The sequence below is a fragment of the Micromonospora sp. NPDC003241 genome, from assembly GCF_053589795.1.
The window spans coordinates 1-57,671 of record NZ_JBSFSO010000014.1 but is presented as its reverse complement, the minus strand read 5'-3'; the positions used below and the strand labels follow the sequence as shown (position 1 = coordinate 57,671).

Annotated in this window: 45 protein-coding genes, 2 pseudogenes and 1 CRISPR repeat array (1 of these 48 running past the window's edge); of the genes and pseudogenes, 22 read left to right on the top strand and 25 right to left on the bottom strand. The window is 68.2% G+C overall.

Going from position 1 to position 57,671, the window contains the following annotated elements; genetic code table 11:
- The 15 genes from ACWDVW_RS14200 to ACWDVW_RS14130 form a co-directional block, all read right to left on the bottom strand.
- Positions 1 to 689, bottom strand: partial view of an endonuclease/exonuclease/phosphatase family protein gene (locus ACWDVW_RS14200; protein ID WP_449948208.1) — the 5' portion only. 259 nt of this gene lie to the left of the window's left edge; 689 of the gene's 948 nt are visible here — the first part of the coding sequence; its start codon is at positions 687 to 689; its stop codon lies off the left edge, out of view.
- Positions 690 to 753: 64 nt separating this feature from the next.
- A complete protein-coding gene (locus ACWDVW_RS14195) occupies positions 754 to 3,216 on the bottom strand; it encodes a Helicase associated domain protein (protein WP_449948205.1) in 2,463 nt (820 codons plus the stop codon).
- Positions 3,213 to 3,452: a hypothetical protein gene (locus ACWDVW_RS14190; protein ID WP_449948203.1), complete on the bottom strand. Its 240-nt coding sequence runs from the start codon at positions 3,450 to 3,452 to the stop codon at positions 3,213 to 3,215. The genes ACWDVW_RS14195 and ACWDVW_RS14190 overlap by 4 nt, the downstream gene beginning before the upstream one ends.
- A gap of 74 nt (positions 3,453 to 3,526) precedes the next feature.
- On the bottom strand, positions 3,527 to 4,171 hold the full coding sequence (locus ACWDVW_RS14185) for a GNAT family N-acetyltransferase (RefSeq protein ID WP_449948200.1): 645 nt from the start codon (positions 4,169 to 4,171) through the stop codon (positions 3,527 to 3,529).
- Positions 4,172 to 4,329: 158 nt separating this feature from the next.
- Entirely contained in the window at positions 4,330 to 5,211 is an 882-nt protein-coding gene (locus tag ACWDVW_RS14180; protein WP_449948197.1) for a hypothetical protein, read from the bottom strand.
- Positions 5,212 to 5,223: 12 nt separating this feature from the next.
- The gene (locus tag ACWDVW_RS14175) at positions 5,224 to 5,976 is read right to left on the bottom strand and encodes a class I SAM-dependent methyltransferase (RefSeq protein ID WP_449948195.1); all 753 of its coding nucleotides are present in this window, start codon (positions 5,974 to 5,976) and stop codon (positions 5,224 to 5,226) included.
- Between the two features lie 107 nt (positions 5,977 to 6,083).
- On the bottom strand, positions 6,084 to 6,512 hold the full coding sequence (locus tag ACWDVW_RS14170; RefSeq protein WP_449948193.1) for a hypothetical protein: 429 nt from the start codon (positions 6,510 to 6,512) through the stop codon (positions 6,084 to 6,086).
- A 133-nt stretch (positions 6,513 to 6,645) separates the two neighbouring features.
- Positions 6,646 to 8,148 (bottom strand): ATP-binding cassette domain-containing protein, encoded by a 1,503-nt coding sequence (locus ACWDVW_RS14165; RefSeq protein WP_449948190.1) that lies wholly within the window; start codon positions 8,146 to 8,148, stop codon positions 6,646 to 6,648.
- On the bottom strand, positions 8,145 to 9,137 hold the full coding sequence (locus tag ACWDVW_RS14160; protein ID WP_449948186.1) for an ABC transporter permease subunit: 993 nt from the start codon (positions 9,135 to 9,137) through the stop codon (positions 8,145 to 8,147). The genes ACWDVW_RS14165 and ACWDVW_RS14160 overlap by 4 nt, the downstream gene beginning before the upstream one ends.
- Entirely contained in the window at positions 9,134 to 10,012 is an 879-nt protein-coding gene (locus ACWDVW_RS14155) for a branched-chain amino acid ABC transporter permease (RefSeq protein WP_449948183.1), read from the bottom strand. The genes ACWDVW_RS14160 and ACWDVW_RS14155 overlap by 4 nt, the downstream gene beginning before the upstream one ends.
- Before the next feature lie 31 nt (positions 10,013 to 10,043).
- Positions 10,044 to 10,859 (bottom strand): class I SAM-dependent methyltransferase, encoded by an 816-nt coding sequence (locus ACWDVW_RS14150; protein ID WP_449948180.1) that lies wholly within the window; start codon positions 10,857 to 10,859, stop codon positions 10,044 to 10,046.
- 11 nt (positions 10,860 to 10,870) lie between these two features.
- Positions 10,871 to 12,193 carry an ABC transporter substrate-binding protein gene (locus tag ACWDVW_RS14145; protein WP_449948177.1) on the bottom strand — a complete coding sequence of 441 codons (1,323 nt, stop codon included), beginning with the start codon at positions 12,191 to 12,193 and terminating at the stop codon, positions 10,871 to 10,873.
- Positions 12,190 to 12,756: a GTP-binding protein gene (locus ACWDVW_RS14140; protein WP_449948174.1), complete on the bottom strand. Its 567-nt coding sequence runs from the start codon at positions 12,754 to 12,756 to the stop codon at positions 12,190 to 12,192. The genes ACWDVW_RS14145 and ACWDVW_RS14140 overlap by 4 nt, the downstream gene beginning before the upstream one ends.
- Before the next feature lie 23 nt (positions 12,757 to 12,779).
- Positions 12,780 to 13,196, bottom strand: coding sequence for a roadblock/LC7 domain-containing protein (locus ACWDVW_RS14135; RefSeq protein WP_117231219.1), 417 nt, complete (start codon positions 13,194 to 13,196; stop codon positions 12,780 to 12,782).
- Positions 13,196 to 15,724, bottom strand: coding sequence for a nitrate- and nitrite sensing domain-containing protein (locus ACWDVW_RS14130; RefSeq protein ID WP_449948169.1), 2,529 nt, complete (start codon positions 15,722 to 15,724; stop codon positions 13,196 to 13,198). Before ACWDVW_RS14130 ends, ACWDVW_RS14135 begins: the two co-directional genes overlap by 1 nt.
- Positions 15,725 to 17,411: 1,687 nt before the next feature.
- Between ACWDVW_RS14130 and ACWDVW_RS14125 the strand changes: the two genes are divergently transcribed.
- Positions 17,412 to 18,047, top strand: a complete 636-nt coding sequence (locus tag ACWDVW_RS14125; protein ID WP_449948167.1) for a 2'-5' RNA ligase family protein — start codon at positions 17,412 to 17,414, stop codon at positions 18,045 to 18,047.
- Between the two features lie 226 nt (positions 18,048 to 18,273).
- On the opposite strand, the gene ACWDVW_RS14120 is transcribed toward ACWDVW_RS14125, so the two are convergent.
- The 5 genes from ACWDVW_RS14120 to ACWDVW_RS14100 form a co-directional block, all read right to left on the bottom strand.
- Positions 18,274 to 18,915 carry a hypothetical protein gene (locus ACWDVW_RS14120; protein WP_449948164.1) on the bottom strand — a complete coding sequence of 214 codons (642 nt, stop codon included), beginning with the start codon at positions 18,913 to 18,915 and terminating at the stop codon, positions 18,274 to 18,276.
- An 86-nt stretch (positions 18,916 to 19,001) separates the two neighbouring features.
- Positions 19,002 to 21,134 (bottom strand): B12-binding domain-containing radical SAM protein, encoded by a 2,133-nt coding sequence (locus ACWDVW_RS14115; protein WP_449948161.1) that lies wholly within the window; start codon positions 21,132 to 21,134, stop codon positions 19,002 to 19,004.
- Between the two features lie 112 nt (positions 21,135 to 21,246).
- Positions 21,247 to 22,065: an endonuclease/exonuclease/phosphatase family protein gene (locus ACWDVW_RS14110; RefSeq protein ID WP_449948158.1), complete on the bottom strand. Its 819-nt coding sequence runs from the start codon at positions 22,063 to 22,065 to the stop codon at positions 21,247 to 21,249.
- A gap of 4 nt (positions 22,066 to 22,069) precedes the next feature.
- Complete coding sequence (locus ACWDVW_RS14105) at positions 22,070 to 23,206, bottom strand: aldo/keto reductase (RefSeq protein WP_449948154.1); 1,137 nt, start codon at positions 23,204 to 23,206, stop codon at positions 22,070 to 22,072.
- Positions 23,207 to 23,973: 767 nt separating this feature from the next.
- Positions 23,974 to 24,903, bottom strand: coding sequence for a cupin domain-containing protein (locus ACWDVW_RS14100; RefSeq protein WP_449948152.1), 930 nt, complete (start codon positions 24,901 to 24,903; stop codon positions 23,974 to 23,976).
- Positions 24,904 to 24,974: 71 nt separating this feature from the next.
- Here ACWDVW_RS14100 and ACWDVW_RS14095 point away from each other — a divergent pair, with 71 nt between their 5' ends.
- The 6 genes and pseudogenes from ACWDVW_RS14095 (at position 24,975) to ACWDVW_RS14070 (ending at position 31,822) form a co-directional block, all read left to right on the top strand.
- The gene (locus ACWDVW_RS14095) at positions 24,975 to 25,991 is read left to right on the top strand and encodes an NADP-dependent oxidoreductase (RefSeq protein ID WP_449948149.1); all 1,017 of its coding nucleotides are present in this window, start codon (positions 24,975 to 24,977) and stop codon (positions 25,989 to 25,991) included.
- Positions 25,992 to 26,302: 311 nt separating this feature from the next.
- Positions 26,303 to 26,470 (top strand): annotated as a pseudogene (locus ACWDVW_RS14090) (ISAs1 family transposase); the annotation flags it as partial.
- Between the two features lie 364 nt (positions 26,471 to 26,834).
- Positions 26,835 to 27,137 carry a hypothetical protein gene (locus tag ACWDVW_RS14085; protein ID WP_449948374.1) on the top strand — a complete coding sequence of 101 codons (303 nt, stop codon included), beginning with the start codon at positions 26,835 to 26,837 and terminating at the stop codon, positions 27,135 to 27,137.
- Positions 27,100 to 28,341, top strand: coding sequence for a methyltransferase, FxLD system (fxlM, locus tag ACWDVW_RS14080; RefSeq protein ID WP_449948147.1), 1,242 nt, complete (start codon positions 27,100 to 27,102; stop codon positions 28,339 to 28,341). The genes ACWDVW_RS14085 and fxlM overlap by 38 nt, the downstream gene beginning before the upstream one ends.
- Positions 28,338 to 28,907 (top strand): annotated as a pseudogene (locus ACWDVW_RS14075) (AAA family ATPase); the annotation flags it as partial. The gene fxlM and the pseudogene ACWDVW_RS14075, both read left to right, overlap by 4 nt.
- A gap of 467 nt (positions 28,908 to 29,374) precedes the next feature.
- Entirely contained in the window at positions 29,375 to 31,822 is a 2,448-nt protein-coding gene (locus ACWDVW_RS14070) for an EAL domain-containing protein (protein ID WP_449948145.1), read from the top strand.
- Here the strand turns inward: ACWDVW_RS14070 and ACWDVW_RS14065 are convergent.
- The 3 genes from ACWDVW_RS14065 to ACWDVW_RS14055 form a co-directional block, all read right to left on the bottom strand.
- A complete protein-coding gene (locus tag ACWDVW_RS14065; protein WP_449948142.1) occupies positions 31,811 to 32,788 on the bottom strand; it encodes a DUF6545 domain-containing protein in 978 nt (325 codons plus the stop codon). The two genes, ACWDVW_RS14070 and ACWDVW_RS14065, sit on opposite strands and share 12 nt — an antisense overlap.
- A gap of 157 nt (positions 32,789 to 32,945) precedes the next feature.
- Positions 32,946 to 33,614 carry a DUF981 family protein gene (locus ACWDVW_RS14060; RefSeq protein ID WP_449948140.1) on the bottom strand — a complete coding sequence of 223 codons (669 nt, stop codon included), beginning with the start codon at positions 33,612 to 33,614 and terminating at the stop codon, positions 32,946 to 32,948.
- 116 nt (positions 33,615 to 33,730) lie between these two features.
- Entirely contained in the window at positions 33,731 to 34,408 is a 678-nt protein-coding gene (locus ACWDVW_RS14055) for a hypothetical protein (protein ID WP_449948137.1), read from the bottom strand.
- A 298-nt stretch (positions 34,409 to 34,706) separates the two neighbouring features.
- Here ACWDVW_RS14055 and ACWDVW_RS14050 point away from each other — a divergent pair, with 298 nt between their 5' ends.
- The gene (locus ACWDVW_RS14050) at positions 34,707 to 35,534 is read left to right on the top strand and encodes an SAM-dependent methyltransferase (protein WP_449948135.1); all 828 of its coding nucleotides are present in this window, start codon (positions 34,707 to 34,709) and stop codon (positions 35,532 to 35,534) included.
- Between the two features lie 8 nt (positions 35,535 to 35,542).
- On the opposite strand, the gene ACWDVW_RS14045 is transcribed toward ACWDVW_RS14050, so the two are convergent.
- A complete protein-coding gene (locus tag ACWDVW_RS14045) occupies positions 35,543 to 37,015 on the bottom strand; it encodes an NF041680 family putative transposase (RefSeq protein WP_449948132.1) in 1,473 nt (490 codons plus the stop codon).
- An 814-nt stretch (positions 37,016 to 37,829) separates the two neighbouring features.
- Between ACWDVW_RS14045 and ACWDVW_RS14040 the strand changes: the two genes are divergently transcribed.
- From ACWDVW_RS14040 to ACWDVW_RS13985, 12 genes are all read left to right on the top strand, one after another.
- Entirely contained in the window at positions 37,830 to 38,336 is a 507-nt protein-coding gene (locus ACWDVW_RS14040) for a hypothetical protein (RefSeq protein WP_449948130.1), read from the top strand.
- A gap of 591 nt (positions 38,337 to 38,927) precedes the next feature.
- Entirely contained in the window at positions 38,928 to 40,067 is a 1,140-nt protein-coding gene (locus ACWDVW_RS14035) for a DUF932 domain-containing protein (RefSeq protein WP_449948127.1), read from the top strand.
- Positions 40,068 to 40,205: 138 nt separating this feature from the next.
- A complete protein-coding gene (locus tag ACWDVW_RS14030) occupies positions 40,206 to 40,742 on the top strand; it encodes a hypothetical protein (RefSeq protein WP_449948124.1) in 537 nt (178 codons plus the stop codon).
- A 317-nt stretch (positions 40,743 to 41,059) separates the two neighbouring features.
- A complete protein-coding gene (locus ACWDVW_RS14025) occupies positions 41,060 to 42,583 on the top strand; it encodes a ParB/RepB/Spo0J family partition protein (protein WP_449948122.1) in 1,524 nt (507 codons plus the stop codon).
- Positions 42,584 to 43,027: 444 nt separating this feature from the next.
- Complete coding sequence (locus ACWDVW_RS14020; protein ID WP_449948119.1) at positions 43,028 to 43,468, top strand: hypothetical protein; 441 nt, start codon at positions 43,028 to 43,030, stop codon at positions 43,466 to 43,468.
- 272 nt (positions 43,469 to 43,740) lie between these two features.
- Positions 43,741 to 44,418 carry a hypothetical protein gene (locus ACWDVW_RS14015; RefSeq protein WP_449948115.1) on the top strand — a complete coding sequence of 226 codons (678 nt, stop codon included), beginning with the start codon at positions 43,741 to 43,743 and terminating at the stop codon, positions 44,416 to 44,418.
- A 499-nt stretch (positions 44,419 to 44,917) separates the two neighbouring features.
- Positions 44,918 to 46,438, top strand: coding sequence for a hypothetical protein (locus tag ACWDVW_RS14010; RefSeq protein ID WP_449948113.1), 1,521 nt, complete (start codon positions 44,918 to 44,920; stop codon positions 46,436 to 46,438).
- 162 nt (positions 46,439 to 46,600) lie between these two features.
- Entirely contained in the window at positions 46,601 to 47,311 is a 711-nt protein-coding gene (locus ACWDVW_RS14005) for a hypothetical protein (RefSeq protein ID WP_449948111.1), read from the top strand.
- A gap of 83 nt (positions 47,312 to 47,394) precedes the next feature.
- Complete coding sequence (locus ACWDVW_RS14000) at positions 47,395 to 47,910, top strand: hypothetical protein (protein WP_449948108.1); 516 nt, start codon at positions 47,395 to 47,397, stop codon at positions 47,908 to 47,910.
- A gap of 281 nt (positions 47,911 to 48,191) precedes the next feature.
- Positions 48,192 to 48,833, top strand: a complete 642-nt coding sequence (locus ACWDVW_RS13995; protein ID WP_449948105.1) for a GGDEF domain-containing protein — start codon at positions 48,192 to 48,194, stop codon at positions 48,831 to 48,833.
- Between the two features lie 242 nt (positions 48,834 to 49,075).
- Positions 49,076 to 49,519, top strand: coding sequence for a hypothetical protein (locus tag ACWDVW_RS13990; RefSeq protein WP_449948102.1), 444 nt, complete (start codon positions 49,076 to 49,078; stop codon positions 49,517 to 49,519).
- Between the two features lie 139 nt (positions 49,520 to 49,658).
- Positions 49,659 to 50,336, top strand: a complete 678-nt coding sequence (locus ACWDVW_RS13985; protein WP_449948099.1) for a hypothetical protein — start codon at positions 49,659 to 49,661, stop codon at positions 50,334 to 50,336.
- Between the two features lie 61 nt (positions 50,337 to 50,397).
- Here ACWDVW_RS13985 and ACWDVW_RS13980 read toward each other — a convergent pair whose 3' ends face one another.
- The gene (locus ACWDVW_RS13980; RefSeq protein WP_449948097.1) at positions 50,398 to 50,826 is read right to left on the bottom strand and encodes a hypothetical protein; all 429 of its coding nucleotides are present in this window, start codon (positions 50,824 to 50,826) and stop codon (positions 50,398 to 50,400) included.
- A gap of 235 nt (positions 50,827 to 51,061) precedes the next feature.
- On the opposite strand from ACWDVW_RS13980, the gene mobF reads away from it, so the two are divergent.
- Positions 51,062 to 55,315 (top strand): MobF family relaxase, encoded by a 4,254-nt coding sequence (gene mobF / locus ACWDVW_RS13975; protein ID WP_449948094.1) that lies wholly within the window; start codon positions 51,062 to 51,064, stop codon positions 55,313 to 55,315.
- Entirely contained in the window at positions 55,315 to 56,373 is a 1,059-nt protein-coding gene (locus ACWDVW_RS13970; RefSeq protein ID WP_449948091.1) for a hypothetical protein, read from the top strand. The genes mobF and ACWDVW_RS13970 overlap by 1 nt, the downstream gene beginning before the upstream one ends.
- A gap of 334 nt (positions 56,374 to 56,707) precedes the next feature.
- A CRISPR array of direct repeats spans positions 56,708 to 57,650; the repeat unit is 28 nt; unit sequence CTGCTCCCCGCGCACGCGGGGGTGGTCC.
- Positions 57,651 to 57,671 lie beyond the last annotated feature (21 nt).

Below are 57,671 nucleotides of genomic sequence, written 5' to 3'. Positions count from 1 at the left end.
CCGTCGTCGCGTTGTCGGGTGTGGGGGTTCCAGCGGCCGATGAGGTGGTCGACGGCGTCGGTGTCGGCGGTCCAGGTGCCGTCGGGTAGGCGTCGGCCTTTCTGGGCGCGGGTGCGGTGGTCGGCGGCGGTCCAGTCTCGCTGGGGGAGGTGGTCGCCGCTGGCGGTGGAGTTGAGGTCCCCGCCGATGATGACGGGTCGGCGGGCGGTGCCGTAGCGGTCGAGGAGCGCGGCTTGGTGGCGGCGGCGGATGCCGCAGTGGGGTGTCCAGTGGGTGACGGCCGCGGCGAACTCAGCGCGGTCGGTGTCGACGTCGGCGGTGTCGGTGACGGCGAAGACCGCGATGTTGCGCTTGTCGGGGAACAGGTGCGGGTCACCGGCCTCAGGCCAGCTTCGGAGGGTCAGCACGGTGGGGTCGTAGATGATCGCCGACGGCATGGGGCTGTCGGGATCGTGTCCGAGCAGACCGACGTAGCGGGTGTGGAACCGGTCGGCGAGCAGCTCGGCCGCCTGGTGCAAGGGTCGGCTCCCGTCCTCCCGCCAGTACTTCGCCTCATTGAGCAGCAGCAACGCGGGGGCGTGTTCGACGGTATGGAACGCGTCAACGAGCAGTCGCAGATCTCGCCCCTGACCTTGCCGGCGTAGGCCGCCGGCCTCGAAGTTCAACAGAGCGATCTCCACACGGGTCATGGCTACTCCGATGACGGAAGTCGGTGCGGTGAGGTGGTACGTGGCCGGTCGAGAGGAGTCGTCCTCATACGGCGGGCGGCCCTAGTGAGGGGGCCGGCTGTCTCCGTGGGGGCGGTGCGGGGTGAGGTTCGGCGGGGTCGCTCTGGTGGGCCGTGTCGCTGTGGCCGTGGGTTCGACCGTTTCGGCTCGCGGTGACCTGGTGTACGCCGGTCCAGCCGCTGGCGACTTCCCATTGCATGCCGATTGCGTCGAGGGCGGCGATCCTGTCCTGCGAGAGTTTGCCGTCGCGTCGTGCGAGACGCTGATGGGTGATCCATCTCGATAGATCGACGCCGCCTTCACGGTGGCCTCGGCGTGGGTGGAGGTGTCTTTCGCGCTCGTAGAAGGCTTTGGCGGTGGCCAGGGTGCGGTCCCAGGTGGCGTCGAGGATTGACCATTGCATGCCGAGTGCTTCCAGGCTGCGGATGGTGTCGGCGTCGAGGCGCCCGAGTCGGTGGTCGGTGCGGCGACTACCGAGCCAGGCGTAGAGGTTGACGCCGTTGACGATCAAGCCGTACGGCACCTGGATATGGCCATGGGCGGCGTGGAATTGCTGGAGGGCGGCGAAGCACTCTTGAGGGGTTCGGCGGTTGGTGGTCCAGTTGATCCCGAGGTCGGTGAGGGCGGTGACCCGGTCGGGAGCCAGGGTGTTCTTGCGGTGGTAGCCGCGTTGTTGTCGTAGCCATAGGGCGAGGTCGAGTCCGTCGACCACGTATCCGGTGGGAACGTCCAGGTGACCGTGTTCGGCGTGGAACGCGGTCGCGGCGGCGATGCCCCTTTCCCAGGCGCGCCTCGCCGGTGTGAAGTCGAAGCCGATCTCGTTCAGGTACTGGACCCGATCTTGTGGAAGCCGGCTTGCCTGGTACTCGACACGCTGCCACGCGACCCAGCGGTCCAGTCGTATGCCGTGGCGTACGTGTCCGGTGGGAACCCTCATGTGTCCGTGGTCAGCGTGGAACGCCGTCAGCGCGGCATAGCCGACGAGCCACTGCGAGGTGATCTCCTCCAGAACTCGCACGGTGAGTGTCCGCAGCAGGTCGTCGGAGGCATAGCCGTCGGGCAGGCGGACGAGCAGACGCGGCGGTAGCTCCGCGGCGACACCGCTCGACATCTTGGTCCGTTGAGTGTCGAGGTCAGTGGCCAGCCCGTTGTCGTGTGCGCGCAGGGCGCGCAGGATCTGAAGGAGGGTGGTCCATCCGGTCAGGTCTGCGGCGAGATCGCGGGCGGCTTCGTCCGGGTCGTCCGGCAGCAGGACCGGCAGGAGAACGGTGGCGATACCGGATCCGGCCCGGTTACGGCGCAATGCCCGGCCCACGGTTTGGATGACGTCGGGCTCGGACTCCTTCGGGGCGGTGAACACCACGGCGTCCACGGCGGGCACGTCGACGCCCTCCCCAAGGCACCGGGCGTTGGAGATCACCGTCCAGCCGTCGGCGGGCGGGTCCGCGAGGCTAGCCAGATGCAGCTCCCGCTGGGCCAGCGTCTGGGTGCCATCCACATGCCCGACCGTCAGGCGGCCCTTGGGACGATCCTGTTCCGGCAGGGAGGCCACCGCAGCCGGCAGAGTACGAGAGAACTCTTTGGACTGCGCCACCCGTTGGGTGAACACCAACACCCGACGAAGGCCGAACTCGGCGGCGGCGCGGACAAGAGCGGTCTGCACCACCGCGGTGCGCAGCGGCGCCGCGCCGGCACGCACGACCGCCCGGGGATCGAGCCGCCGCAGGGTCGCCAGCGCCTCCGCGGAGGCGATACCCACCACGACGATGCGGTAGTCGTCGAGCCAGCCGTCAGCGATCGCGTTCGCGAACGGGTAACTGTAGTGGACCGGCCCGAACACCTTCGCGTCGTCCATCGACAGGACGTCCTCACCGCCGCCGCCCGCGCGACGACGAGTACCGAGGACCCGGGGCGTCGCGGTCATATACAGCCGCCGCGTAGCCGGCAGGTGCTCGTCCCGGTGCACCAACGCGACATGCTTGCCGGGCCATCCCGCCGTATGGTGCGCCTCATCGATGACCAACAAATCGGCGACGGCGTCGGCCTTGTGCAGTCCTTCGCCCACTACACCGGCAGAGGCATGCGTGACCAGGATCAGCCGCATGCGCGTGCTCGGCGTGCGCCGCACCCAGTCGGCGATCTCCCTCGGCCGGGTGGTGACCGGACACTGAAGGTCCGCCACCCGCACCGCAGCATCCGCGACGGTCTCATCACTACACACCGCGAGGACCTGCGCCCCCATCCCGGCGGCGGCCCACACCGCCAAGGTCTGCGCCAGCAGCGGCAGCGACGGGCACGCCACCACCACCAGCCCGGCCGGGCACAGCCGCGCAGCGGTATGCACCGCGACCAGCGATTTTCCGGTGCCGCAGGCGGCCCGGAACTGGCCGCGACCACCGGCGGACTGCCCCCGCACGATCGCCTCGACAGCCTCCCGCTGATAGTCGCGAAGCACTGGCAGCCGCTCGACCAGCCGCGCGCCCGTCACCTCAGCCCCTTCGTCAGTCGCAGGGCCGCGCTCGCCAGTCGGGCGATGATCACCATGATCTCGTGCAGGTACCAGCCCACCAGACCGCAGACGATCAACACCGCAGCCGTGACGACACCGCCGCGTGCCGGCGCGGGAAGATCCGGTGCCACCACATGCAGGGCGGTGGCAGTCACCACGTAGGTGACACCGCCGATGACCACCGAGATCGGCGTGTGCACGAACACGATGACCACCATCAGATGCGCAACACAGATCACACGGGCAGCCGCTAATTCCGACCTCGCTGGTTCCGGAAGCCTCACGGCCGTCACACGCCGTCGCGGGACGGCGCGGTGGACGACGTCAATGTGGCACCGGCCCGCGTCGTGGTGTCACGAGGCGCGCGGCGGCGCAACGGATGCAGGGGCAGGCCGTCGGCGACCGTCATCGCGTCGCCGGGCTCATAACCGTTGCGAGCGAACAGGCGCTGCCCGGCCGCGAGCGTCACGGTCCAGCAGGGCATGGTGACGTGATCGATACGGTGGTGCATGGCCGCCAGCAGAGCCTGGCCCCGCCCGGTGCCTTGAAACGGTGGACGGACGGCGAGGTAGGCGAGGTGGTGGTGGGCCTCGTCGGGTTGAGCGGCAGCGAGCAGATCATGCACCGCCACGAAGCGGTCGACGGGCGGGCCGGCGGCCTCGGCGAGACGCACGGTGTAGTCGGCCGGAGGCGGCAGCGGACCGTACCGGCGTAAGCAGACGCTCGCGGCGCTGAAGTCGTCGACGAGATGGACCTCGCCGTAGAACATGGCGTGCTCTACCCAAATCGCGGCGACGGCGGCCAGGACACCGGCCCGTTGCGCATCGTCGGGCACCAGCCACACGGCGAGCGGGCTGGGATGCAACGCCTCGGCGATCACCTCGGCGGCTTCAGCCCTTTCGGTCCATCTGGCGGCCCTGATCCGGTACCCCACCTCGTTCTCCTTCGCTGTCGTCGGTCCGCCGGGAGACGGCGTGCTGGTGTGGGTGGCCGGCGGCAGCGCAACGGGGGCGGTCCGCTGCCGCCGGCCGGGAGACCAGCCGTCGCCTGCTGCTCGGGTCCAGGTTCGGCGGCTGGCCACGTCTTCACCTCTCACCTGACGGCGGGTGGTGTGACGGTGTCGGTGCTGTGGCCTCGCATCAGGATGAGCACCTGCGAGAACAGGCCCGGCCGGATGCCGCTGACGCGCTCGTGCGCGGCGAGCAACTCCCCCGTACTCGGGTCGATGACCAGCACCGTGGTAGACCCCTCGGCGGTGACACGGAACGCCAGACCGGCGCGCCCGGCGAGGTCGGTTGTCGGGCCGCCGTAGGTGATGCCGGGAATCCGTGCGAGCACACGCAGTGCCGTGGCCCGCTGGGAGCGGTCGAGGTGTTGGCTGGTGGCCAGGCCGATGACACCGCCAGCGAGCAGTCTCGGATAGGCGGGCTCGCCGACGAGCTCGGCTGGCACCAACAGCCTGGCCAACCGTGCTGAGTCGGCCGGGACCGGCTCAGAGAGGTACGGGTGCAGATCTCCCGCCCGGTGGCGGCGCGTGGTCGGGGCGGCGTGATCGAACAGGGCCCGCTCACCGGGTCGGGGTCGGTGCTCCACACCCGCCAGGGCCGGCGCCCGACGGATGACCTCACGGCCGGATCCGTCCGCGTGCCGCCACCGTCGGACGTCGCTGCGGACGATTCTGTTCGTCGCGCGGGCCCAGGTTTGGAGGTGCAGGTAGGTGTAGGGCAGTCCGGCGGTGGTGTCGTCGGGTGTCGCGCCGATGGTGGTGGCGAGCAGCTCCAGGCGTTGCTGCGCGGTCAGACCGGCGGTGGTGGCGGCCGTGGGTGGGAAGGTGGCCGGCTGCGGTGACGGCGGCGGGGTGGTGTCCGGTCCTACGGGTGCGGTGCCGTTGTTCTGGCATGCGGTGAGCAGGACGAGGCTGCCGCCGAGTAGCGCGGTGAGCAGGCGGCGGGCCGGGAGGATCAGGTGGGTCATGGTGGTCGTGCCTCAGGTGCGCTCGCGGGCGTGGATGACCCGGGATTCGTAGCGGCCCAGTAGTACGCGGGGGTCGGTCATGAGGCGGGCGAATCGGTCCGCGTCCGCGTCCGTGATGTCCAGGTGGGGGCGCAGGTGGGTGACGATGTCGGCGTGCAGTCGGCATCCGGGGCCGGCGCCGGTCCAGGTTTCGGTGCCGATGTGGATGCAGTGCTCCGCCAGGCCGTGGCTCATGAGCAGAGCGCCAGGGTCGGCGGTCCAGGTCGCACCGTGCGGGCCGGTGAGGGCGTGGTGGACCTGCTGCATCACGGTGTGGATCAGGGTGCCGGCCTCGTCGTCGGGGGCCCGGTGGATCCGGGGCGGGGTGGGGGTGATGTCGGCGAGGACGAGCCACCCGCCGGGACATAGGCGGACGATCATCTGCTCGATGACGTCTGCGGGGTCGTGCAGGGTGCCGTGGGGCCAGCGGGCGACGATGTGGTCGTACCTGGCGGCCTGGCCGGGCAGGAGGTCCCGGTTCGGGTCGCGTCGCTGGACGTCGATGACGGGGGTGCCGGTGAGGCGGCTGGTGTCGGCGTCGACGGCGGTGACGGATCCGTAGCGGCCGACGAGTTCGGCGAGGCGGGCGGTGATCTCGCCGGCACCGGCGCCGATCTCCAGCACCCGTTGGTTGGTTTTGATGTCGAGGCGGTCCAGGACCGTGTCGATGCAGGGGTTGAGCAGTTGTTGCGGCGGGCTGGAATGGGTCGGCAGCGTGGTTGTCATGGCGTTCCTCCTGTGATGGGTGATGCCGGCGGCATCAGGTGCGGACATTGGTCGTAGCGGGGCGGCGGTTTGCCGCTGCGGCGTGGCGGTGACGGTGGTTCTCCCGGTCATGGCTGGTAGACCGCAGCGGCGGGTACCGGGGGCCGCCAGCGCAGCTCCACGCGGTGAGGTGTGTGGACGAGGGCGTGGTCGACCATGCGGAGCAGGTGCTGACGCAGGTCCGCCCGAGTCGACTGGTGCCACCGGTGGTAGGTGATGAAGGGCCGTTCGGTGGCGGTGCGACGGTCGTACGCGGCGGCGTGCCCCACGACAAGGGCCTCCAGGTGCTGCGCGTCGTAGAGGGTGAAGCAGAAGCAGACGTAGAAGCGTCGGCGTGCGCAGGTGTGGGGCTGGAGACGCTGCCAGCAGGTGGTGCAGCGGGCCAGGTCGGTGAGTAGCCACAGGCTGGTGTCGTCGTCGGTCACGGCGTCACCGGCCCGAGGTCGGTGGTGGGTGGGGTGGTTGGCGACGGTGTTCGGGTCAGCGTCGCCAACCACCCGCCGCCACCCGCAGCGCGGTGTGCGGTGCGGGCGGTGGTGTCCACCGGGCGCGGCCGGGCCGTCGCGCCGGGCGGACGGTGGCGAGGCACGGGGGTGACCTCGCCGAGCCGGTGATGATCGCGGGTCCCGGTCATGACTGCGTCGGTGTGGTGGTCGGGACGGTGAGCAGGTCGTGTAGGTCGGTGGGGTACTCGCGGATGTCGGCCGTGACGACGTGGCGGACGACGCGAGCACGGTCCAGGACGGCGATGTCATGCGCGACCTGGCAGGCCAGGGCGAGGTTCTGCTCGGCGAGCAGAACGGCGGTGCCCTCGTAGGCGAGGCCGGTGATGATCGCGGCGAGCTGCCCGACCACGGCGGGGGCAAGTCCCTCGGACGGCTCGTCGAGCAGCAGCACGTCGGGGGCCGCGAGTAGCGCGCGGGCCAGGGCGAGCATCTGCTGCTCGCCGCCGGAGAGCTGGTGGGGCCGGTGATGGCGTCGCTCGGCCAGGGCGGGGAACAGGTCGAGTACCTGCCGGGCGTCAACGGCCCTGGTGCGGGTGGGCTGCGGTCGAGGCAGCGCGAGGTGCTCATCGACGGTAAGTCCGGCGAACAGACGGCGGCCTTGAGGGACCATGCCGAGGCCGGCGCGGGCGCGACGGCGGGTGTCGCACCCGGCCAGGTCCTGCCCGTGCAGGACGATGTCGGTGCCCGGCCCGGCGGGGTGCATGCCGGCGATGGTGTTGATCAGGGTGGTTTTGCCGGCGCCGTTGCGGCCGACGACCGCGGTCACCCGCCCGGCCGGCACGTCGAGGGTGATGTCGGTGAGCACCGGCGCGCCGGTGTAGCCGGCGCTCAGGTTGCGTACGCGCAGGACCGGCGTCCCCGTCACGGCGGCATCCATGGCGGAGGTGGGGCTGGTGGGGGCGTCGGTGCCGAGGTAGGCACGGCGTACGTCGGGGTGTTCGCGGATCGCTGCGGGGGTGCCGGTGGTGATGTGCTGGCCGTGGTGCAGGACGGTGATGGTGTCGCAGGTGGCGGCGACGAAGTCGAGGTTGTGGTCGACCAGCAGCACCGTGATGTCAGCCGGCAGGGCACGGATCAGTGCGGTGAGGTCGGTGATCTCGCTCGTGGAGAGGCCGGCGGACGGTTCGTCGAGCAGGAGCAGGCGGGGTCGGGCGGCGAGCGCGACGGCGATCTCCAGGCGGCGTTGGTCGCCGTAGGCGAGCTGGCCGGCGGGCCGGTCGGCGTGCGCGGTGAGGCCGACCTGGGCCAGCGCCTCGTGTGCGGCGGCCATTGCGCGCGAATCGGTGCGTAGGCCGGCCAGGCGCTGGCCGGGAACCGCGAGCAGCACGTTCTGTAGGGCGGTGAGCGGGCGGGCCAGTGCCGGGTGTTGCCAGGTGCGGGCGATCCCGGCCCGGGCCCGGCGGTACGCCGGCCAGCGTCCGATGTCGTGTCCGGCGTAGTGGATGCGGCCGGAGGTGGGGCGCAGGGTGCCGGCGATGAGGTGCAGCAGCGTGGACTTGCCGGCACCGTTGGGGCCGATGACCGCATGCCGGGCCCCGGGCCGCAGGTCGACGCTGACGTCGTCGACGGCCCGTCGGGCGCCGTAGGAGCGGCTGACGGTCTCCAGGCGGAGGAGCGCGCTGGTCATGGCCGCCTCCTCGGGAATCGGATGGTGAGGCCGGTGAGGCGGTGCCGGGGCATGTAGGCCAGCAGGAGGAAAGCCAGGCCGAGCAGGGTGGGTCCGTGGCCGCCGAGCAGGCCGCCGACCCAGTCCCGGGCGGCCACGAGGAGGATCGCTGCGGCACAGGCGCCGGTCATGCTGCCGGATCCGATGAGCGCGGCAGCGAGGGCGAGGGCGGAGACGCCCATTGCCGCGTCGGCGGGCGAGACGTACCGGGTGACCGCGATGGCCAGTGCTCCGGCCGCCCCGGCGATTCCCCCGGCGATCGTGTAGGCGGCGAGCAGCAGCCGACCGGTGTGCTGCCCGGCTGCCTGCACCCGGGGTTCGTGGGCGGCGATGCCGCGCAGCAGCAGGGCGAAGCGGGTCCGGACGACAACGGCGACGGCCGCGCCGATGAGCAGGGTGCAGGCCAACACGTAGAGATACACCCAGCCGGGCCGCACCATCGCCGACAGGCCGGGCAGCGCCACGACGGGCGGGGCGTGGACACCTTCGCTGCCGCCCGGCGCCCACTGGTTCGCAGCAGCATGGATGAGCTCGCCCAGACCGACGGTGACCATGAGGAACGTGGTCCCCCGTGCCCGCACCGCCAAGACGCCGGTCACGGCTGCCGCGACCGCCCCGGCGGCGGCAGCCGCGAGCACCTGGACCGGGCCGAGGCTGGTCAGTGTGGCGACGCTCGCTGCGGTGTAGGCGCCGACGACCAGGTAGGCGGCCTGGCCCAGCGGCGCGAGCCCGGCGAGCCCGGCCAGGAGTTGGGCGCTCATCGCGAGGACGGCCATGACCAGTGCGGTGGCGGCAAGCGAGACGAGGTAGGCGTTGACCAGCCACGGCAACGCCACCGCCGCCGCCAGACCCACCACCCCGGCAGTGGGCAGGCTCCATAACGGCAGGCGACCCGGGCGACGGGTCGGGGTTCCCGTGGGGACGGATGTGGGAGTGAGGGTGCTGGTCATGCGAGCCGTCCCGGGAGTGCGGTGCGCTGCCGGATGGTGAGCGCGGCGAGCATGGCGGCAGCGAGCAGGAACGCCGCAGCGCCAGGAACGAGGGCGACGCCGAGGGTGAGGGCCTGTCCGACGCCGAGTGCGGCGAGCAGCGCGCCGCGGATGCTGCCGAGTCCACCGACGACGCAGACGATCAGCGAGTACACCAGGATCGTGGTGTCCACCCCTGGTGCCGGGCCGATGACCGGGGCCCCGAGCACCCCGGCGGTCACGGCGAGGACTCCCCCACCGACCATCACCCCGGTCCGGACGATGCCGGTGCGTAGGCCGGTGGCGGCGGCCATGCCCGAGTCGGCGACCACCGCACGGACGACCGCTCCGATGCGGGACCGCTCGACGAGCCAGAACAGCCCCACCACCACCGCGAGGCCGACGGCGATGAAGCCCAGCCGGTAGACCGGGTACTGGTAGTCGCCCAGGCTGACCGACCCGGCGACCGCCCGGGGCGGGTCGACCATGCGCGGCTCGGCGCCGAACACGGTGCTGAATTGGTCGGCGGCGATGTAGGCGATACCGAGGGTCGCCAGCACCTGGTCCAGGGGCCGATCGGTCAGCGGGCGCACCGCGGCGGCAAGGCCCGCTCCCCCGAGGACGCCCACCGCCACGGCGACGGCCAGGGCGAGGGCGAGGCCGGTCCAGGCGTCGTCGGCGAGGTGCCAGGCGAGGTAGGCGCCGGCGAGGTAGAGGGTGCCGTGGGCCATGGAGAACACCCCGGCCACGCCGACGATCAACGTCAGCCCGGCGGCGATGACGAACAGCAGCAACCCGTACGCGACGCCATCCAACGCGGTGATCGTGTAGGGATTGACGAGCCTGTCCCAGCCCACGACACCCTCCCTTCTTCGTCTCGGGGATCGGTCAGGCGGTGGTGGGGCGGCGGCCGGTGGTGGTGTGCATCAGGTAGCCCGACAGCATCAGCTCCGGGTCCATCAGCACCTCCCGCAACTCGGCCAGATCCTCGACGGTCATGCCGGCGGCCAGCAGCTCCTGCTCGCGCTGGATGGAGTTGGAACGGTGCAGCAGGCAGATACCGGTGCCGCCGCGCCACAACCGGGACTCGATACGGCTGTCCAGGTCGACCAGACCGGCGCGCCGCATCGCCTCCGGTGCCCGCTTCGCCCAGCCCATGTCCACACCCCGCGACTCACCGAAGGCCAGCAGAGCGTCCTGGAAACGGTCGATCAGGGCGGTGGCGCGGGGGCTGGGGCTGGCGCGGATCATGTCCCGCCAGGTGCAGTCCCAGTCCGCCACCACCAACACCCCACCCGGCGCCAACGCCGCCATCAGCTGGGTGAGGACCTGGTCGCGTTCGGGCAGGTGCATCAACACCAGACGGGCCACGATCGCCTGCTGCGCCCCCTCCAACTTCATCTGCCGGATGTCGCCGGCCCGCACGGTCACGGTCGAGCCGGCGGTGATGTGGCGGGGGTCGAGGTCCACGGCGGTCACGTGCCCACCCGGGGCGACCTGGTCGGCCAGCCAGGCGGTCAGCGTGCCCGCCCCGGCCCCGACGTCGGTGACCTTCCAGCCCGGTCCGATGCCCAGCTCGAACAGGGTCCGGCGGGTGCCCGGGTCGAGGACCTCACCCAGATGACGCAACTGGTGGGCGGCCTCGTCGGTGGCGTTGTCGAACATGTACCCGGCGGTCTGCCCGTCGGCGGTGGTCGTGGTCATGATGGATCTCCTCAGGAGCCGAGGGTGGTCAGGGTCTGCACGGTGCGGTTGACCCACACCTGCCCGTCCTGGGCGACCTCGCGCAGGTAGTACGCCTGCACGGGGGTGTGGTTCGTCGGCCCGAACTGCCAGGCGCCCCGGGGTGAGTCGATCGACCCGACCCGCGGCAGGGCCGCCGTCAACGACTGCGACGTCAGTTCACCCGCGACACCGCTCGGGGCATCTGGTGACGGTGCCGTGCTGTTCACCTGCGGGTTGCCCACGGCAGCCGGCGTCGTGGCCGCGGGTGCGGCGTCGGGTTGGGTGATCGCTTCGGCGATGGCCTTGTCCAGTACGAGCGCGGCGTCCCAGGCGCACACGTGGTAGATGTTCGGTAGCTTCCCGTCGTTGGCCGCCGTGTAGCGGCGTACGAAGTCCCGGTTGGCCGCGTTGTCGAGGGTGGTGGAGTAGTTCAGGGCGGTGTAGATGCCCTTGGCCTGCTCCCCCAAGGCCGCCAGTGGGGCGCCCTCGGTGAGGAACCCGGAGGCGTACAGCGGGATGGTGACGCCGTACTGGCGGTACTGCTTGACGAACTCGACCGCGCTGGCACCGGCGTAGAAGGTGTACACCGCCGCCGCGCTGGAACCCTTGATCTGCGTGAGGTACGGGGAGAACTCGGTGGTCGGGGCCGGTGCCCACGGCGTCCAGGTCGGTTTCCCGCCGGGGTTGGCGAGCTGGCCGCCGGCGGTGCGGAACGCGTCGACGAACCCGTTGATCTGGTCGTGGCCGCCGATGTAGTCCGGGCCGATCACCCACACCCGACCGTCGCGCACCTTCTCGTGCAGGTAGTGGGCGATCGACGCGCCGGTCTCCTGACTCAGCCACGACGTCGACCACAGGTAGGTGGGGTCGTCGACGGTGGAGGGCCGGCCGCCGATACCGATCAGCGGCACCTTGGTCTCGTTGAGCAGTGGGTAGAGGGTCTGGACCGTGTCGGCGGTCGCTCCGCCGACCAGGGCGAGGACCTTGTCCTGCTCGATCAGCTTGCGCGCCGAGGCCAGGGCGGTGGCCTTGCCGTCGCCCTCGTCGGCCTCGATCACCTTCACGGGACGGCCCCCGAGCCGGCCGCCGAGCTTGTCCAGGGCCAGGCGCCAGCCGGCGGCCTGGTCGTCGCCGATGGCCTTGTAGGGGCCGGACTTCGGCACGATCAGACCGATGCGGATCTCGTCGCCGCCGCTGTCCGGGTCGCCGAGGCTGGACCCGGAGCATCCGGAGACGGCGAGCAGCACGACGGCCACAGCAGCGGCGATGGTCAGCCGCCATCGGGGCCGGCGGGCGGGTAGTGGAGGAATCACGGGATGAGGGGTCCTTTCGAACGGTGACCGGGAAGGGAGAGAGGTCGGTGGTGCGGCGGGTGGTCGGTGGGCTCGGGCGTGACGAGGTGACGCAGCACGGCCAGCACGGATTCGGGTTCTGTGGCGTCGCAGGTCAGCACCGGGACCTGCGCGGTGACCCGCAGGGCGTCGCGGATCTCGTGGCGGTTACGGGCACCGCCGAGCGGCCGGTTGATCGCCACCAGGTACGGCAGCCGACACGCGTCGAGGTAGTCCAGGACCGGGTACGACATGGCCAACCGGCTGGTGTCGACCAGCACCACCGCCCCGCGCGCGCCGACGGCGAGGTGGTTCCACATCCACCACCAGCGCCGCTGGTCGGGGGTGGTCCGCAGCGCGACGGTGATACCGCCGGGCAGCGTGGCGAAGCCGATCTCCCATACGCTGCCGGGCCGACCCGCCAGCACCGCCTGGCCGTGGCAGGCGGCCCGTAGGAAGCAGGTCTTGCCCACCCCCGGTCCTCCGGCCACCAGCACCTTGGCCACCGAGGGGCGCTGGCCGAGCATGCGAGGCTCTGATTCCATGGTCGACATCGGTGTGCACGCGGTCAGCCGGTCGTGCGGGGGCCTGGCTTGACCGCCTCACCGATACGCGCCGCCAACGCCGCCAGCTCGTAGGCCACGGCGGCCGGATCGCAGTCGGCACGGGCCAGGGCCGCCAACGATGACCCGTCCGACACCTGCTGCACCACCAAGATGCCGTCGTGCATCATCAGCATCTGGAACTGCACGCCACCGGTCTCCAACAGGTCGGCGGTGCCGCGCGCCAGGCTGACCAGACCAGACACGATCGCCGCGAGCTGATCACCCCGGTCGCCGTCCAACGTGGCGGTGCTGGCCAGCAGCAGACCGTCACCGGACACCGCCACGACGTGCGCCACGTCGGGCATCTGCCGGGCCATGCCATCCAACACGACCGACAGCTGGGGATTGCGGGCATTCGCGGTAGAGGTGATGACGCTCATCAGCGTTCTCCTGTCGAAAGGGGAGGAGTCAACGCGGCTTTCAGGCCGCGCATCGTGCCGGCGACCTGAGCCCGAATCGCCGCCGGATCTATCGGTGGAGCAGCCCCAGCAGACAGACGGGGCGTCGATGACCCGCCCGGCACCACATGCGCCTGCGGACGTCGCCGAGGAAGACCAGACGCGGTCCGCCCATCCGTGGACGGGTCGGCGGCCGACGCCGCCGCCTGCCACCCCGCGTCCGCACCGGTGTGGAACCCGCCGTCACCAGGGCCATCGCCGCGAACCGGCCACAGCCACGGCGACTGAGCCGAGAGATGCCGGAACATCGGCGGCTCACCCGGCTCCACCGCCCCTGGCGGCAGCGGCAGGGGCCCGCGCTGACGAGGCACCGCCGGCAGTTCCATCGTCACGTCGGACGGCACCGGCCGCGCCCGCGGCGGCACCCCCGGCGCCGGTGCGCTCGGGCCCGCCCAACCGGTGCCGGTCCGAGGCATCGACGAGACAGCCGGCGACGCCGATACCGGATCAGGTCCGGCCGGACGGGGAGCCGCCTGGCCCGGCACCACGATCTCCCGCACCCGCACCCGCGTCACATACTCCGCCGGCACCACGACCTCAGCGGTTACACCAGTGGGTCGGGTCGCGTTCAGCCGTGCCCGCACCCCAAACTCGCGCGCCAGGCGGGAGACCACCACCAACCCCATCTGGTCGGTGACCGCGACCTCCACCTCCGGACTCGCCAACAACGTGTTGGCGCGCGCGAACTGCTCCGGCAGCAAACCCAGGCCGGTATCGACGACGAGGATCTGCACATCGTGTCCGGCCCACACCCCGAACACCTGCACGTCACCGGCGGAGAACCGGGTCGCGTTGTCCAACAACTCCGCCAGGATCGACTTGACCGCATCCACCGCACGAGCGTCGATCTCCACCTCGACCAGCCGCCCCACCCTGATCCGGGCGAACCCCTCGGTCTCCGACAACGCCGCGTTGACCAGATCAGCCAGCACCACCGGCTCCCGCTGCGACTGCCCAGGACCCCCACCGGCCACGATCAGCAGGTTCCCCCCATACCTGCGCAACCGGGTCGCCTGCTGATCCGCGGTGAACACCCGCGCCAACCGATCCGGGTCCTCCTCGTCACGCTCCAGCAGATCGATGCTGCCCAACAGTTGATCGGTCAACGTCTGCACCCGCCGCCCCACCGACGTGATCATCGCGCTGACCACGGCACGACTCCGCGCCTGACCTGCCACCGCATCCACCGCGGCCTTCAACACCTGGTTGAACGCCCCCGCGACCTGACCCACCTCGTCACGGCCGACGACCGGCACCGCCACCCCACCAGCGCCCTCAGCCACCTGCCGCGCCACCGCCGGATCCGACGTCGCCCGCAACCGCTGCACCAACGCGGGCAACTCCACCTCCGTCACCCGCCGCGCCCCCTGCTCCAACGACGACAACTGCGCGACCAACGACCGCGCCACCCGCACCGCCGTCACCACGGCAACCAGCACCATCACCACCAACACCACGGCCTGGACCACCGCCGACCGCACCTGCGCCAACCACAGGCCACGAGCAGCAGCCGAGATATCGGCATCAACAGACCTCTGCACCTGCGCCAGCAGATCGGCCCGGCTGGTCATCACCCGAGCCCACTGCTGCGCACCACCCGGCAACCGCACCGGCTCATACACCCCAGTGCCGGACACCACCCCGTCCAGCCGCACCGCCGCCAACACGTCCTCACCGGTCAACGTGCGGCCCAACCGCGCCCGCCACGACGGCCGCGCCAGGCCATCGAACTCGCGTAACGCCTCATCCTGCGCAGACCGCGCAGCCACAATCTCGGCATGCAACGCCGGCGTCAGCCGCCGCGCCGCCACCGCCTGCAACACCGCCACCTGCTGCTGACCCACCGACTCACGAGCCCGCGACAACGCCGCCGACGCCCGCATCTCATCCGCCAACTCCGGCGCAACACCACTCTGCGCCACCGCAAGAAGCAGATCATCCAGATCAGCCACCACACCCCGATAAGCGAACGCCACCGCTGACAAGGACACCGCCCCGTCACCACGAACGCGCTGCCGCTGCGCACTGACGTCCGACAGACCGCTGTCCACCCGCCCCAGCGCCGCCCGCACGCTCGTCGGAAGAGACTCCAGCCCGCCACGCCGCTCACGGAACCGTGACACCGCGTCTCCCGTGTCCTGCACCGCCCGCTCAAAATCTGCGGGGGTCACCTTCGAGCCCGGAAGAAGCAGACCCAGCGCGGCGATTCGCTCAGCTTGCAACCGCTGCGTCACCTCCGCAGCAGCCGCACTAGCACCGAACAACTCCCCCGCGCTCTGTGCCGCACTGGCCTCAGCGGCCGAGGACCAGAGGCCAAAACCAGTCGAGACCACCGCAGCCAACGCAGTCGGCACCACAATCAGCGCCGCCTTCAGCCGCACCGGCATATCCGCCAACCGGCGCAGCCTTGGATGGGCACCCCGCCTCGTTGCGCACTCCGAACCCAACACACTGCCTCTGGCTCTGCTAGTGGTTATCAATCTGACTCGCCGGCAACGATTCGCTGAACTGGTCTAGCGGCTAGGCGCGATGCAGTGGCGATGGTGGCCGCGGCCACCCAGACCATCATCGGGACCCGGATGGGCGACCATCTGGGTCAACCAACCGCTTGCCACCGTTGATCAAAACTGCGGTGGCAGGTCCCAAGCAGGCGTTCCGTCTACTCCGACACGTCCAGCTCAACAACATTTCGGTTGCCTACTTCCAGCTCTCCCTGCCATTCATTAAGATCTTGCCCACCGGACATTCATGGCGGGAACAGGGGGATGCACAGGTCTTGTACCAGTCTTGTACCAGCAACCCTCGCGGCACGTTAAGATCCAGCGACACCTGGCCAACCGACTTTGGGAGGCAGCCTCATGACGATGGTTGTGCGATGGACCGGCCAAGAGGCGCGGGCACTTCGACTAGCTCGCAGGATGAGTATCCGAGCATTTGCCACTCACTTGGGGATCTCTGCCGCCTCAATAGGGAACTGGGAGAAGCGGGGCAGCGATATCCGGTTGCGCCACGAGACGCAAGAAATCCTTGACCGTGATCTCAGCGGCGCCGCAGCGCATACCCGACAAAGATTCTTGGCAACTCTCGCCACGCTGACATCCCGTCGAGGTTCTGACCATCAGGTTCCACGCTCGGCAGAAGAATCTGACGGCCCTTGGCTTGATCGCGAGCACGGGAATGAGCAGCTCGAGGAGCTAGACATCGGTCAGGTCTTTCGTCTCGTGAAATCCGTCTCGCAGGAGTACCTTCATGCCCCACCAAGCACAGTCTTTCGGAAGGCTGTGCACTTGGCCGAGAGTGTAATGCGACGCGCCCAATTCTGTGACGGCGCTAGAAGTAGAGATTTCCACCTCGCCGCTGGATACCTCCACGCCATGGTCGGCTGGATGGCAGGAGATTGTGACCATCTGAACGCTGCTCGACAATACAACTGGACAGCCTGGTTGTGCGCGGACTTAGCCGCCGATCCGACCCTGAAAGCCTGGGTATTATCCAGCATGAGCAAGACTGCGATGTGGGCCGGAGAATTCGCTCAATCCGCCGACCTTGCCGCCCGCGGACGTTTATACCCTGCGATCGGTTCCGTCCACACGATGCTGGCTTGCCAAGAGGCAGATGCTCTCGCGGAGGGCGGTTCTGCGGCACGAGCACGGCAACTCATCACCGCCATCCCCTGCTCCACAGGGGCAGTTTCTGCCGACGAAGTCTCCGGCCTGCTCTCCTGCAACCAGACTCGACGTATCAACTACGTGACCTCGGTGTTAGCGAGGAGCGGCCAGCCAGAGCATGCAGCCCGTACGGCTATGGCTCTACTCGACGGCACCGACGGCGCCCATGCGGCGCAAGGCACTCTCGCCCAGCTACGGATCACCGCGGCCCGTGGCTACGCCACGATGGGTGATGTTGAACTAGCCGCCCACGTACTCGGCCCTGTCCTGGCAGCACCAGCAGAGAGGAGGCTGGCTACTGTCGCCCATCGCCTAGCGCAACTAGACAGGACAATCACTACCCTGCCAAGCCTGCGCGCGCAGCGCTCCACGCCGGCACTATCCTCTGCGATAGAGACCTACTGCGAAGGGCACCCCGCTCCCATCGCACCGAGCACCGAGGTCCCTAGCGCGGCAGGAGGAGTCACACATGAGCAGCGTCCATGCTGATCGAGTCCGCGACCACTGGTACTGGCGCCCGGGATGGTCCGTCGGAAGGCGCTTCTACACCTGGCACATCACTTTCGCTCACCAGCCACAGGTCGCAAAACTGGCCGACACTTACCGTACTGCGCTCGACACGATCCCGTGCCTCGATCCCATCCCCCCACAATGGCTTCACTTGACCATGCAAGGCGTCGGCTTCGTCGATGAGGTCGACGAAGCCGACGTCAAGCGCATCATCGAGGCGACACAGGCACGGTGCAAGGTGCTGGAGCCATTCGATCTCAGCCTCGGTGCACCGAATGTCGATCCGGAGTCAATCCAGATCGCCATCGAGCCCGCCAATCCCGTCCGCCAGCTTCGATCTGCCATTCGACGCGCTATAGCCGATGTATGGGGAAGCGAACGGGTTCCAGAAGCCGAAGGCCCCTTCAATCCCCATATGAGCCTAGCTTACACAAATAGCGAGGCATCCGGGGAACCGCTGGCAGCGGCCATCCAGCAGGTCTCCGCAGATCCGGTTATAGCTCATGTACGCGGGTGTCAGCTGATCGTTCTTCATCGTGATAACCGAATGTACGAGTGGGATGATTATGCTGCCGTTGAGCTCGGATCCGGGTAGCCAACCGGATCAAACGACAACGGGATTTCGTCATAAGCGAAGCATGCACCGCGACATGGCGAAAGCCTCATCACGACGGCGACTAAACCCAGTACCCCTGTATTGAACGACTGAACTGGGACGCCCCACCGACAGCACCCACGGACTTGTCACTTGAGCATGGAACACCACGCCTACACCCCCCGAATCCGACAGTCTACGCCTCACATCCGTCGCGGTTGAGGCATCACGACGACGTCGACTGCGGAATCGGCACCCAGTTGAATTCGGGGCAGTAGCGGGCGTAGGTGACGAGTTTCCACGATGCGTAGTCGTCGAGGCGGCCGGCGCTCCACAGCAGGTGCTTGATCCATGTGTGAGCGATACGTTCTTCACGGCTCATACTGGTGTCGATTTCGTCGAGCATGCGGCAGGCAATCTCGAAATCGTGCTCAGTGAGAGCAGAAAGGTCGATCTCAATCCCGTCAAGAGTGAAACTATAAACCAGACGGGTGGTTTTGAAGCTCGTGTATCGCTCGCCTTTAAAGGCGGCGTGGCCGTTGAGGGCCTCGTGCAACGAGTGTCGTTCTGTCACTGGGTAGCCGATGCCCAGGTCGAGGTCGGAGTTGTCCAGATTGAGCTGATTGCCGAAGCTGCCGACATCGCGCGGGGTGCGGCCGGTCCACGATTGGACCAGGTCGGCGGCCTTGCTGCGGGTTGCCAGCAGCGCCGGGTCGTGAACGCGGCGCTGCTGCCAGAAAGCTTCGGCCCGAGCGAATTCTGCCGGGGGAAAGGTGCTGGGATCGGCCCAGCCTGCGGCGACGACGGCGTCGAGGTCCAGCGCAGCGTCGGATGTGGTTGACCAGAGGGAGTGCGGTGCGTCTGACATTGCCATACGGTATTCCATGTTCTGACGGTTGACGGGCATTTGTGACGTTGTGTCAGTGACCAGGCGCGTGGCGTGGAAGGGCTGGGTCAGGTGCCGCAGGGATCGCTGGCGTTGATCAATTGCCAGTCGCCGTAACGTCGCTGCCAGCGGCCAAACTCGCGGCTCAGGAGGTCAGCGGCGTCGGCAGGCAGGGCCGGCAGCACGCGGGCGACGGTAGCAGCCATGTGGTCGGCAAGGTCAAGGAGTTCTCCATCCATCGCGACGCGCAGGGCAGTGTCGAGATGGGCGGGCTCGGGCGGTGCCGGCGATCGGGTGGCAATGAGGTCGAGGGATCGAGCAAGGACGTTGAAGGCATGGTCTTTGATCGTGGCGCGTGCGGTACGGATGGCCTGCTGCGGGGGGCCGTCGAGGATCTTCTCCAGGGACTTGCAGGTGTAGTCGAGGGCGAAGTTTCGGTCGATCCATAGCTGGGCGTGATAGGCAGCGCGGCCGATGCGCCAGTCGGCGTAGTGGGCTTCGACGCGGCCCATGGTGGGGTCGGGGGCGCCAGTGAGCCCGGCGGCGTGGGCGCGTCTGGTGTAGGCAGCGCCGATGAGGCACTCCATGCCGACGAGCATGTAGGAGATTGCGGTGTAGAAGGGGCGACCTTGGCTGTGTGTGGCGACGAAGTCCTGGTCTCGCACACCATCAACGATCTCTTCGACGGCGAGTTGCGGTAAGGGCTTCAGCAGCAAGTCTGTGCGTGCCTGGAAGTCGTGGGTCGCCTTGAGTTCGTCAAGGCTCATCATCTGGTCGAAGGTGATGTAGGTAAACCGGGTCGGCACGCCCAGTGCGGACAGCGTTCTGACGGCCAGCACGTTCTGCTCGGCGGTGGTCTCCTTGTTGAACCGTTGCAGGATGGAGGTGACGCCCGACTCGACGCCGAACAGCATTCGGCGTAGCCCGAGCGCCAACAGGTGTCGCCACATTGTGGCTCGTTCGATGTGCCAGGCGCGGTCCCGGTCCAGGTCCACGACTTGGTCGATGCGACATGAGGATTCCCACCGGAAGCCGCTCTGGTGCAGGGTGGCGGCCAGGCTGAGTACACGCGGCACCGCGTCCGCATCGCCCCCGATGATTTCCTCGTCGACGAGGTAGAGGGTGCGGGAGATGTCGGGGTGGCGGTCGAACACGGTACGGATCTCACGCAAGATCCAGGGCAGCTTCTGTGGTGGGCCACCAGCCCACCGTCCTTTATGGGAGCGGGGGCAGAAGCTGCATGTGTTGGTGCAGCCACGGGAGGTTTCGAGCTGGGCGACACCTCTATGCTCAAAGGTGGAGCCGAGCAGGTCCAGCTCGGGAAGAAAGTCCTCCTGTGAACGGTTGGCCACCGTAGCGGTGTGCCTGATCGTTCTGCCGATCGTCAGGCGTCCGGGCGTGGCAGCGCCGGCATAGCCCAAACCGCGAACCGCGTGGAGTGGAAGGTCACCGTGGACGTGGCTGATGATGTCGGCGATGGTGGGTTCGCCGGCACCACGGGCGATCAGTAGGTGTGGGTATTGCTGAAGCAGCACGCGCTCGTTGCGGGCGGTGAGACTTCCGCCAGCCAGGACCAGCGGTGGGCGCTGTCGACTGTATAGGTGGTCGAGGAGGCGGATCATCAGGTCGTGCTGGCCGAAGGTGGCGGAGATACCGACGATGTCCGGTTGCCGGGTCTCGATGGCGGCAGTCAGGTCTTCGAGGGTGTTGCCGAGCTGCATGTCCATCAGTCGGACCTGGCCGGACAGGGTCGCGCGGGCGGCCCGGGCAAGGTCGGAGATTGCCAGAGGGAAACGCGGCAGCGGGAAGTGCTCAGCGTGGTAGAGGGCAGTGAGCAGGATTGTCGGATGTAGCAGGCGGTGGGCGCCGTCGTCGGTGAGGGTGCCGGTCGACAGCCACCGGTGTGGGTGCTCGACGTTGATGCGGTGACGGGTCCATGCGGGCCAGTCGCGGGAGGCAAGGGCTTCGCCGTTGAGTTCGGTCACGGTCCAGCCAGGACGGTCGCAGTGTTCGGCGAGCAGGAGTCGTCGATCCAAGGTGCCGGTGAGGGTGAAGCGGCCGGGTAGCCATCTGGCGAGGGCATCGGTCATGGCGGTCGGTTCGGTCAGGGACACGTGCCGTAGACGGGCGTCGGCGCTCGCGTCCTGTCCGGTGGCGTGGGTGATGGTGTCGAGGAGCCTCTGGTGCACGGGATCAGACATCGACTACTCCCAGAGTCCACGTGCTGACGTGGTAACGGTGTGTGATGGCGGATGGGTGTGGAGTGCCTGACCCAGGACGGTGAGTCGTGGGTCTCGGCCGGTGACGAGTCGGTTAGCTGGCCAGAGGTAGACGCAGGGTTGCGGCGAGGGCCGAGTGGTCGGACAGGGCCTGCGTGCGGGGGGCGTGCAGGTAATTGCAGTGGAGCAGGCCCGGTAGGTCGTGGGTGGTGCAGAAGAGGTGGTCGAAGCGGTAGCCGAGACCGGCGCGACCGAACCAGGAGTGCTCGTCGGCGTCAGGGTGTCGGTGACGGAAGCCGTCTGAGAATCCCGCGTCGGTGAACGCTCGGTAGAAGTCGTACTCCCAGACGCCGAACACGCTGTGGTGGGGTTGGTGGCCGGGTTCGAGGACGTTGAGGTCGCCAGCGATGAGGACCGGCAGGCCGGTGAAGGCACTGCGAAGGTGTGGCAGCAGGGTCGCGATCTCGGTTTGGAAGGCGCGCTTGGCGACGTTGCGGTGGGCTTTCGGGCCCCGGGAGGGCACGTACAAACCGGCTATGGCTAAGGCAACACGGCCGGAAAGAGCGATGCTCGCGGTAACGAGTCGACCTGGGTAAGCGCCGGTGTACAGGTGGTCGGCGGCGGTCAGCGTCCCGACTCGGGTGGCGAGCAGGGTGCGATAGTCGCCGGTCGGTGCGGGACAGAGCACGGTGTAGCCGTGGTCGGCCAGCAAGGCAGCGTGCGCGTCGCCACTGGCGGGTACCTCGGTGAGGACCACGATGTCGGCATCGTCCAGCGCGGTGAGCCAATCGATCTGCCGGCGGGCCCGAGCAGCGGAGGCGTGCTGAACGTTCCAGGTGATCAGGCTGACGACGTCGGTGCGCGCCGGCGGGCGGATGCGAGTCTGAGTGAACAGCGAGGGTTGGTAGGTCACCGGCCTACCGCCCTCCGTCGGCGGGTTCGTCGAGGAACACCTGTCCGGTGCTGTCGAGGCGTTGTTGGACCCGCCCCATCACCGTGCGGGCGGCGGTGAGGATGTCCTCGTCGGGTGGTTGGGGGCCGAGACAGGTCAGGTTTCTTAGCACCTGGTCGGGATGGGTGAAACCGACCAGGACCGCCGCCTGCTGTGACCGTGAGAGGCACGACCAGAGCGCGACTCGGATGAAGTCGCGCGGTCCGACCGGGCTGTCGGTCCAGGGGCGAGTCGGGTCGCGGACGAGTAGCGTGCGTAGTTCGTCGAGGCCCTCGTTGATCGCCGCGGTGGCGTTCGGGTCGGTGAACCAGCGTTTGCGGGTGCGATGGTCACCATCGCCGAACGTGCGCTGCCCGCTACGCGGGTGAGTGCCGGTGAGCAGGCCCTGTCCGAGCGGCTTGTTGATCAGTACACCCACCTGATGAGCTTCGGCGAAGGCGAAGAGACCCGCCGAGCGATCAGAGGGGGTCAGCAGGTTGTCGCGTACGGCGAGGATGTCGGGACGTATCACACCGAAGAGGCGGTGAAACCGTGCGATCTTGTCATCGCGCTGGTCGGGTGCAGTGGTGAACCGGTCGAGAGCATAGCGATGAGGACCACGCATCCCCACCGCTCGGATCAGCCCCTCAGCGCGAAGCTCACGCATCATCGCCGCCGCAGCTTCCAAATACTGATCATCCGGCCCGAAGCTGTTGTGGTGCAGGAAGTAGATGTCCAGGTAGTCGGTACCGAGGTTGTCAAGACTCTGCGCCAACTGGCGACGCATATGTCGTGGCTCATAACCGTGCGCTGCGGTGCCCGCAAAGTAGCCGACCTTGGAAACGAGCACCAGGTCATCTCGACCCACCTCTGACACCAGACCACCGAGAAGGCGTTCGGAATGACCATGACCGTAGACATCTGCGGTGTCGAACAGTCGCGCCCCCAGCGCGTATGCCCGCCGAAGCCCCTCTGCGGAGGCGGCGTCGGTGCCAGTGGACCAGCCCATGGGAAGACCAAGGTTATGGTCGGGACCACCGATCGCCCAGCAGCCGAGGCCAAGGGCAGGCACGGCCATACCAGTGTTACCAAGTATCCGCTGCGGCAGTGCCGTGAGGTCCATACAGCCTCCGAAGGAAGCGGGCCGCAGTTCGAGGGCCAGAATCGTAGCAGTGGACGGCATCACCGTTCATTAGCAACGACCTCTGCCGTCGAGCCTGCTGGCAGAGTCCGGCACTTAACACTGCCGCAACCGAGCAGCGTCCCTGCGGTACAGCGGACGACTCTCGTCCGATCCCCAGTGATGTGATTCTGCCTCCGAGGGGTGCGGCGGGGAACGCCAAGACGTACAAGTTCTGTGCTGGTCCTGTACTACTTCCGAGCCAATGGAGCACCGGGAATCGGCCGCATGGCTCTCCTACGGCGTGGGCCTGTCTCGCCAACGGCTCTGTCTCACATTCGTGGTGACTGAGGGTGCTGGTCAGCTAAGCAGGATTCGGTGTCGTAGGAAAGCGGAGCCCGCTCGTCCGCACATCTGTCGTTTGATCAGTTTGGTGTTTGTGTTCTAGCTGTGCGACTGCCGACGGATGACAGGACACCGGACGATTCCGCCAATCAGAGCCCAGCCTGGCCTTGATCTCGGCCGCGTCGGCCTTGTGTCGCGCGGAGCGCGCCGAGCACGCGGATGGCTGCAGAGTTCGGCGCGGTATGCGGCGACATCGCGGTCGGCGCGGGCGGCTGCAGCGCGGGCGGCTGCGGCTTCCTACAACGCCTGCTCGGGCAGTCGGCGTGGAGCCTGTCGGTCAGCAGCGCCGTGGACGCCCTTACGGGTAGCGCTCCTCGGCGCTGACGGAGCCGATGAACCTCGTCAGCTCGGTGGTGAGTCCCTGCTCAGCTCGGGCGGCACATCGTCCGGTAACGCCCGGGCGGGGCACCATGTGACCGGGCAAAGGCACGGCTGAACGCCGGCGCGGAGTTGTAGCCGACGGCTGCCGCGATGGACTCGACGGGCTGGTCGGTGGTCCTCAGGCGGCTGGCGGCGACGTCCAGCCGCCATTGGGTGAGGTAGGCGGCGGGTGCCAGGCCGAGAGCCGCGGAAAAGCGGCGGGTGAGGGTCGACCGTGAGGCGGCGACCGCGGCAGCGAGGCTCTCGGTGGTCCATTGGCGGGCAGGGTCGGCATGGAGGTGCTGCAATGCGCGGTGGACCACCGGGTCGCCCATCATGCCGAGCCAAGTGCCTCGGCGTTCGCCGGCACGAGTGGGCAACCAGGCGCGCAGCACCTGGATCAGGGCGATGTCGATAAGCGAGGCGAGCACCGTCGTGGTGGCAATCTGCGGATGGGCGAGTTCGCGGCCGAGCATCCGGACGGTGTCGTCGAGGTCGCCGGCACCGGTGCTGCCCTGGACGTGCATCAGCTCGGGCAAGGCGCAAAGGAGTTGGGTCTTTAAGGTGCGGTCGCAGTCCGATTCGTAGGTGATGGTGATGATCCTGGTGTCCGGGGCACTGGTGCCGAGCCGGACCGCCTCGCCAGTCCGCCGGACCCGGGCCAGCTCGACCGGATCACAGGCTGTCACCGGCGAACCGGGGGCGTCACCCAGCACATAGGAGACTCCCGCCGCGAGTAAAACGACATCACCGGCGCCCAGCCGCAGCGGCGAACGCCCCGCCCTCGTCAGCCATGCCTCGCCCGCGGTGATGGCGTGCAGACCCGCAGCCGAGCTGTCCTCGCCGGCGACAGCCCACCGCCCGCCGGCCTCGACGCACGCGCCGAGCGTGCCTCGAACCCTGGCCACTCTCAGCACATCACTCACCACATCCATGATGCGCAAGGTTAATCATCTGACGCAGAAGAGCATCGACTGGGTCATTCTGCGTTCCGTACGGTTTCAACATGATCAACAAGGCAGTGCGGGCCCCGGACGCCACCGAGCCCCGGCACGATCGTCGTCACCGGATGCGGGCTCTGCAGTTCGACCGCTTCGGATCCCCCGACGTCCTCGTGCTCCGCGACGTCACCACACCCGCACCGGGCACCGGCCAGATCCGGATCGCGGTGCGGGCGTGCGGTTTGAATCCCGCCGACTGGGCGATCGTCGCCGGCCTCTTCGCCGACCAACTGCCGCCACCGCCGCGCGGCCTCGGACTCGAGGTCTCCGGTGTCGTCGACGCGGTCGGCCAGGGCGTCACCGACATCGAGGTCGGCGACCGGGTGTTCGGACCGGCGCCCTACGACGGCCCGACGGCCGGCGCCGCCGAGTACGCGCTGATGACCACATGGGCACGCCTTCCCGACGGTGTCGCCGACGAGCAGGCCGCCGCGCTGCCGATGGCCGCCGACACGGCGTGGCACGCCCTCGACGACCTCGGCGTCCAGCCGGGTGAGCTGCTGCTGGTGCACGGTGCGGGCTCCACTGTCGGCGAGGCGGCGGTGCGCCTCGCTCTGCACCGCGGCGTCCGGGTGATTGCCACCTCCGGATCGGCCAAGGCCGCCACCTTACGGCAGGCCGGCGCTACCGTGACCGGCTATGGCGAAGGCATGAGCGAGCGGGTCGCCACCCTGGCCGCCGGCCGCATCGACCGGGCTCTGGACACCACCCCGATCGCTGGCCGGGCCGACCGCCCCGGCCAGACCAGCCCGTCCGGTAGTTCGCTGCCGACCCTGATCGACCTGACCGGCAACCCCGACCGGGTCCTGACCATCTCGGACTTCGCCGTTGCGGCTGAACTCGGTACCCGGATCACGTATATCGACATGCGCTTCGACCTACTGAACGAGATCGCCCGGCTGGCCGGCAGCGGTGTCCTGACCGTCACGATCGCCCGCACCTTCCCCCTCGATGCCATCCAGGAGGCCGCCGAACTCAGCTGCTCCGGGCGGCCCGGCGGCAAACTCATCCTGCTCCCGTAATCATCGCCCAGTCTGCTCACGGCGAACGTCGGCGAGATCACGGCGAACGAGATCGGCACCCGACCGCCCTCAACGATCTGCGGTGCCAATGCGGGCCAGGTGCCGTTCCCAAGGCGTCCACAGGGCGCCATCGGGTCCGAGAGCGATGCCGTGCGGCTCGGAGTGCGGGGCAGGGCCCGACAAAGTCGTGACGGTGTCTAACTTGCAGGGCTTGGAGTAGAAGCGCCGTTGTTGCTCGCAGCAAGACGGGCATGACTCGTTCGGAAGATCATCAAGGTTCTCTACGCCATGGTGATCGCCCGAAGTGAGTCATGCCCGCGCTGCCATCATCGCTGATTTCGCCTCTGTCCCACGCACCGGCTCTGACCGTGCCGGAAACCGCTGGTGGGCCGCCGGCGGCGCCCGTCGACCTACCCGAGCCACGAGCCGGGCGAGGTGTCCGGCACCGGTTGACAGTCGTGGTCACCGCAGCGGTGTGTGCCGTGGTCGCTGGCTACCGCTCGTACGCCGCGATCGCCAAGTGGGTCGCCGATGTTCCGGCCGAGACGGCTCTCGCCCCGGGCATGGCTGCGGATCGGCGCCCCACCGGAGGCGATGATCCGCCGACTGTTGCAGGCCATGGACCTGCAATTGCTGACCGCGGCGGTCAGTGTCTGGCTCGCCGGGCCACCGCCACCACGGCAACGGCCGGCCGGGCGATCGCCGTCGACGGGAAGACCCTGCGCGGCTCCCGCACCACCGACACGGCCACCCGGCACGTGATGACCGCCTGCGACCAGGCTACCGGTGTGGTCTTGGCCGGCATCGACGCCGATGGCAAGACCAACGAGATCACCCCGGTTCGTGCCGCTGCTCGACCAGATCAGCGACCTGCGCGACGCCGTGATTACCGTCGACGCCCTGCACTGCCAACGCGAGCACGTCACCTACCTCGCCGAACGCGGGGCGCACTGGATCCTGACCGCCAAAGGCAACCAACCCCACCTACACGCGCAGCTCACCGCGCTGCCCTGGCGGGCAGTCCCGGCTGGGACGTTTTGTCACATGCGCCCGATATTGTCGCCGCGCATCCACGTCCCCACCGACGCCCGCTCACGGAGGTCAACCCATGACTGGTTCCACGCTCGACACCGTCTCTGCCGATGAGGCCCGCGCCCGGCTCGCCGACCGACTCCTCGCTGACCGGTGGATCACCTCGCCGGCGGTGGGGACGGCGTTTCGCCGGGTGCCGCGACATCTGTTCGCGACCGACGGCGTCAGCATCGACGCCGCGTACGCCGACGACGTCGTCATCACCAGACGCGGCCCGGACGGACGCGCGACGAGTTCGATCTCCGCGCCCTGGCTACAGGCGTACATGCTGGAGCAAGCCAGGCTGCGGCCCGACGCCCGGGTCCTTGAAGTCGGCTCCGGCGGCTACAACGCCGCACTGATCGCCGACATCGTCGGCCCCGACGGCACGGTCGTCACCGTCGACATCGACGCCGACGTCACCGACCGTGCCCGTACCGGCTTGGACCGTGCCGGCTACCGGCAGGTGACGGTGGTACACGGCGACGGCGAGTACGGACACCAGCCCCGCGCCCCGTATACCGCCATCATCGTCACCGTGGAGACACCGGACCTGCCACCGGCCTGGATCGACCAGCTCGCCCCCGCCGGTGTTCTCATCGTGCCGCTGCGGATACGCGGCATGACCCGGTGCCTCACTCTGCGGCGCCACGAGGATCACCTTCTCGCCACCGCGGCACTGCAGTGCGGGTTCGTACCGATGCAGGGCGACGGACGCCACCCCACCCGCCGTCTGGTCTTGCGCGGCGACGACATCGTCGTGGCTCTGGACGACACCACCACCGAGGTGAACCCGGCCGCACTCGCCGCAGCCCTGCACTCGCCGCGGCGGGAAGCATGGTCGCCGGTCACCATCACCATGCAGGAAGGCTCTTCTTTCGAGTCGCTGCACCTGTGGCTGGCGAGCCAGCCCCGACCCTTCGGCGCTCTCGCCGTAGACCGCGAGCGCGCCGCCGGCCTGGTCGACCCCCAAGACCGGTTCGTCTGCCCGACACTGCTGACCGCCAACAGCTTCGCCTACCTCGCGATGCGCAAGCGCGACGACACCACCTGGCAGTTCGGCGTCCACGGCTTCGGACCCGATGCCGACACCCTCACCGCCGACATGCTCGACCTCATCACGATCTGGGAAAACAACCACCGGCATAGCCCCGGCCCGACAATCACCGTGCACCCCAACGGCACACACCCGCCCAAACCTGACGGACCTCAGCTACTCGTAACCCGGCGGCACGCCACGATCGCCGTCAACTGGCCCGCCTCGGGGGAGCCGCGATGACCCCCGATCCGTCGCGTATTGAACGGTTCTCCCCACAGTTCCCGACGCTCGTGATCGTGAGCGGCAACTCGGCAAGCGGAAAGACGACGGCAGCCCGGGAAGCGAGACGCCGCTACGGGCGCGGCTGCGCCCTTCTCGAACAGGACTACCTGCGCCGAACCCTGCTCCGGGAACACGACAGCGCCCACATCCAGCCGGTCGCCCCGACCTTCATCACCGCGACCGCCCGCAGCGCCCTCGATCTCGGCTATCACGTCATTCTCGAAGGCATCCTGCACACCGAACGCTACGCCACCGTCCTACACCACCTCATCGACAGTCATCCCGGACCGGTCGCCGTGTTCTACCTGGACGTCTCATTCAACGAAACCCTCCACCGCCACCTCAACCGGGCCGAGCCCATCCCCGTAACCCCCGACGAGATGCGCCGCTGGTACACCCACTGCGACCTGCTCGGCGTCCCCGGCGAAACCGTCATCGGCGAAACCAGCACCTTCGAACAAACAGTCACCACCATCCTGCACGCCAGCGGCCTCACCGCCGTGACACCGCACACGCCGTGCCCACGGCGTTGCCAGCACTGCGCCCGCGAATCCGACCGGACCGCTACCGTCACCGCAGCGGGCTTGGTGAAACATCGTGCGGACGCACGCTGGACCGCAACAACTCGCCTTGACGGCGGACACCTCCAGTCGCCGACCGAAGACCGGGTGCCATAGACACCCGGGCAGAAGAGTCGAGCACTTACGAGAATGCCGATATTGACATAACCACAGGAGGGAATGAACACTTGCTTCCCTGCCGCACTCCCGAGAAATGCAACCATCAGCCGATTAGTCGATGCACACAATTGCTGACTAATCTGACATGCAGCATTGCCAGACTCCACACCCGTCGATACGTTTCACCTCCTGCCAATATCGAGGAGGAGGAGCTATGCGCAGAGGCGTCGAGTGGGACTGACCGCAGCCGAAAGCTGATACTGTGACACTCCTCAAGCGAGAGTGGACCTACAACCACGGGGGTCTAGTCCATGTCGCTGCGGCGTGACAACGTGCCGATGATCCTTTTCACGACGGCAGGCGTCACGGTAGCGGGGGCCTGCCTCGCTTGGGCGATCCCGAATCTTGGATCACCACCACCTGACCAGCAGATATACCTGTGGCTGTGTGCCGCACTCATCGCTGTAGGTACGGCCTTCTCGCTGCGCCTGCCCAGGACGTCCATGCGCGTGACATTCACGGCCATGGCGATCCTTGTCTGCGCCTCGGCCGTGCCCGCGCCGTGGGTGATCGTGTGTACGGCGGTGGGCGTGAGCGTGGCCAGGTTGGTGTCCCGCCGGCCGAGCTCAGCTTGGATGCACAAGCTCGTGCACAACACCGCTATGGACGTCATCGCGGCGGCGCTGGCTGCCGGAGTGATGATCGCCCTCAACGTCCGGCCGATCCTCGGACAGTCTGTGTCGGATTCGCCCATCACGAACGGCTTGGCTGCCTTTGTGATCGCAGCCGTTGCGGTGGTGGGGTTCGGGGACCTGGTGACCGCGGTCGCGGTCACGCTCTCGACCAGGCGGCCCTTCGGTGTCGCGCTGCGAGGGCTGTGGCTGACACGCTTATCCGTCGCTACGGCTGAGGTCGTAATCGCAGGTGTGATCACGATGGCCACAAGTCTGGATGCACGGGTGCTTGTGGGGCTGCCCGTGGTGATGCTCGTGGTGCATCTCTTGTTGGCCTACCGCCTGAGAGTCTCCGAGGAGCGCCAGACGTGGGGCCGGTTGGCTGCGCTCAGCGATGCGATGAGCTCGCGTGATCTCGGTCAGGTACTGCAGACCGGCGCCGGTGGCGCGGTGGGGCTGTTTGGCGTCCAGGCGGTGGACATCGAGGTGTCGCCGCGGGGACGTCTGGTTCGCGCAAGCCAGCGCGGCGGCATTGCCCACCTGGTGTACGACGGACCCGCCGATGACGCGCCCGAGATGCATGGGGCGCGGCACGCCCTGCCGTTCGGCGTCAGCAGCGACTCCGACGGGATCCGGGGAGTCCTGGCGCTCCATCTCGACGGGTCAGGTAGGTCGTTGTCGGCGCGAGAGGAGGTCACCCTGAGGAGCTTCGCTGCAACGTTGTCGTCCAGCCTCGATCTGGCGCACGCCTACACACTGCTCGCTCGGGAGGCACGCCGCCACGAGGTCGACGCCCGCCACGACGTCGAAACAGGACTATTCAACCGTGCCGGGCTACTGGCTCACCTTCGTCAGGAGTTCGACGAGTCCGGCCACTCCGCTCACGCCGTGCTCATCCGGCTGGACAACTACGTGTTCCTGGCCGACTCCGTGGGCAGGGACCGTGCCCTGCGCCTGCTGGAAGTCCTCGTCGAACGCCTGCGGCTGGCGTCACCTGAGGGGACCACGCTCGCTCGTGTCGGCGACGTCACGCTCGCGATGGTGATGCCACACGTGTCCGTCGGTGTCGCCTATCAACGATCATGCTGGGCAGTCGCGGCGTTGCGCCGTGAGATAGGGATCGACGGCCGCCGGCTCATCGTGCGGGTGAGCGCGGGGATGACGTCTGGCCACCCAAGCTCGGATCTCCTCGACGCAGCTGAGCGCGTCCTGTGGCGGGCCAGTCAGCAGGGCGAGGATCGCCTGGTGTCCTATCAGGTGGGCCCGGTGCGGGAATGGTCACTCGCCCGCGAGCTGAACAGCTCTCGGCTCTCGATGGCCTTCGTGCCGATCGTGGAACTGGTCAGCGGCAGGATCGTGATGATGCAGGCCGTACCACGCTGGCTCTACTCACACAACGAGGTGCTCACATCGGACGAGTATGCTTACCAGCTCATCGATGGTACCGACGGTAGCCTCGATACTCTGGCTCGGCGGTTGGTGGCGGAGTCGCTTGCCGCAGCGGCGGTATGGCGTGAGGTCCTGCCGGATGTGGCCCTGGTGGTGCCTATTCCCTCCGCCGCACTCAGTCAGCCTTTCGTAGAGGCCGTTCGCGACCTACTTGGCAGGCACCGTGTTCCAGGGCGATCGTTGGTGCTGGCGCTCGGAGCGCCGCCGGATGCGGCAGCCTGTGAGGCCACGGAGTGGATCAGGCAGTTCGGGGTACGGCTGCTCCTGAACGATTTCGGCAGCGGGCACGTGGGGCTGGAGACGCTGGCAGCAGCTGAGTGGAGCATGCTGCGGGTGGATCCCGCCTACGCACTGGATCCGGGATGGCAGCCAGCGGGGTCGGTGGTGCGCGCGGCGGTGGATCTCGCTACAGATCTGGATCTGACAGTCGTCGCGCCCGGTATTCGCACGGAGAAGGAACGGCGCGAGCTCGCTGGTCTCGGGTGTGCTCTAGGCAGCGGTCCGCTTCTGGGGGGCGAGATGTTCCCCACCCAGGTCCGTGATCACGCTGCCCTCTGGCAGCCCACGGCGTTGAGTGGTGGAGCGAAGGTTGTGCAACTTCACCGGGCCCGCCGAGCAGCATCCTCAGGAAACTGAACCCGGGAGGCCACCTCTCTTCGGCTCGTGTTGGGCGCTGTGCGTACTTACCTCGGCGTCGGCGGCGGCCAGCGTCGGGATCCACCGGGCGATTTCGGCCATGACTAGTGGTGAGTCGTGCAAGGCACAGGCCATGCGAGCGAGGCGTCGGGCTTCAGACGACACGTCGTGCCGTGTGTCCAGCGCAGGCGCGCCGCCAGCCATGGGGGGCTGCGAGGTACGGCGGTGACGCAACGCGACGGCGATGGTGGCGGCATCGGCCACAGCCGTCACTGCCTCCGGGCCGAGTCCGTGGCGGCGAGCACGCTGACTGGCACTGTCATGCACGCGTGGACTACACCACGGCTGGAGGAGCCTCAACACCTCCAGCACCTCGATGACCGTTCGATGGCGTTGCCGTCCAGTGCTGATCTCCGTTGGGGCGGGGACAGCAGTGCTGGTACTGACGATTGCGGCATCGGGAATGCCGTCTCGCAGGGTCGTCCACAGTTGCAACAGGTGCCAGTCGGCGCGACGATCGGCTAGCCAAGCCGGCCCGAGCCACGCCGGCGGCTTTACCGCGGCATCTCGCTGGAGTGCGGCAGGTGCGGCCCTTCCAGCTGACGTCAACCACCGGCTCAGCACGTCGGCTGCCGCCTCAGCCTCAGCCTCAACGGCCGGATCGATGTCGTCATGTAGCACGTCGCCGTCGTGATCCAGAACGAGATGTGCGACTTCGTGAAGAATGGTCTGCGTGCGGGTGAGCTCGGGAAGCGTGTCGTCGACGACGATGATGTCCTCCTGACGTCGCCGGATCAGAAGTCCCGGCGGAAGGTCTACGCCAAGTCGCAGTTCCTGGACTCGCAGGTCGCGTCCTCGCTCGCGCCCGATCGCTTCGCACCAAGCATCCGCGCGGTAAGGCGCCGCTGGGGAGGGGATGTTCGCCCGCCTCAGCCGACGCGACAGACGTGCCCGAGCCAGAAGCATGCACCCTCCCGACGCTGGAGCCGATATCCGGATCGAGCGTCAGAGTGTAACCATGAGGAACCTTTAGCGATACCCTCCGCCACACCCCGTAGGCATCCTAGGAGGATGCAGATAGGCGGTTCCACCGAGGGAAAGCCGCCGCCCTCGCCCCGGCCCGTTAGAACCTGAAATCAGCGGGGCGGTCCAGGTTAACCATCAGCCCGACGTGCGTATAGAAGTTCAACACACTGAACAGGAGGAATCCCAGCCCGGCGATTGACCAACTCCACCGGACGACCTTCCATGCGGCGTCAGCTCTCGCCGAGACAAGCCAAGGAAACGCAAGCGAACCAGCGGCCGATAACGCGTAGAGAGTGACGAAGAACGAGTTCTCGACGAGAGGGTAGTCGTTCAGCAGCCCGGTGATCGGCTCAGCAGCCGGCGCTGCGCCGATCAGCGTGAACCGCAAGATCGCTGCCGCGCATGAGACCAGGATGAGCCCCACCGCAAAGACGATCGGCGAGACGGCCCTGAACGCCCCGGTTGACAGGTGTCGACGCCGATGAACGTGGAGCCCCGCCCCGATGAGCAGTACCCCCAGCCAGAGGCAGGGCTCCCCGAAGACGAGGTTGACTGGCGGGTTGGCCGTCAAAGGGTGGGTGGTGGCCATTGCTCCACCAAGCCCAGTGAGGATGACGCCGAGCACCAGGAAGGTGGGCGCGTAGTCGGCGACTTCTTGAGACCGGTCAGGCGTCTCTGACGCACGAACCTGCGTCCAGAAGCGAACGACGGTGAGCATCGCCAGTCCAGCCGCCACACCCATACTCGTGTTGTACAGGATCATCATCGCCCTCAACTCAGTCAGATGCGTACACATGGCAAGAGATTCCAGACCGCATGGCGCCCAGCCAGGCAGCAGAACGCCCGAACTGCACCGATCAGACGGGTGCCGGGAATGGATCTCTACTCCCGCAGTCGCGACATGATTGACCGGACCACCTCAGTCATGCGGTCGACGAGGTCTGCGGGTAACTCCACATCGTCGAGAGCCGGGATGACGGCGACGGTGAGGTACAGGTTGCCATCGTGGGTCACGACGAACCTGCCGGTCTGGCTGCTCTCGTAGGTGTAGGCATCGCTGCCGAGGCCGACGATCTCATCCAGGACGCCGTCCGTCTGATGCACCAGACGCAGACTGTCGAAAATGTCCTGACCTGAGCCAGGGGCCCCGGTGGTGGCATTCACCTGGACGAAAGCACCCTCCGGCATTTCTCCCAAGGTGGTCGAGCACATTGCCTCGGTAATGCCCGCGACGTCATACGCCTGACCTTGATAGGCACCGGCTGCTCCCAGTGCCGCAATCAGGGGTGCGAGGTCCACGTGGGCGCAGAGGTCGTCCACCGTACGGTAGCGAGCGCCGGCAGAACGATCGTCGCCGGAGGCCTCCGACGACGCCACCGGTGAGGAAGGTTGCGGCTTGTCGGTGGGTGAGCAACCCGTCAACATCGTCGCCCCCGCCACCACTGCGGCTAGTACAAATCCGCTGCGGCGGCGGGCACCCAGGAATAGACCTTGAACGAGCCCGATGGCGGAGATGGTGGACCTCTTCCGGCTACCACTTCGGACGATCAGCACAGTCATGAGAGAAACCAATTCCGGGGGCGCACGGGAGACTACGGAGGATCACCCACAACCCTGCTCCCCCGTAACGGACCGTGGGTGAACCGAGCCCACCCCACCACGGCAGCGTCGATGCGACCTACCGATACGACTAGACCTAGCTCGATCCCACCCACCCTCCTTACCCCAGCAGCAGCTACCGTGAACTGCTGAGACTCTGTGATGCAAGCGCTACGGACACCTGAAGGTCACGAAGCCGCCGCACAATCAGCTAGGCTCGGCTCCACAAAGGAGACCGCACCAGCAAGGGACAGACCATATGAACCAAACAGGTCCACATAGCCTTGACACTGGCCGCGCCACCTACTCACGCATGTACGACTTCCTTCTCGGCGGCACACAGAACTTCGAATCCGATCGCGAGGCCGCCCGACAGCTCCTCCTCGCATTTCCCGAAGCGGCGGAGACAGCACGATCGAACCGCCTCTTTCTAGGCCGCGCGGTAAAAACATTGACTGACGCCGGAATCAAGCAATTCCTAGACCTAGGCTCCGGCATTCCCACGCAGGGAAACGTGCACGAAATCGCTCAGCTCATCGATCCGGCCATCCGCGTACTCTACGTTGACATCGACCCCGTCGCGGTCGTCGCCTCCAACCAACTCCTGGCAGGCAATCCCACCTGCCGCGCGATCGAGGCCGACTTCACCCAGCCCCGATGCATCCTCGACGCTCTCACCGATGGCGATCTCGCCACAGTCATCGACCTCGACCAACCCACCGCGGTGCTGTACTGCTCCGTACTCCAAGTAGTGCCCAACGACCGGATCAACGACGTCGTCGCGCCGATACGGGAGCAACTCGTGTCGGGCAGCGCGATGGTCATCTGTCACCCGAGCACTTCGGTCACTGACCAGCACGATGAATCCACCGTCTCGAAGGTGACAGACGTGTACCGCACCAAGGCAGCCACCGACATCGTGCTGCGCACCGATGCCGAGCTGACCGCCCTCTTCGGCGACTTCAGTCTCATCGAGCCAGGGCTGGTACCGGCTGACACCTGGCGGCCAGAGCTGGGCGAGCCAGACCCCTACGCCACCACGCCCGGCCGCTCACCAATGCGAGGCGCAGTGGGTCTCCGCCCCTAACTTGATCTTTAACCTGTGCGGCGTGGTCTCGGGTTATTCGAGGTCTTCGTTTTCTTGGTGTTGCTGTTCGGCTTATTGCTGGTGGCCGCTGTGACGATGTGGACGTCGTGGCGGGCTGCTCGGTGGCGGTTGGGGTGTCCGGGCGGTCGTCCGGGGCCTGGTCGGCTCGGTTTCGGCGCGGCGGCGGGGCAGCCGGCTTTGGTGCGTAGGTGCCGAAATGCGCGGCGGACGCGGGCGGGTGAGAGCCGTTCGGGGGGCGCTGGGCGTTCCCAGGGCCGGCGGACGTCGCCGACGGCGCCTCGGGCGAGGCGTAGCTGGGTGTAGGCGGTCAACACGAGCCAGGTCCAGCGGTCGGCGGCGTTCGGGTCGCGTAGTTTCGGGCTGGTCCAGCCGAGGGTCTGTTTGAGCATGCGGAAGGTGTGCTCGATGTCGAAGCGGCGCAGGAATGCCTGCCAGAGCAGGTCGACCTCGGCGGTGGTGGCGGCGGGTTGGGACCACCAGAGCCAGACCGGTTTCGCGGTGGCGCCGGAGGGCAGCCGGTCGACGGTCAGCAGGATCACGGTGCCCTCGATGATCGGCAGCGGGCCGTGCTGGGCGGTCCAGGCGGTGCGGTGGGTCAGCCGGGGGTGCAGCCGGCGCCAGGCCCGCGTGGTCGCGGTGCCGTAGAGACGGGTGTCGGTCGTCGTGGCGACGTCCGGGTCGCCCCAACTGGCAGAGTCGCCGAAGATGAACTCGCCGCCATGGCGTCGCGGGCGGCCGGTGGTGCCGGGCAGCCGGGGTGGCGCGGGTCGGCGCAGCACCCGGTCGGAACGCATCCGCACCAACACCTGCACTGGTAGATCAGCGAGGAGGAACGCCAGCCGGGGCCCGTCGTAACCGGCGTCCGCGACGATCCACACGTCCGGATCACCGGGCTGCCACTGCCCGGCAGCGATCAGCCGCTGCACCACGTCGCGCAGCTGGCCGGCGGTGACCGTGGCGGCGTCGTCGCCGGGCGCCAGCCTGCGGGCGTCCAACGGCGCGGTCCACGAGGTGCGCCCGGTCTCCAGGGCGGTGACGAACGAGTACGGCCAGCCCGGAACCCCGACGTGGGTGTCCTTGCCGCGCCCGTAGGTGTGGCACAGCACCCGCTGCGGGCAGGTGTGAGCTTCCGGCCGCAGCCAGCAGGTCACATCCACCGCCAGGACGATCCGCCCGTCCGCGGCCCGTGGCAGCGGCACCGCCGCGACCACGGTCCGCAGCCGCTCGATGTCGATCCGGCCGCGGTTCAACGCCGCATACAGCGAGCCGTGACCGCGGCGGTGCTCACCTACCAGCGACAACTCCACCAGCGACCGCACCGGCGCATCCCCGCACAACAGCGCGTCAGCCAGCTCGAACAACGCGTCCCGTCGAGCGGTCAGACAGGCGTGGAACTCGCGCCGGAACGCGGCCAGCCGCCCGACCTCGCCGGTCGTCCCGGCATCGTGCACACTGATCACCAGACAGCCCTTGGTTTGCGATCTTCTTCCCTAGACAAGAGGAATGATCGATCAAGGGCTGTCCCCACGATCAGCCGGGGTCGATGCCACCGCCCAACAGGTTAAAGATCAAGTTAGCGCGACGTGGGAGTGGGGCGGGGTTTCCACTCGCGGCAGTTCAGGCTGGCCAGGCAGCGGGGCGCCGAACGTAGAACGAACTCGGTGCCGGTGTGCGCTTGCAGCCGTACCTAGCCCTGCACTCGGAGCTGCACCCCGACACCCGGAGCTGCGGCGCATTGCGGTGCGCGAGACGGGCGACGAACTGGAGGCGCTGGCCCTGTTCCTTGGGCACGGCGGGCTGATTGGGGCAGTCGCCGTGGGATCGGATCCGGTTGGTCGCGTGGCGGCGCATGCCTCGGCTGGGTGCTCGGCTCCGACCCGACCGACAAGGGCCGAGACGTGTGGCGGTCGCTGCGCGCGGTCGCAATGGGCTCTCGGACCGAGATGCTGAAGCTGCTCGCCGCTCAGCAGGCCACCCGGAGCGGCACCACCGAGACGGTCGACGACGCACCCCAAGCCCCACGCGAGCGGCCACGCCCCGAGGTAGCCACCCTGCACGGCGCCCCACGATGCCGCCCACGCTACGGAGCCCAGCGGCCCGGCAGCCACGGAGCCGGCTGCTAACATCAGAATCTCTTCGGCCTCATGGCGTTCGCGGTGTGGGGTGAGGATTGTTGGTTGTTTCAGGCGACCGGGGGGTTGCCACTTCGTCCGCGGATGAAGTCCTCCGGTCGCTTCAACCGCCGGTTCGTCTTCGTCGCGGGCAGGGACAGGCATGGAGATCCGGAACATCGGTGGCCAACCGCACACCGACATCGCCGGGGCGGCCGAGTTCACCCGTCGGTCCGAGGCGACAGTTCGACTCAAGACCTCACCCAAGCAACGACAACAGGGCTCGGGCTGGCCCGCGCCGGTCAAGCTAGACAAGAAGTCATGGTTTCCCCTCGATGACTTGAAGCGCGTCCGCGACGTCCTCTTGCCGCAGATCGTCGAGTCCGCCAGAGCACGCGTTCATTACGTAGATCTCGTCGGCGACCCGGATGAACTGATCTCCGCCACCGAGTTTCGAAAGATCCTAGAGGTCAGCCAAGGGACATGGGATAGGTACGCCGACCTTAGCCGAGTGGCGTGGCGTCGCCACGAGGACGGCTACCTCCCGTTTTTCGATCATGAGGAACCGGCACCCGGGCCAGGCATGGTTCGTTACTGGAAGCGCCGTCGCGTGCAGGAGTGGATCAACCAAAGAGGCAGGAGCGATCCGCTGCCCGCGCAATGCGAGTGACAGCCGACAACTCCCCGGGGGCCCGCCCATCGCCGGTCCGCCTCCCCGACTGCTTGACGAGCCAACGGTGATCGCCCCGTCGCAGCTTCGTCCGCCAACGCCGTGCCCCAGCTTCCGCCAGCTGAAATCGGCCTGCGGCCGATGGCCCCCGGCCCGGTCAGCGTTCCGCCGCTGAACCGCAGCGCCTCGCCGGCGAGGCAGGCCCCGGGAAGGGGAAGGACAAAGCAGCGACCGATTCTCCCCAGCAACCTGCCCAAGGGCAACCATTCTTTGTGGTGGGGGGCAAGCCACACACCAGCTTGCCCCCCACCACAAAGAATGGTCGATCGCAGATCAGGCCGCCGGGAAGAATCTCTGAGCCACAGGAATGCGCAGGGCACGCCGCGTTCGACACGCGCAATGACCCGGAAGGCTCCCCGCTGCTCGCGCGCTACCACCTTCCACTAACAGAGATCCAGATCAGGTCACCCATCACCAAAGACCAGGGAATCCGGCTAGACACCCGAAGAGGCGTCATGTATCATTAAATACATGAGGAAGGGGCGGCAACCCCCGACCGAATAGCCAACAACCCAACCGAAGGAAACCGTCGTGAGTGACGCGATCAGCACCATTCCCCTGACCGCTCGACACGCCTCGCTGGCAGACCTGACTGACATCCTCAGTCAGCAGCAGGGATACAAGCTCGACATCGTCGCCGGAACCGGAATGTTGCGAGCCGAAGCCGGCAACCTGCGCATCACCGGCGCGGAGCCGGTCCTCACTGACACCGGCGTCACCGCCTCCGATGGGCTGTACCTGCCCACCGAACTCGGCGACGCTGGACTCGGCGAGAAGCTGGGAATCCCCACTGGCTACCTGCGGAAAACCCGTGCTCAGGCCCTGCACCTCTATGACGCCAACGTCAACGGCTGGCTCGATCTTCAGCACGGCAAGCGATACCTTGCCCGCTGCCTATCTAACGGCTACGGCGGCGGCATACTGCGCGCCTTCCTCAGCGACGGATACAAAATCATCGACCATCTCGATGTTCTGATGTCTGTGCTGTCCGGAATCCGTGAGTCCGGGCTGCGGGTGAACCTTGCGTGCGACCTAAGTGAACGGCGCATGGTCGTGCGAGTCCACTCCGAGGCGATCAAATCCCTCGCTCCGACGCTGCTGCGCAACTACCGCAGCCCATTTACCGGAGCGACCGGCGCGGACAACCCGGTTGTCTTCGCCGGTCTCGTCTTCACCAACAGCGAAACCGGCTCGGGCGCGATGACCATCACTCCGCGCATCGTCGTCCAGGTCTGCGACAACGGCGTCACTATCACCAAGGACGCCCTGCGCGCAGTTCACCTCGGCGCAAAGATGGACGAGGGCACGATCCGGTGGAGCAACGACACCCATGAGGCGAATCTCAGCCTCATCGGTAAGCAGGCCCGCGACGCCGTGCGCCGCTTCCTCGATGTCCGCTACGTCCGCCGCAAGATCGAGGAGATCGAGGAAAAGGCGGGCCGACGCATTCCCGACCCCGACCACACCATCCGAGTCGTCGGGCAGCGACTTCGCTTCACTGAGGACCAGCAGCGCCTGATCCTCAACCACTTCATCGACGGCGGGGACCGCACCGCCGGGGGCATGCTGCATGCGGTCACCAGCGCCGCGCAGACCATCAGTGACCCCGACGCCGCGTTCGACATGGAAAACGCCGGCATCCGCGCCATGGAGATCGCTGCCATGCTCTGACGCTGGTCGGGTGCCGCCGCCACAGCGGCACCCGACCCGCAGGGGTCCACACATGCACGTCTCGCCGATGCCACCGCCATCCGCGCTCGATCCTCGCGTGCCGCCTCGCGACGATCCCCTTCTACCGATGGAGCAACGATGCCCATGTTCATCGGGCTGCCTCACGGCGTATCGCTGCCGCGAAACCTCGCGGAGCCCGACGCACGACACCTCGTATCCGTTCTCGCCCGCACCTTCCAATGGACCGGACCCCTGTTCGGCCGCGCAGAGGTCGAGGCATACCTACAGGCCCAGGCAGACGACCCCGCCAGCCTGCCCAGCCCCGCCCTGACCGACGAGGACTGGCAGCGCGTACAGCAGACCGCCGCATGGAAGGGCCTCGCCGCCGACGCCCGCCGCGCAATCGCCACAGCGGACGTCATCGGTCAAGCCCTCCGGCAGGCTGGCTGCTGCTGCGCGCACTGCGACACCTCGATCTCCGGACCGCCAACCGCCAACTGGGGTCTGTGCCCCGTCTGCCTCAATCGGGCACACCTCGCTGATCTCCAGCTCCTGCCCTGTCCGGCGGGTGACGGTGCCAGGCCGCACCGTTGGAACGGCTACACCTGCACCGACTGCGCCATGCCGTCACCGCCCAACCGGCCACACCTCACCGCTCTTGCCACCGCCGCCTGACTGATCGAGCACCGTTCCTTGACAACTCCACAGCGATCCGCGCGAAGCCCGCCACTGCCGCTCTCGACAGCGGCCCCCACAAACCACCGGAGCGCTCTGGACGGCAGCCCCAGACGCGCCCCCGGCCAACCAACACCCACAATCCGAAGGGAGCACGAACCGTGCTTACGAAAACCGCACCCGTACCGCAGATCGACAGCGAGGCCCCAGACGATTCCTCGGAAGCCATCAGCCTTCCCGCAGCCGCTACGACCGACGCCCGCTCCCAGGGCACCGGCGACGACCAGGACATGCCCGAGCTGCCCGGTCGGCACTGCATGGTCGAGGTCGCCAACATCAAGCCGAACCCGGGTAACGCCCGCGACGACGCGCAGGCCCTGCCGGGCATCGTGCAGAACCTGCACCAGGACGGCGTTCGCGGCCTCCTCTCACCGCTCATCGTCACGCCGCTCGGGCTCGGCGACGACGGCCCGTACCTCATTATCGACGGCGAGCAGCGCTACTGGTCCGCCGTCGAGGCAGAGCAGAAGTGGATCCAGGTCATTGTCCGTGACGACCTGGCCGCCAACCGGGAACAGCTCATCAGCATGCTCCGGCAGGTCCACCGCACGGACCTCACCGCAGCCCAGCAGGCCCGAGGCATCCAGCAGCTCGCCCTCGACGGCATGGATGACGAGGACATCGCTCGGCACACCGGCTACCAGCCGGAGCAGATCAAGGCTGGACGGCAATTCGCCACCCTGGATAGGCGCTCTGCCGAGCGCACGCAGACCCTCGGGCTCGACCTCACCCATGTCGCCGTGCTCGCAGAGTTCGCCGACGAACCCGAATGTGTCGAAATGTTGCTGGACGAGGCCGAGAATGGGCCTTTCGCCTTCGCCCGCGCCGTCGAACAGTATCGCGGCAGGAGCGCCGCAATCGCAGCAGAGGCTGCCCGACGCGCCGAACTTGTCGACGCCGGGGTCACGCTGCTGACCGAGCACCCCCGTTACAACGATCCCAAGATCAAGGAGGTCAACGACCTACGCGACGCCGAGGGCCAACGCCTCGACGCCGAAGGGCACAGCGGCTGCCCCGGACACGCCGTGCGGCTGCTCCTCACCTATGACGACCGGCTGACGGAGACCTTCTACTGCACCGACTGGCACGCGCACGGCCACGCCGTGCCCGCCTACGCCGCGGCCCCCGCCCGCAGCGGTCCCATGACGGAGCAGGAGAAGGCCGAACGGCGAATGGTCATCGAGAACAACAAGGCCATGGAGATCGCCAACACCGTCCGCCGTGAATGGTTGACGACGTTCCTGACCGCCAAGACCCCGCCGAAGGGCACGGCGAAGCTGATCGCGGAGATGCTGGCCGACTCCGGATACATCCTCTCGACCTGGGTCAACGGCGGCCGGAAGATGCTCGACGAACTCCTCTCACCGGGCAAGGCCAAGCGGCCCGGCACCAAGCGCGTCCCCGCCCGAGGCGTCAGCGACGGCCGGTACTCAGTCATCTCCCTCGCCGCGATCGCCGCCGCCAACGAGAGCGGCATCACCCGATCCTCCTGGCGAGCACCCGACCCGGCGGTCGCCAAGTGGCTGCAGTGGTGCGTCTCCAACGGCTTCCAGGTCGGCGAGGTCGAACAGCTCATCATCGACTCCATCGCCAACCGCACGACGCAGCGCGCCGACCTCACCGTCGTCACGGCACCCGAGCCCGACGAACTGTTGGACGTACTCGACACCGACGCCGTCGACAACGGGAGTGAGCCCCGGCAGGCCGAGGGTAAGCCTGACCCGTCGGACCGCACCGAGGAACCTGCCGGGTCCGCGCCCGGGAACCTTCTCGCCGCCTGATACAGCCGGGCGGGGACCATACCAGGCCCCGCCCGGCACCCATGATCGCCTCAGGTTGCGCCTTCACCTCGTATCGAGGCCATCCGCTGAACCAGAACCTCGATCGCTGACGCCCCACTACTGGCAGCACCACAACAGCCCAGGCCGCAAACTCGACCGTCACACCGCACGCCGCGCGATCCCTTCGGATGTCCTCAGCCCCGATGTCGCTTCGGCCCGTACCGGCGTAAACCATTACTCCCGCAGCCAAACGGCCACCCGGCCGCGTCGGCCTGCCAGCTCCACCGTTCGCCCTGCGGAGGTCCGCGCCTCCACGTGCCGCCACCTCCCCTAACGAACGACGCTTGACCTAGACAGAGAAGCCCATTACCGGGTATAGTAATAGGTGCTCCGGCGAGGAGGTTCCCTAGACCTGAACCCACACACCAACCCAAGGAGCCGGCCATGCCATCCACCGCCCTCACCGATGCCGAACGCGCGACTGCGGGCCACCTACCCCTGTGTGGCCACGGGCATTGCCACGCAACGCGACCCCAGCCACTCGACGCGCAAGCGGACGTGGTGATGGTCCGCGACTGCGCCGGCCAGCAACACCTATTCCGCGACGGCAACGAGCACGGCCTGATCCTCACCCCCGGCAACCACCACTGGTCGCTGACCCGCGAGCGCTACGCCCACATCGCCTCAGCCGAAGGCGAACGCTGGGAACTCGTCGCCGAGGCCACCCCCGTGTGCGTCGGCGGCTGGGACGCACCGCGACGCGAGTACGTAGCGCGGCACTTGCCGAGCGGGCGGGTAATCGCGCGAGGGGACACGCAGTACGGCCTGCTCGCCAAAACCGCCCGCCGCTACCTCCGCACCACTACCAGCCCCCCGGAACGGTGAATCCAATGGCGAGTGCGCCGAATCCGCTCCGTCAGCGATCGCACCGCCGCGCCGCTCCCGGACAGGGCAACGGCCGGGGGGTTAGTTTGGCGAACTCCCCCCGGCCGCCTGATGCCCGACGCCACACAGGCCCCCAAGGACCCATACGCCGAGCACTTGCCTGCCATTCTACGCCAGACCGACCGCCGACCACCGAAGCAGTGAGCGTGGTCGACGCTCACCTTCCCCATCCCCTACCTCCCTCCCACCAACCAATACGGCATCATCGGCGCATGCCCACCCGCGATGCCCACGGCAGCAACCACGTAGGTCGTACCCAGGCTGCGGCGATGCTCGGCATCTCCGTCAGCCACCTGGACCGGCTCTACAGCGAACGGGCCACCAATGGCTTTCCCGAGCGCGCCGACGGAACCAGGTGGCGCACCGACGATATTGCTGCTTTTCAACTCCCACGGGACAAGGCCCGCCGCGCCGCGAGCGCCGCCGTGGACCGCAGCGGCGATCCCGACGAACTCGTCAACACCACCACCGTTGCCCATATGCTGGGCTATCAAAGCGTCGACTCTCTGCAAGGGCGCAATCGGATCTGGCCGCTCTTGTTGGAGCGCGTCGATGACGAATCACTCACTCCCACCGGCCGCAAGCGCCGCCGTTGGAGGCGCCGCACCGTGTGGGAGATCGCCGACAGCCGCACCGGCCAAGGCGCACCCCACACTGGTCGCCCTTCGGCGACTCCCCACGGCCACCCAGACCGCTCCGGCGATCCCGACGAACTTGTCGGTACCGTCGAGGCCGCCCGCGTGCTCGGTTACAACCACCCGACCGCCCTACCCGAAGACGTGCTTCGCCAGGCAGACGAAGACACGACCGGGCCGAAAGGTCGCCACCGCCGCAAGTGGAAGCGCGCGACGCTCTGGATGATCCTCGATCGGTCGGCGCAGCGACAGTAGTTGCCTGCAGACTCGACGCCCGCACCCGCTCGCACTGTCCGCCGGGACGGTGGCCGGGTTGCAGGCCCGGTCCTAGCGGACCGGAAACCGGAAGCGGCCTCCGGCCGCACTGCCCAAACCCCTTCTTCCTTCGGTGGGGGCCCGACAGGCTAGCGACGTGCTCGCTCCGGTCAAGTTCGGGTGCGGCTCGCAAAACATCATGCACACCCCGCATGATCTTTTCCTCGAAACCCCGCACCCGAACTTGACCTCCACTGCGCGCGCCGCGGGACGAGTGAACTCGCCCCCCACCGCCGAAAGAAGTGGGGGGACGCGCCACGGCCGTACGCGTCGAGCTGGTCGGCGTGGCAGCCGACACCCCACCTCAAGATCATAAGAACTCATGTCCGAACGACACGGGCACGGGTAGAAAGCCGAGGCAGAAACGGGTATAGTAATAATTGCTTGGAGGGGACGGCGAACCCCCGCCACACACCACACACGAACCCCAAGGAGACGCATGGCCATCCATGGCGACCCCCAACCAGTCATCGAGGGATACGGCTGCGCAACGTGCGGCATACCGCTGACGGTCATCACCGCGCAGGGCGAGAAGGCGTTCCTGCACCCTGGACATAGCCCCCAGGACCACGAGCCCGAACCGGTGCCCCTTGCCCAGCTTGCCAACATGCAGTTGCTGTGTGATTTCTGCTCCGCGCCGGACCCCGTGGCTAGCTTCACCTTCGGCAAGCTCGACGTGGCGATGACGACCGACGTAGCCGGTATGCAAATGCATAACCTCGGTAGCAGTTGGGCCGCGTGCGAGGGCTGCGCACGCCTGGTCGAACGGCGCGACCCCGAAGGACTCACCCAGCGCGCCCACAAGCGGGCTCGCCGCCGCCGCGATGGCGGGCCGGAAGCACGGATCCTGCGCCCGCTACACCAGGCGCTGTTCGCCGCCACGCCCGGCATTCCCGTACGGCGACCCCTGGCAGGCAGCACCACCGCTCGCCCGGCCGACGGCCAGGCGACCGCCGTCCCCGCCGCGCCCGAATTCCGGACGCTGCGCCCGCAGATGCTGCCCAAGGTACGGGATCGGCTGGTGCGGTTCTGGCGGACCTCCAGCCGGAACTACCTTCTAGACGCGCTCACCGCCGGGGAGACGTACAAGGTCCCGGGGCACATGTTCCCCGGCGCTTCCCTCGACGAGCCCGCCGCGTCCGTCGACGCCGACAACGCCGAGCCGATGCGGCAGTACACCGCCCTCATGGCCAACCACGTCGAGAACGCACGCATGTTCTGGATTGACCCTGACTTCACCGCCCTCGCCGCGCACGCCGCGTGTGACCTTTCGGACGTACGCATCGAGTCAGTCGAGATGCCCGCCCCGGATGGACTGCTCATCTGGCACACGCCCATCTACCGTCCAACCGAACGACAAACCGGGGTCACGGTGCCGATCATCGCAGCGCAGTGGGGACCAGTTCCCGGCGGCGTCTGGATCACGTTCTACACCCCCGCCGAAGCCCTGACACGGGGCCGACAGCTCACCGAACGCGAATTGCAAGAACTCCGCGAGCGCATTGGATGGCTAGCCCCGGTCAGCACCGGCGCGGGACTGCGCTTCGGTCAGCCCTACGCACCCGCCAGCGAACAGACCCGCCTCATGCTGTGCTCACTGATCGCAACATGGATCCTCACCACGCAGCCCGACGCGGAGATCACCGACGCACCGACCGACAAAGCGACCCGCAAGGCGTACCAGCGCGCCAACCGGCCCGTCCCCCTCGTACGAGTCGTACGGCTGCGCCCCAAGCAGCAGTCGCCACGCGCCACCAGCGACAAGAAGCCAACGCGCGTCTACACCCGCCGCTGGTGGGTGCCCGGATTCTTCCGAGAGAATCAGCCATGCGGACCCGGCCGCACATTGCGCCGCCGCACCTACGTACGCGGACACATCAAGGGTCCGGCCGACGCGCCGCTCATCCTCACCGATCGGGTACACGTGCTCGGCGACCCGACCAACCAGCACAAGCAATGACGGCCACCCTGGGGGAGCCTGCCGTGCTCGGCTCTCCCAGGGTGGCACCACTCATCAGCCCGAACAGGGTCGACGCCTACCCCATAAGCGGGTATAGTAATAGTTGTTCAAGTGGGACGGCGAACCCCACCAGGACAACCACCGAACCCCAAGGAGTTTCTCGTGAGCAGTCGTCAGCTCGACGCCCTCCCCGGCCAGGAACGCTACGTCGTGCGCGTGGGGTGGGACCGCCCCCTGCGCAGCTTCTTCGCCCAGGTGATCAACACCGGCGTACTGAACGAGGAGAGCCCCGACGCCATGCCCGTCTGGCTCGGCGCAGGCGAGTGCGTCCCGGACCCAGAGACCGTCATCGAGGCTGTGCGTCCGTACGCCGTCATCCCCAACACCCTGCGCGCTGACCTTGAGGCGGATCGCACCTGGGAGGGCACTCGGGCGCAGCCCGGTTTCGCGCACACGGTGCCGGTGATCCCCGGCCCGGCCCCGCTCGAACTGACGGCCACCCTGACCTACCCCACCACCGGCGGCAACCTGGTCACATGCCCGCTACGGGTCTACCGCACCGGCATCTTCTCCGTCACGGTCGTCGTCACCGACACGGCAGCCCCCAACCCGTCACGGGCGCAGCGCATCATCCACGCCCTGACCCGCAGCGCCGCTCCTGGGAGAACGCCGGACACGGACCACGCCGCCACCATCCACGCCCTGCTCCACGCCGCCTTCGACGGGGAGCACGTCGAGCACATCCAGTACACGCCGCATCAGAACGGCGAAGCCTTCCACGCGTTCCGCATCGCCCACGACGGCAGCACGGTCCGCGAGGCAATTCCGCTCGACGACATGCTGCGCCGCTTCGGCGCGGACATCACTTCCTAGGGGGCGGACGCGCCCCGCCCACCCCGACCACCAGGTCCGGCCGGGCCCTCCGGCCGGCCCCACCTCAGCCAGAAAGACCCCTCATGCCCGAGATTCCCATCCCGGCGACGCTGCGGCACCGCCCAACCGTCGGCGGCCTGGTCGTTCCGTGGATCACCATGCAGATACCCGACGGCCGACACCGGTTCGGAGCCATCGACGCCGAACGGCTCCTGGCCGCCCTAATCGACCGCATCTGCCAAATCTGCGGCAACCCAATGACCCAGCCGTTCGTCTTCGCCATGCGCGACATCGATCTCTCCCGGCTCATCTCATCAGAGCCCGCCATGCACCCCGAGTGCGCGCGGTACAGCGTGATCGCCTGCCCCATGCTCGCTGGCACCATGAGCCGCTACCGCGCCCAGACATCGGACACCCCCACGTCAGCGGGCGACCCGGCAGGCGCCCGGCCGGGCCACGCCGCCCACGCCTGGCGACTGCTCTGGACGAGCGGTTACCGGCGAATCTGGGATCCCCGGACGCATACACCCGCCGCCCAAATCCTCCTCACGCAACTGCACCGGGTGCAACAGATCAAGCCACCCCCCACCGACCAGTAACCAAGCACATCCCGGCGGCGGCCCCGCTCGGAGCCGCCGCCGGGATGTGTCCGGGTTGCACGCCCGGTCCTAGCGGACCGGAAACCGGAAGCGGCCTCCGGCCGCATGGGTCGAGCTGGTCGGCGTGGCAGCCGACACCCCACCTTGAAGATCATAAAAACTCATGTCCGAACGACACAGGCACGGGTAGAAAGCCGAGCCAGAAACGGGTATAGTAATAACTGTTCAAAGGGGACGGCGAACCCCCACCACACACAACCCCCAGCCCAGGGAGAGCCCACATGCTCACCACATCCACGGCCATGCTCGCAGTCACCACCGCGTCATGCATCGCGCTTCTCGCGCGCAACGCCAAGCTTCGCGCCGACCTGGCAACCGCCCGCCACGAGGCCGATCACGACGAGCTGACCGGACTCCTCAACCGCCGCGCCCTGCTCCGGCACCTCAACACCCTGCTTGCCGACCCCGCCCGCCCGGTCGCCGTCACCCTTCTTGACCTCAACCGCTTCAAAGAGATCAACGACGAGCATGGCCACGCCGCCGGGGACCTCGCGCTCTGCCAGGTTGCGGGCACCCTGACGGCACTCGACCTGTGGCGCGCGAAGGTCGGCAGAATGGGAGGCGATGAGTTCATGATCATCACCGACGACGGCATGCAGGCTGCCCGAATCAACACTGAGGCCGCCGCTCTGGCACTCGACGCCACGATGGTCGCCCTTGGCGAAACGAACTTCGGCTGTTACGCCAGCTTCGGACTTGCCCTCGCGGACCACAACGACGTGACCGCCGTCGACCTCATCAGCCGAGCAGACGCCGCCATGTACGCGGCCAAGCGACGCGGCGGAGGCGTCAAGGAGTGGCACCCCAACATCGGCGCAACCGGCACCAAGACACGGCGGAAGCAGCGCCGCCGCTTCCGGTAATCGCCATCCGTCCGCGTGGCCGCAGCGCCGACAAGCCTCCGGCCACGCGCACGGCGATTGCCCGGCCCAAGCGCTCAACGCCCTTCATCTCTGCGACCTCGGCGCACCCTCACCACTGGCGCAGTTTCGGGCTAACACGGACAGCAACAGCCCGAATAAACGGGAGAAGTAATAGTAGCTCAACAAGGGACGGCGAACCCCTTTCGGACACCCCCCACCCCCCCCATGCAAGGAGTCTCACGATGTCCGCGCTAACCGCTCCCACCGTTGCGATTCCGGCCCTCCCCACCGACCCGCGCACCCGGCACATCCTGCACCTGCTTGACGCCGCCCGCCGTCGCATGGAACAGGTCATCGCTTTCCTGCACCTCTGCGAACACGCTCCGACGTGGCCCACCACTCCCACCCACACCACCGCCGCAGCGATCGAGCTACGCGCCGCAACTGTCGCCCTGATCAAGTACGCCCGCCGACACCGCTGCGACGCCTGCCACCTCGACAGGATGCGCGCCGTGCTTCGGCTGTCCGCCTTACTGCTCGACCTGTGGCAGAACGGCAAGCACCACGTGCAGCGCCCCGACCTGTACCCCGTCACACTCGCCCATCGCGCCGAACGGCACTTCGGCGACACCGCCGGATGGATCACAACCGGCGACCCCGCCCGCCTACTCGGCCAACACGCCTGACCCACACGCGTCGCCCAGCCGCATGAAGCGGCCGGGCCACCGCACCGCAGATGTCACCGACGCGCATCGAGCGCGCCGCTCGCTGCTGCTCCCGTCGCGCACTAGCACCCAACACCCTCGTTTCGAAAGGACACCGCCCGTGGGCATGACCCGCCCCGAACTCGTCACGATCGCGCAGACCTGCGCCGACTGGGCCCCCAACTACTTCCACAGCCCAATCCACGGCGGCACGAACGCAGCTATCCGCTACATCGCAGACAGCCACCTCGACGGACTCACCCTGAAGTACGGCCGCCCTACGGTCTGGGCAGCCGTAACCTCCCACCTCGACGCCCACCCACACCTACTCACCGCCCCACGTACCACTCAGGCCGAACGCGACAACCGCCAAGCCGACCGCAACGCCCGCGCCGACGCGCACCTCAACGCCGCACTACACCACCACAAGGCAGCCCAGCCGTACGAAACCCTCGCTCTGATCGACCGCGCAGAACTCGCCTCACCCACCTACAAGGACTACGACCGGTACCGCCGCGCCGTGCACCGCAACCTGCCGCCCCTCACCCCAACCGACCTCACCGGCACCGGTCTACGCCACCGCGTCACGCTGCCGCTGGCCTACCCACACCCCGGCCCGCCCGCGAGGTACCACGGCAGCACCTCCCGGCACTGGGTCTTCCCCGGTCACCGCGTCATCCAAGGCAACTGGCCCGCCGCCATCCCCGAACACTGCACCGCCACCGACGACGAACTCATGGAGTGGAACGCCGAAGGCACCGTCCACGTCTGCACTGGCTGCGGACTCGACTACACCTAGACGCCGCAGCGCCAATGCTGGCCGGTCCGGATCACCACCCGGACCGGCCAGCCCCAACAGCTCACGACTGAACGTCGCCCGACACCGCACCAGCAGCACCCACGCCCGCATCCCCCGACCCTGGTGCCGGTCTCGCCACCGCCGTCCGTCGGCGACGCGGCAACACCTCGCCCAACTCAGCGATCCGCGCCCGTACCGCCGCGCCGTCCGCGCCACGCCGGTACGACCGCACCCGGGCAACGTCCACCCCGGTCAAACTCGCCGCCAAGCCATCATCACGGAGCACCGTCGCCAACACCGCCACGGCCAGGCCGTGAGCCTCCGCCGCCGCGCCGACCTCCTGATCCAGCCGGGCCACGGCTTCCTGCCGCCGCCGCTGCACCTCCTGCACCGTCCCGGCGGCCTGCTCGACCGCCCGTGCCGCCCGCAGCTCAACTTCCTGCCGCCGCCGCAGCGCCCGAGTCGCCTCATTCCCCGTTCTACTCGCCATTTCCCGACAGTAACCACTGCCCAAACCTGCTCGCCAGATCACGCCCCACACCAATTACCGAACCGTTCGGACCTAGCCACAATTCCACACCTTCTCATCACGCCCGTTCAGTTTTGGCTACAGCATGGCTGGCCTGCCCAGTCCTTTACCGCGTCGCCTCTTGCCCAGTTACAGGGGACACACCCCCTTGCATTCTCGGCCGCCGCATTAGCAGTTGATCTCCTACGGTCAAGTCATGTTGACCGTCACCCGCATCTCGCCCGGCGACGGCTACCGCTATGTCATGGAACAGGTTGCCGCCGGTCGTCATGACCTGCGCCCCATCGGCGACACTGGCCCGACGCCCTACTACATCAACCACGCCGCGCGCGGTGAGAGCCCCGGCTGGTGGGCCGGCGACGGCACCGCTGTGCTCGGCGTCAGCGGCTGGGTCACCGAACAACAGATGCGCTATCTCATCGGCCAAGGGCGTCACCCCACAACGGGGTTCCAGCTCGGCCAAAAATGGCGGCTCTACGCGCCGATGACCGACGAGTACCGCGAGGAAGCGGTACGACGCGCGCTGATGCACCTACCCGATGACGCCACCGTGGAACAGCGCGACAAGGTGTGGCACGACCTCATGAACGCCCCCGAAAGGCGGGCTGTGTCCGCCTACGACGTCACCGTGTCGCCGGTCAACAGCGTGTCGTTGCTGTGGGCTTTCGGCGACGGCGCTGTCAAGCAGGATGTCATGGCCGCCCACCACGCTGGAGTGCGCGCGCTGCTCGATCACCTCCAGCGGCACGGTGCCTTCACCCGAACCGGCGCGGGCGGCATCCGCCAACTCGACACCCAAGGGCTGGCGGCGCTGGTCTTCGACCACCGGATGAGCCGCGAACGTGACCCGCAACTGCACTCGCACGTCGTCGTCTCGGCGAAGGTCAAAACAGTTGGCAGATCGGGCGAGACGCAGTGGCTGGCGCTGGACGGGCGTGCCTTCTATCGCGCGAGCGTCGGTGCCCGAATCGCCTACGAGCGCGCCGTGGAACTCGAACTACATGAGCGCCGTGGCGTCACCTTCGCCGCCCGCACCGACTCCGGGATTCGTGAGATCGTCGGCATCAGCGAGGCGTCGTTATGCCACTTCAGCAAGCGGCGCGCCGCCATCACGCAGGAGATGGACCGCCGTGTCGACCGCACCGGATCACCTACGCGTGCACCGGCGGCCCTGTGGCGGCGACGAGCCCAGGATGCGACGCTGCGAACCCGCCGCCCGGCCAAGGGCGCGGAGTCCACCGATCAGGCCGTGCAACGGTGGCGGGCCGAGGACCGCAAGGCGGGGCTCGACACCCCTGGTCAGGTACGGCGCATCCTCACCGGTGAAGTGAACGACGACATCGCCGACACGGCGCGGCGTGTCCTTCGTCGCGCCCGCAGGCTGAACCCGCACGGTGTGGACGAGGAGGCGCTACGCACCGCCGCCGGCGAACTGCGGATCACCGGACGTGAACGCGACCGGATCATCGACGCGGCAGTACGTAGCGACGTGCGCCTGGCGCTCGCCCGCGCCGTGCACACTCTCGGCCGCGAGCGTGCCGTGTTCGGCCGCGAACACCTCGAACTGGCCATCGGCCGGGTCCTCGACATCGCCCCCGGCGACTCGCCGCACGCCGACTGGCAAAGGGTGCAGGCCCTCGCCGGTGACGCCATTGCCAAGAACCTGGGCGGGCTGCGGGTGCTGACACCGCCCGCCCTCGTGCAGTGGGGGCCGACGCTGCTGCGCAGCAGCGACCAGCACAGCGAATACACCCGCCACCGCGACCTGCAGATGACCACCCACGCCGTCCTCGCCGCCGAGAAAGAAGTCATCACCTACGCGAGCCGCCGCGCCGCCCGCCCCGCCCCCGGCACGGCGATCGACGCCGCCACCGTCACCTTCCGGTTGTCGCCGGAGAAGGCCGCCGCGCTGCGATTCCTCGTCGGCGATGACCGGCGCGTCACCGGCGTCGTCGGACCCGCCGGCACCGGCAAGACCTATCTCCAACGCGCCGTTGTCGCCGTCGCCCGGCACACCGGCGTGCCGGTGCTCGGCCTCACCGTCGGACAGTCCGCCGCGCAGTTGCTCGCTGACGCCACCCGCCAGCCCGACGCAACGGTGCTGCGGACCGAGAACATCGCTCGGTGGCTGAGATCCCATGACCGGCCGCCGCCCGGCACGCGCGCCGCCGACTGGCGCTTCGCAACCGGCCAGTGGGTCATCATCGACGAGGCGTCGCAGGTCTCCAGCCACGACCTCGCCCGCATCGTCACCCAACTCGACGCCGTCGGCGGCAGGCTCATCCTCGTCGGTGACCCCGCACAGATCTCCGCAGTCGGGCCCGGCGGGCTGTTCCGCTACCTCGACAGCCTCGGCGCCACCACCCACCTCTCCCAGGTCCACCGCTTCGCCCATCCGTGGGAAGCATCGGCGTCGCTACGGCTGCGCACAGGCGACCTCACCGTCCTGAACGAATACGACCGCCGCGGCCGGCTCATCGGGGGGCACCGCACCCTGCTCATCGGTCAGATGCTGGACCGGTGGGCCGCTGACATGACCAATGGCCATCCCAGCATGATGCTCGTCGAGACCGGCGACGAAGCCGCCGACATCGCCCGCCGTGCCCGCGACATCCTCTTACGCGCCGGCCTCATCCGCACCGGCCCGACCGTGCGCCTGCACGACGGCAACCACGCCAGCGTCGGCGACATCATCGTCACCCGCCGCAACGACCGTCGCCTCGGCGCCGGCGGCGCGTTCGTCGCTAACCGCGACCAGTGGCGCGTTCAAGCCGTCGCGCGCGACGGCGGGCTCCGGGTCACCAAACCGCGTACCGACGTAAGCGCCGTGCTGCCCGCCACATACGTCGCGCGGCACGTGCAGCTCGCTTATGCCCTCACTGTCGACTCCGTGCAGGGGCAGACCGTGCACTCCGCCCGCGCGCTCGTCGACGACAGCACCACGCTGGCGCGGCTATACGTCATGCTCACCCGCGGCCACACCCTCAACGAGGCGTACATCGTCACCGACGACCATCCCCGTGAAGGCACCCCACCTCAGCCGCCCACCGCCCGCGTCGCCGTCCTGGCCGACATCATGCGCCGCGCCCAACCCGAACGCTCCGCCACCGAAACCCACCACCAACTCTGGGCCGACGCCGACGCCCTACCCACCTGGACGCCCGTCTACGACGACCTCGCCGCCCGCGCCCGCATCCCCGACTACCTCGCCATCGTCCGCCGCATCGCCGGTCGGCCCCTAGCCGATCGGCTGGCCGACGACCTCGCCCTGCCCGCCCTCATCACCCGCCTCACCACTCTCGAAGCAGCCGGACACGACCCCGCCGACGTGCTGCGTCGCACGATCCGACACCGCGAACTGACCACCGCCGAGGACATCGCCGCTGTCCTCTCCTGGCGCATAGACCGGCTCTTGAGCCGCGCCGTCGCCGATCCCATCACCGCCACCTCCTCCCCACAATCCGGCACCTACACCGACCGCCTGCCCGCCACCGCCAGCGGCGACATCGGCGACGCCCTACGCCAGATCGCCGCCATCTGCGACCGCCGCATCGAAGCCCTCGCCCACCTCGCCGCCACCCAGCAACCCACCTGGTCCCACGCCCTCGGCAACCTGCCCGCCGACCCGATCGGCCGCGACCAGTGGCTCGGCCGCGCCGAAGTCGTCGTCGCCTACCGCGACCGATACCAGCTCACCAGCGACCACCCCATCGGCGCCGAGCCACCCGCCAGCAACATCCACCGCTGGAACGCCTGGCACCGCGCCCGCGTCGCGCTCGGCGCCGCCACTCTCGCCGGCCAACTCACCACCGCCGACACCACCACCCTGCACCACCTCATCGACGCCCAACGCGCCGCCGACGCCGCCGCACCCGCCTACGTCGCCGACCACCTCCGCGCCGCCCACCGCGACCTCACCGACGCCGAACACCGCCACCACGACCTCACGCTCCTCCGCGCCGCTGTCGAGGCCGCCGGCCGCCACGCCACCACGCTCGTCCGCGACGTCCGGCCCCGGTGGTGGCACCGGGGCCCCTCCCGCGCCCGCGCCATCACTGCACACCGCGACGCCAACCAGCGGGCCACCGCCGCCGCCCGCCACAGCAGCAACCTGACTCACCAGTTGGTCAAGCAACAGGGCGCGATCGACCAGCACCGGCAGCAAGTCTCCGGCCTAGAGACGCACCACGCAGCTTGGTCGCGCTGGTACGCCAGCGCCCTTCCCACCCGCTACGCCGGCCTCGCAGCAGCCGCCGAACAGGTCCGACGCGCCGCCACGCGCAACGCAACCCTCACCGACGCGGTCGCTGCCACCACTGCCCGAGTCCGGGCCATCGACGACACCCGACCCCAACCGCACGCCGCCGCTGTACCTCATCGCTTGCCCGAACACGCCGACGCCGCCCGGCAACGACTCACCCCCACCGACAACGAGACGGAGCTCGACTAATGCCCGGCCACCCCATCGCCTACGTCGACGAATCCTGGCTCCAACAACGCGGCAGCCCCGGCGCCTACCTCATGTCCGCCGTCCTCATCGACCACAACGACGTCACCACGGCCATCGACGCCGCACGCGCCGCCGCACGCGACCACGACTACCACTCCTCCGTGCTCTACCACCGAGGGCACGTCGGCATCATCGAGGACATGCTCGACGTGGTCAACGACCACGCGGGCTGGTCCGTCATCTCCGTCCACACCCCGCTGCGACACGGCAGCCCGGAACCACCGCCAGATGGCCCCCACCGCATCGCCAGCCACCTCGAACGCCAACGCGAACACGCCCGACAGATCAGCCTCGAACGCCTACTACGCCACCTCAACACCCACCGCGTCCGCGACGTCATCCTCGAAAGCCGCGCCAGCGAAGACGAATGGCGACTCGCCCGCGACAGCGGCACCCGCGTACCCGCCACCGACCGCAGCGACGTCCGCGCCTACCGCCGCCTACTCGACCACCAGGCCATCAGCCACCGCATGCGCCTCATCCACGTCAAGGACCGCACACACCCCGGACTGTGGATGGCAGACGCCGTCGCCTGGTCCGCCGGACGCGCCCTCCGCACCGACGAACCCCAATGGTGGAACCGCATCACCGACGTCGCCACGATCCTCGAAGCGACCACCGGCACCGAACTACGCCTCAACGAGAGGAGGGCCGCTCCACCAGAAGGCGAACGCGACCCCCACAACCTGAGCCAACGCGCCCAAGCCATGTCCTCGGCACCATCATACACCGACAACGACCAGCCAACCCAGGCCGGAAACATCCTCACCAACCTCGTCACCCAGGCCGAACTCGCACGGATCCCCGGCGGTGAACACCTCACCCTCGAAGTCCTCCGCCAACTCCGAGACATCGCCGACCGCGTCAACGAACTCAGCGACACCGTCGGCCGCATCACCCCTCAGCAACGCAGAGAGGCATCCACACAGAACTCTCGCGACATCGACCGCTCTACACCTGAGCGCGGCGAGCCCGACAGCCCGAGTATCTCCGGTTAGCAGCGGCGCAAAGCACTGTCGTCCATCTTGAAGCTGGCGATCCTCGTTGTATTCGGTCGCCGGGCAACCCTGCCTGTGTCACACTGCCCGATCCGAGACCACCACCACGTCGCCCTCGACGACGAGCCGATCGGCGCTCTCCACAACCCGCTACGCTAAGCCCATACCGCTTAGCGGCCGGCATTCCGGCCTGTCACGGTCCGACATTCAGTCGACTACCGTGAATGCCGGCGGGCACGTTCGGATCCGGCCCACGAAGAGGATTTAGATGATCTTGCGAATCAAAGTGAAGGAAAACGACATACTTGATCTATAGCGGCGCAGGTCAGGAAGCCTGCTCCCCGCGCACGCGGGGGTGGTCCCACCCGCACCGGGCCGCACATCCCCACCAGGCCCTGCTCCCCGCGCACGCGGGGGTGGTCCCGGCCAGGTGCCGCCGAGGTCCCCGGACTCGCCCTGCTCCCCGCGCACGCGGGGGTGGTCCCGAGGGCACCACCGACATGGCTGCTGTGCCGGCCTGCTCCCCGCGCACGCGGGGGTGGTCCCCACCGCTGGTTACCGCCGCCGGCCGCAGACCGCTGCTCCCCGCGCACGCGGGGGTGGTCCCGGCCGTGACGTGTACGGGCGGGCCGACTACACCTGCTCCCCGCGCACGCGGGGGTGGTCCGGGGCCGACGCCGGCTTTCTGCATGGCGCGAACCTGCTCCCCGCGCACGCGGGGGTGGTCCCGTGCGATGGCAGACAGACTCCCTAGGTAGGTCCTGCTCCCCGCGCACGCGGGGGTGGTCCCCAGCCGTAGCTAGGCAGAGACGCGCGCAGACACTGCTCCCCGCGCACGCGGGGGTGGTCCCACCCATCTTCCCGAGCGTGCGGGAGACGCTGCCTGCTCCCCGCGCACGCGGGGGTGGTCCGATGGTCAGTGACTGCAGGGACTTACCAAGCCCCTGCTCCCCGCGCACGCGGGGGTGGTCCCCTCGTCCCGGCGCTTCGCGTCCCTCGCGGTGGCTGCTCCCCGCGCACGCGGGGGTGGTCCGTAGTACCGGTTCTCGTTGTCCTGGAGCAGGTCCTGCTCCCCGCGCACGCGGGGGTGGTCCCCGGCTACTCGCCGCAGGCCAAGCACCTGCAAGCTGCTCCCCGCGCACGCGGGGGTGGTCCCTTTGAGACGATGGCGGAAATGGGGTACGTCCCCTGCTCCCCGCGCACGCGGGGGTGGTCCCTTTGAGACGATGGCGGAAATGGGGTACGTCCCCTGCTCCCCGCGCACGCGGGGGTGGTCCCGTTACTCCGCTAACCGGTTA

What these genes read in the sequence shown, in the direction of transcription:
- ACWDVW_RS14180 (WP_449948197.1), bottom strand. Translation starts at nt 5,211, where the DNA reads ATGACCCACCTGATCCTCCCGGCCCGCCGCCTGCTCACCGCGCTACTC.
- ACWDVW_RS14175 (WP_449948195.1), bottom strand. Translation starts at nt 5,976, where the DNA reads ATGACAACCACGCTGCCGACCCATTCCAGCCCGCCGCAACAACTGCTC.
- ACWDVW_RS14165 (WP_449948190.1), bottom strand. Translation starts at nt 8,148, where the DNA reads ATGACCAGCGCGCTCCTCCGCCTGGAGACCGTCAGCCGCTCCTACGGC.
- ACWDVW_RS14160 (WP_449948186.1), bottom strand. Translation starts at nt 9,137, where the DNA reads ATGACCAGCACCCTCACTCCCACATCCGTCCCCACGGGAACCCCGACC.
- ACWDVW_RS14150 (WP_449948180.1), bottom strand. Translation starts at nt 10,859, where the DNA reads ATGACCACGACCACCGCCGACGGGCAGACCGCCGGGTACATGTTCGAC.
- ACWDVW_RS14140 (WP_449948174.1), bottom strand. Translation starts at nt 12,756, where the DNA reads ATGGAATCAGAGCCTCGCATGCTCGGCCAGCGCCCCTCGGTGGCCAAG.
- ACWDVW_RS14135 (WP_117231219.1), bottom strand. Translation starts at nt 13,196, where the DNA reads ATGAGCGTCATCACCTCTACCGCGAATGCCCGCAATCCCCAGCTGTCG.
- ACWDVW_RS14125 (WP_449948167.1), top strand. Translation starts at nt 17,412, where the DNA reads ATGAGCAGCGTCCATGCTGATCGAGTCCGCGACCACTGGTACTGGCGC.
- ACWDVW_RS14120 (WP_449948164.1), bottom strand. Translation starts at nt 18,915, where the DNA reads ATGTCAGACGCACCGCACTCCCTCTGGTCAACCACATCCGACGCTGCG.
- ACWDVW_RS14115 (WP_449948161.1), bottom strand. Translation starts at nt 21,134, where the DNA reads ATGTCTGATCCCGTGCACCAGAGGCTCCTCGACACCATCACCCACGCC.
- ACWDVW_RS14105 (WP_449948154.1), bottom strand. Translation starts at nt 23,206, where the DNA reads ATGGACCTCACGGCACTGCCGCAGCGGATACTTGGTAACACTGGTATG.
- ACWDVW_RS14100 (WP_449948152.1), bottom strand. Translation starts at nt 24,903, where the DNA reads ATGGATGTGGTGAGTGATGTGCTGAGAGTGGCCAGGGTTCGAGGCACG.
- ACWDVW_RS14095 (WP_449948149.1), top strand. Translation starts at nt 24,975, where the DNA reads ATGATCAACAAGGCAGTGCGGGCCCCGGACGCCACCGAGCCCCGGCAC.
- fxlM (WP_449948147.1), top strand. Translation starts at nt 27,100, where the DNA reads ATGACTGGTTCCACGCTCGACACCGTCTCTGCCGATGAGGCCCGCGCC.
- ACWDVW_RS14070 (WP_449948145.1), top strand. Translation starts at nt 29,375, where the DNA reads ATGTCGCTGCGGCGTGACAACGTGCCGATGATCCTTTTCACGACGGCA.
- ACWDVW_RS14065 (WP_449948142.1), bottom strand. Translation starts at nt 32,788, where the DNA reads ATGCTTCTGGCTCGGGCACGTCTGTCGCGTCGGCTGAGGCGGGCGAAC.
- ACWDVW_RS14060 (WP_449948140.1), bottom strand. Translation starts at nt 33,614, where the DNA reads ATGATGATCCTGTACAACACGAGTATGGGTGTGGCGGCTGGACTGGCG.
- ACWDVW_RS14055 (WP_449948137.1), bottom strand. Translation starts at nt 34,408, where the DNA reads ATGACTGTGCTGATCGTCCGAAGTGGTAGCCGGAAGAGGTCCACCATC.
- ACWDVW_RS14050 (WP_449948135.1), top strand. Translation starts at nt 34,707, where the DNA reads ATGAACCAAACAGGTCCACATAGCCTTGACACTGGCCGCGCCACCTAC.
- ACWDVW_RS14040 (WP_449948130.1), top strand. Translation starts at nt 37,830, where the DNA reads ATGGAGATCCGGAACATCGGTGGCCAACCGCACACCGACATCGCCGGG.
- ACWDVW_RS14030 (WP_449948124.1), top strand. Translation starts at nt 40,206, where the DNA reads ATGCCCATGTTCATCGGGCTGCCTCACGGCGTATCGCTGCCGCGAAAC.
- ACWDVW_RS14025 (WP_449948122.1), top strand. Translation starts at nt 41,060, where the DNA reads ATGGTCGAGGTCGCCAACATCAAGCCGAACCCGGGTAACGCCCGCGAC.
- ACWDVW_RS14020 (WP_449948119.1), top strand. Translation starts at nt 43,028, where the DNA reads ATGCCATCCACCGCCCTCACCGATGCCGAACGCGCGACTGCGGGCCAC.
- ACWDVW_RS14015 (WP_449948115.1), top strand. Translation starts at nt 43,741, where the DNA reads ATGCCCACCCGCGATGCCCACGGCAGCAACCACGTAGGTCGTACCCAG.
- ACWDVW_RS14010 (WP_449948113.1), top strand. Translation starts at nt 44,918, where the DNA reads ATGGCCATCCATGGCGACCCCCAACCAGTCATCGAGGGATACGGCTGC.
- ACWDVW_RS14000 (WP_449948108.1), top strand. Translation starts at nt 47,395, where the DNA reads ATGCCCGAGATTCCCATCCCGGCGACGCTGCGGCACCGCCCAACCGTC.
- ACWDVW_RS13995 (WP_449948105.1), top strand. Translation starts at nt 48,192, where the DNA reads ATGCTCACCACATCCACGGCCATGCTCGCAGTCACCACCGCGTCATGC.
- ACWDVW_RS13990 (WP_449948102.1), top strand. Translation starts at nt 49,076, where the DNA reads ATGTCCGCGCTAACCGCTCCCACCGTTGCGATTCCGGCCCTCCCCACC.
- ACWDVW_RS13980 (WP_449948097.1), bottom strand. Translation starts at nt 50,826, where the DNA reads ATGGCGAGTAGAACGGGGAATGAGGCGACTCGGGCGCTGCGGCGGCGG.
- mobF (WP_449948094.1), top strand. Translation starts at nt 51,062, where the DNA reads ATGTTGACCGTCACCCGCATCTCGCCCGGCGACGGCTACCGCTATGTC.
- ACWDVW_RS13970 (WP_449948091.1), top strand. Translation starts at nt 55,315, where the DNA reads ATGCCCGGCCACCCCATCGCCTACGTCGACGAATCCTGGCTCCAACAA.